This window comes from Novosphingobium sp. 32-60-15, assembly GCF_002280675.1.
GTDB lineage: Bacteria > Pseudomonadota > Alphaproteobacteria > Sphingomonadales > Sphingomonadaceae > Novosphingobium.
In genome coordinates this window covers 57,672-113,821 of the sequence record NZ_NCEN01000012.1, presented here as the reverse complement: position 1 = coordinate 113,821, position 56,150 = coordinate 57,672, and the positions used below count along the sequence as shown (strand labels likewise).

The window sequence follows — 56,150 nt, the reverse complement described above, 5'->3', positions numbered from 1 at the left end:
CAATGCGGGCATTGAACTCCACGGTAAAATCTGGCCGCAGGCATTTGATATTTACGAAAAGATTTTCGCCGCGATTAGCCCTCGTGAACAAGCAAAGTTGAGGTTGATCCTCGACAAATTGTTGAAGGCGGCGCGCGAACTGGAAGGCGACGAAAAGTGAAATTGGCATCGCTTCCGCAGGGCCGGGACGGGCGGCTGATCGTGGTTTCCGAAGATCTGGCATGGTATGCCGACGCCGATCATATCGTGCCGACCATGCAAGGTTTGCTGGATGACTGGGACCGGTATTTCCCCCAGCTGGAAGCCTTATCGATTGAACTTGCGCACGATGCGATCCCGCGCAAACGATTTCATGAACGCGAAGCTTGCGCGCCTTTGCCACGGGCTTTCCAATGGGTTGATGGCAGCGCTTACGTCAATCACGTGGAACTGGTGCGCAAAGCGCGCGGGGCCGAACTTCCGGCAAGCTTCTGGACGGACCCGCTGATGTATCAAGGCGGCAGCGATGATTTGCGCAGCGCGCGCGAACCGGTGCTGCTGGCAGACGAGGCGTGGGGCTGCGATTTTGAAGCCGAACTTGTGGTGGTGACGGGCGACGTGCCGCAAGGCGTTTCACCCGGCGATGCGCTGAAGCATGTGCGATTGGTTGGATTGGTCAATGATGTTTCATTGCGCAACCTGATACCCGGCGAATTGGACAAGGGATTTGGCTTTGTCCAATCGAAGCCTGCCAGCCATTTTTCGCCAGTATTCGTAACCCCTGAAGCGCTGGGCGATGCGTGGGCCGGTGGCAAATTGGCGCGCACGCTTATGGTGGACCTGAACGAAACGCCGTTTGGCCGGATTGAGGCGGGCGAGGATTGCACATTCGATTTTGGCGTTTTGATCGCACATCTGGCCAAGACACGCCGGATCGGCGCCGGATCGATTATCGGTTCTGGCACTGTCTCCAACCGCGATGCTGACGGATCACCGGGGCGGCCTGTGGCCCAAGGCGGGCGCGGCTATGCCTGTATCGCTGAACAACGCATGGTTGAGACGATTGCGACAGGTGCGCCGGTCACACCATTCCTGAAATGGGGTGATAGCGTGCGCATTGAAGTGCGCGATGACAAAGGCAAAAGCATTTTCGGCGCGATTGAGCAGAGCGTAACCCGGCTCTGATCGGCACGTTTGTGTGAACCAAAAAGGCCCGGCGGGTGTAAACCTGCCGGGCCTTTTTTGTTTGTCGGGTGGAGGCCCGCGTCAGAACTTTTTGTTGATGAAGTTATCGCTGAGCGAGCATGCAGCAGGCCCGAGAATAACGATGAACAGCACCGGAAGAATGAACAAGATCAACGGGATGGTCATGATCGCGGGCAAACGCGCGGCTTTTTCTTCGGCGCGCATCATGCGTTCGTTACGGAATTCAGCTGACAGAACACGCAGAGCCGAAGCCAGCGGAGTGCCGTAGCGTTCGGTCTGGATCATCGTTGTCACCACGCCCTTCACCGAATCGAGATTTACGCGATAGGCGAAGTTTTCAAAGGCCTGGCGGCGGTCGGTCAGGAACGACAATTCAATGGCGGTCAGCGAGAATTCATCGCCCAGTTCGGGATAGGCACGGCCCAGTTCGCGGGCGACACGGTTGAACGCAGCATCCACGGTAAGGCCTGCTTCGGCACAGATCACGAGCAGATCGAGCGCATCTGGCAAACCTTTGCGAATGGCTGCGGTGCGTTTGCCGATCTGGTTTTGCACGGCAATGTCTGGCCCTTTGTAACCCAGGATCAGACAAGCGGCAAAGCCCATGAAGCGCTTGAACGGGGTCCATTCGGGGAATGAATCAGACCAGTAAAATAGAAAGGCCCCGATCAGGCCGAACACGATCGGCCCGATAAGCCGCGCAAGAATGACCGCAACCGCCCATTCCTTTTTGCGGATGCCGCCTTGTGCCAGCTTTTGCTGGACGGTAGCGACTTGACTGTCCTGAAGCACTTTGAGGGTGTCAAGAAAGTTGCGGATGCGGTCTGTGGTCTGGTTGCCACGAATAATGCTGGTGCGTTTGCGGGCATTGGTGACAACAATGCCTGCCTTCAGTTGTTCGCGCCGTTCATTCAGCGCCTTTACGCGCTTGGACATAGGATCGCGGATGGTGATAGCGGTATAGATCGCAAACATGACCGATGCCGCCGCCACCGCGATGAGCATTGATCCAGCCAAATAGACGTCGACTCCGAGAAGGGTCGGTCCTGGCGCAGTATTCAACATTTTCGCCTGTCCCTTTTTCTCAGATTTCGAAGCTGACCATTTTGCCCATGATGAACGCGCCCAGGCCAAGCCATGTCAGGCCACCCAGGCCCGTTACGATCAGTCGCTCGTCCTCGAAAAACTTCATCGTGTAATCAGGATTGATTGTGTAAATCAGGCCGAAGACGATGAACGGCAGCGCGCCCACGATATAGGCAGAGGCTTTGGATTCAGAGCTCATCGCGCTGATTTTAAGCTTCATTTGCGCGCGCTTGCGCAGCACATCGGACAAGTTTGAAAGCGTTTCGGCCAGGTTGCCGCCGGTTTCGCGCTGGATGGCCAAAGTGATGCAGAAGAAGTTGAATTCCGGCAGATTGAGGCGGTCTGCGGTTTCTTGCAGCGCTTCTTCCATGGTCCGCCCGACTTTGATCCGGTCTGTGACCAGCTTGAATTCGACGCCAACCGGGCCGGGCACTTCGCGTGCAACCACGCCAAGTGTTTCGGTAACCGGAAGACCCGAACGCAGGCCGCGAACGAGCAGGTCCATCGCATCGGGCAGACGCGTAACGAAGTTTTTGATGCGCTTGTTGATGGCCCAGCCAACCACGAAATGCGGCACACCGCCGCCAATCAGGACACCGGCTGCAAGTGCCAGCGCCATCGCGCCCGTTTTGATGAAAACGAACAGGATGATGAATGTCGCAAGACCGCCACTGGCATAGAGATACTGGGAGAGCGTCCACGCTTTTCCGGTACGCTTCAACCGCAGTTGAAGCGCTTCCAGACGCGAACCTGATCCTGCGATTTTCGTAGCGCGAGGGGTGAGTGCCGCAAGGGACTTGCGATACTGGGCTTCGACCCGGTCTTTGGTGCTTTGCGAATGCCGCAGGCGGACAGTTTGCAGGCGGCGACCGACTTCTTTTGACGCCGAAGGCCCTGACAGCGCCATGTAGGCAAGTGCCACCGTCAGCAGAAGGCCAAGCACCATGATGATCGTTTCGATCATGCCTTCCATCAGTTTTGCCCTTCTGTCACGTTACGGTTTGCCTGATCGGTCAAGCGGCGGCGTTTGCTTTGGCTTTGGAGCCGAGCATTTTCTTCAGATCAAACTTGCCCAGCAGTGAAGCCTTGCGCTTATCGTTGCCCGGATCCGGCGTGGTTACGCCCCCTTCATCAACCGAGTTGATCACCATCTGGCCGATGTCGCGCAGCATGATACCCGCTTTGGAACTGCTGTTTGCGCCAATGAAAGTCTGGCCAAGTTTGGCAGCGTTTGACGCAGCCTTGATGTCATAGGGCACCATGAAATCGATCTTGCGTTCGATTGATGCTTCGAAATCGGCTTTGCTGATTTCATTGGCACCGGGCTGGACTTTATTGGCAACGATGATGGGGCGCGCATGCCCTGCGTTGACTTTAAGCCATGAGAGCAAGCGGATCGCGTCACGTGCGCCAGCCAGGGTCAGTTCCGTGGCCAGAATGACGACGTTCACGTCGACCAGCAAATGCGGGAAGTTGATCAGCATGTTGCGCGGCATATCGATCATCGTCATTTCAAACGCTTGGCGGAACTCTTCCTCAAGCTGGATGAAGGCGCTGCCATCTGTCATCAGCGGCGAATTGATCGGGGCCTCGGCCGAGAGAATGGCCAGGTTGTCATTGGCGCGGATCATGGCGCGTTCAAGGAACAGACCGTCAATGCGGCTCGGGTTGTCGATCGCGTCAGTCAGGCCACGGCCCGGTTCAAGATCAAGCGTCAGCGCGCCGGTGCCGAAATGGACGTCAAGGTCCAGCAGCGCAGTGGGTAATTTGTGGTCCGAACTGAACAGCCAAGCCAGCGATGTGGCGATGGTTGACGCGCCCACTCCACCGCGCGTGCCGACAACGGCAGTCGATATATGGCGCTTCACGGCACTGGGATCATGATTTTTGGGCGATGCGAAGATCGCTTGCGCCTGAACCAGCGCGTCGCGCAACTGGCCTGTGTTCAAAGGCTTGAGTAGGTAATCCTGAATGCCCGATGCCATGAGATCGCGATAGAGGCGAACATCGTTGACTTGGCCGACAGCGATCACAACCGTGCCGGGCTCGCACACCTCGGCCAGCGCGTTGATGTCGTTCAACGGATCGCCGCTTTCCGACAAGTCCACCATCAAGATGTTGGGGCTGGCCGTGATCGAAAGCGATTGAATGGCATTGCGCAGGCCACCGCGGTGGCACTTTTCCGGAGCCCAGCCCATGTCGACGACGGCAGGGCGGAGCATGTCGAGCGCGGCATCGTCGCAAATGAAAGCGGCAAAAGCATCGCGGTTGGCGTTCTTTGGGCTCATTGCGTCATTTCCCGCCTTCTGAAGTGGCGCCGCCCTTAAGGCCGCTTTCGCCTGATGGCGGTGCCTTGCGGAAGCTGTCGATTGCTTTGGTGCTGCTCATGACAGTCGTCTCACCCGATCCGGTGGCGCCTTTGACCAGATGCTCTTTATCGGCGACCATCGCAGCAAGGTTGCTGTTCACTGCGCAGCCATAGTTGGACGAGGTGCGGTTGGTCATCGTAAAGTCTGATTTTTGATGCCAGTCCGGGCAGCCCGGAACGGACGCTGTGGTGCGCGTAACGATGATGCGCGTGGCACCTGCTGCGACATAGCCTGCGGTAACGGGAGCCGCTGCGGTATCAACGATCAGACCCCAACGCCCGGCAACGGCATCAACCGCTGCCATAGTGGCCTTGGACTTCAGCGGATCATCAACCGTGATCTTGTCGCCATATTTCAGGCCAAGTGTTTCAAACCAGACAGAAAGGCGGCGCTGTTCAGCCGGCGACATTCCGCCATTGGGCAATGTTTCAACATCGAAAACATAGCTGTTGCGTTCAACTACCGGCTGGTGAACCGAATTGAGCGACTGGTTCTCTGGCGTGCTTGAACACCCCGATACCGCGATGGCAAGCGAGAGGACCAGCGCACCGGTTATGCTGCGGGAGAGGTTGTGGCGCATTGCTTGACCCTTTCTCACTGAATGCTGAAGCCAGGTTCGGCGTTGGCGACTTTCTTTTCGCCACGACGATCGCGCGGTTGCGCAGGGCCGGTTGGCACGTCGAGCGCACCCACTTGGGGGTTGGCCTTGACCGAGCCTTCTTTTTCGGTTGGCATCGGACGCCTGCCGCCGGTTACGCCATCGCTTTCCATGTGACCCAGCAGGCGCTGGAGATCATTGGGGCTTTGGAAGCCGTCTGTTGGCAAGACGATGTCGTTGGCGTTGACCGGGTTGACCAGATATGGCGTGACCACGATCACCAGTTCCGTCTCGCCCTTGCGGTAATTGGTTGAACGGAACAGCGATCCCAGAATGGGAATATCGCCCGCGCCAGGCATTTTGGTGAGCGAGTTTTGCGCGTTGTTGCTGAGCAAGCCTGCAATCATGAACGACTGCCCCGAACCCAGTTCCACCGTGGTTTCAGCACGGCGCACGGTGAGCGCGGGGATTTCAACCGAATCAAGCTTGAGCGCGCCGGTGCTGGAAAGCTCGGACACTTCGGGGCGGACGCGGATGGAAATGCGGCCATTGGCCAGAACCGTGGGCGTATAGGCCAGGCTGACACCGTACTTCTTGAATTCGATGGTGGTCACGCCGATCCCTTGCGGAATGGGAATGGGATATTCGCCACCTGCCAGAAATTCAGCCGTTTCGCCCGATAGCGCGGTGAGGTTCGGTTCGGACAGCGTGGTAACAAGACCCAGCGTCTCGCCAGCATCAAGCGCGCCCAGCAAGTTCAGGCCAAGCAGTCTGCCCATACCGGCAATGGAAGTGCCACCGGCAGCTGCGCTCACCCCTGTACCTGCAGTCGCGACGAGGTTGTTCGTGGCACCGGTGGGATCAGGAATAAAGCCACTGGCCGAAATGTTGCCTGCACCCACAGCGAAGGGCAGGCGGGGATCAGTCGCGAATTGCTGGCCGATTGCGCGACCTTGGCCAACGCCGAATTTGATCCCGCCAGTGCCATCAATCGTGGTAAGATTGACGCCGAGGTTCTTTACCAACGACCGGCTGACTTCGGCGAACTTGACGTGCAAGCTTACTTGCAGCGGCGTTGCCATCTTCAAGCGGCTGATGACGTTGGTTTTATCGCCCACGAAGGCTTTGACGAGGCGCTCGGCTTCGGCAGCGTCTTCAGGTGCGCCGATCGTGCCGGTAAGCAGTACGGTGCCGTTCATGGTTGAAACGGTCACGCGCGCATCAGGCATCGCCATGTTCAGCATCTGGTCGATCGTATCAAGGTTCGTGCCAACGCGGACATTGGCAGACCACACTACATCGCCTTTGGCATTGCTGGCATAAATCGTGGTTTCGCCGCCAGATTTGCCGAACACATACAACTGGTTGGTCGACTTGACCTGAACGTCGGCGACCTTTTCATCGGCGACGAACACGTCTGCCATGCGGCCAGGGACGGTGATCAATTCGCCACGCCCGATCGAAAGGGTGATGGTGCGCGAAGGGCTGGTTACGCTTTGGGCGTGGAGCACTGCGGTTGCAGGCACCAGAGCCGCAGGAAATGCGATCAGCGCAGCGGAAATGAACGAGGTTGAGAGACGGCGGGTCATTGTGCTGCCCTTCGCAAGCGGTGTCTGTCGCGGGGTCGTCATGTCACTTGGTTTCCAATGTCACGTTTTCGACGTCCTTGCCGCGGCTCACTCGAACAATCGGGCCTTTGGGCGCGGTTGGAGCGGGCTGGGACATTGACGGGCCAGACATGCTCGGTCCGGGATTGACGGGTGAAGCCATTTGCGCGGCCAGCTTTGCAGGGCTTGGCGCCATGTTCTTGCGGGAAAAGCGTGAGACATCGCCGCCGGTGACGAAGCTTGTCGTGGCGCTTTCCATCGGCCGCTTCATTGCTTGCTTGAGCAGGGCTTCTTCTTGCTGCTTGCTAAGGCCGCTGGGGATTTTGACATCGCCCGAAGCAATCGCCTGTTCCAGTTCAGCCGCATTGTCAGCGATAGAGCGCAGTGAGAGGCTGATGGTGCCAAGCGTTTGCGCAACGGCAATTTTCTCGGCCATCTTCGGCGTGACTTCGACGGTTACCGTGCTGAAAGCGCGGACGCGGGTCTTGCCTTCAACCATTTCCTGTTCGGTCGACTGGTCGGTAGCCAGAACGCGCATGTTCTTCATGATCGTTTCGGAAGTTCGAAGCGCTCCGCCATCGCCGCCGCCACCGCCTTGCACGGTCTGCGTAAGGACGAGATCGACGTAGTCGCCTGGGAAAACAAACCCGGCAACGCCGGTGCGTGCAGAAACAGCAATGGTAACAGCGCGCATGCCGGGGCCAAGCGCCGCTGCAAGGAAGCCGCGATCACCAGGGGCAACAAGATTACCCTTGGTCACCGGTTCACCAGCGGTAATCGGGTTGCGGACCACAGTGCCCAGCAGCTTCTGCATGTCTGCTTCGCCTTCGACGAAGTAGGCATCCTGAACCATATCTTCCGGCCAAGCCTGAAAATTGATCGAATCTGCGGTGATGATGGTGCCAACGGGCAGGGCACGTTGCGCGACAAGCACCTTGGCCCCCATAGGGACCTGGGCGGCAGCGGCAGCTTGTGGCGTACCGGCTCCGACGAAAAGGCTTCGTGCTGCAAAGGCCGTGCCGAGCGCAACGATTAGCGCCCCCACCAGCAACATCAGCTTCCTTTTGTCCATGGCTACTTGTCCTGCCCTCTAAAGTCTGGCCCGCATCTGTCGGGCAAATTGGTTAAAATTTGGGATACAGCGCTTCAGGCCCCGGTGACCGATCGCCAGCCGGCTTCGAGTGTGGGGGCCAATGTGATCAATCCGGCGCAAGCGATGGCCACGCCATAAGGGATCTTGGCATCGCGTTTGCGAGTGACGGTAAAGTGCCAGGCAGCAAAAAGAATGGTGAGCACGCCGCCGATAAGCGACATGAACAGCAACATCCGCATGAAGTCTAAGGGTGCGATCCAAAGCGCCAGCGCAGAGAGCAGCTTCACATCGCCGCCGCCCATCACTTTGAGCGCAAAAAGCCCGGCCAGCACCACAAATGCGAGAAGGGCAACGCCCACTTGCATCGCCACATCCGGCCAGAGCATCAGGCCCTGGGCCCACCAGTAAGCCGGAGCCCCAAGCGCGATGGCGGCGTTAAGCCAATTGTCGATCTGGCGGCGACGGATATCGGTAAAAGCGGCAACCAGCAGCGCGATTGCCAATGCTCCGACCAGCCCGTAGATGAAGATATTCCCCTGCATGGCATAGGGTATACGGGACAACCACTTACCAAACGGTAACCAAACCTTGGTGCAGATAAGCGCCACATGGAGACGACGCCGCATGATTTCCGGCAAGCGTGAGGCTATTGATCGCAGGGCGATTCCTTCTGCCGCGCAAGAAACAATGTGGACGGCAGTTGATGGCCAAGGCTTGCGCCGGATTGACTGGCCAGGTGTGCACAGCAACGACCCTGCGCTGAGCGCACGCGGTTCGATCCTGTTCTTGCCGGGGCGCGGTGATTTTTACGAAAAGTATCTGGAATCACTGCATTATTGGCATAATGAAGGCTGGCGGGTAACGGCGCTGGATTGGCGCGGTCAGGCAGGGTCAGGCCGTATGACATCGCACCCAACCACCGGACATATCAGCGATTTTTCGGTTTGGGTTGATGATCTGGCGGCCTTTTGGGACGAATGGGTAAGGACGACGCCTGCACCGCATGTGATCATTGGCCATTCGATGGGGGGGCATCTGGTGCTGCGCAGTGTGGCGGAAAAGCGGATTCATCCGGTGGCGGTGGTATTAAGTGCGCCGATGCTGGGCTTTTTGACGCCGGGACCGAATCGGCTGTTGCGGCGCGTGGCTGACATGTTCTGCCGCTGGGGCGATCCTGAACGTGCGGCGTGGAAGACCAGTGAAAAACCCGGAGCAAGCGTAGCTGCCCGCAATACTCTGCTGACGCATGATGAAGCGCGTTATGGCGATGAGGCGCATTGGAAAGAAACGCGGCCTTATCTGGCAATGGGGCCGGGAAGCTGGCGCTGGGTCGAACGGGCCTATGCGTCCGCAATTACGCTTGAACAGCCGGGAATCCTGGAGGCGGTGGACGTGCCGGTCCTGTTGCTGGCTGCGCGCCATGATGGCCTCGTATCGTGGAAGGCCATTGAAAAAGCGGCCAAGCGATTGCCGCGTGCGCAACTGGTCAGCTGGGGGCGTGAAGCGCGGCATGAAATACTGCGCGAGGTTGATCTGGTGCGCGACAAGGCGATGCATGCAATTGATGACTTCCTCGACCGGATGGCGCCTTGGCCGACCAAGGAGCAATTGCCGTGACGATGCCTGCCAACGTGTTTGACGTCGCCATCATCGGCGCAGGGATAGCCGGTGCAAGTCTGGCCGCCGAATGCGCGCCTTTTGCCCGCGTGCTGCTGGTAGAGGCGGAAGATACGCCGGGCTATCACACCACCGGGCGTTCGGCTGCGTTTTGGGAAGAGACTTATGGCGGGCCGGGGGTGTTTCCGCTGACGATGGCATCAGGGCGGTTCCTGCGCGAAGGCGGGTATCTTTCGCCGCGCGGAGCGCTGAACATCGGGCGCGCGGGAGATCGCGGCAAAGTCGAGGCGTTTGTCGAGAAGTTTTCGGCCTTGGGCGCGACGCTGCATTTGCAGGATCGGGCGGCACTGGAAGCGCGGGTGCCGGGGTTGCGCAGCGACTGGGTTGTTGGCGCGTGGGAGCCTGAGTGCGCGGATATAGATGTGGCGGCGCTGCATCAGCATTATCTGGCGGCATCGAAACGCACCGGTTCAGTGCTGCGTGTGCGCGCGCGGGTTGAACAGATCGAGCGTGAGGGGGCGGGCTGGCGCATCGCGTGGAAAGACGGTGAAGCGCGCTGCACAGTGCTTGCCAACGCGGCGGGAGCTTGGGCAGATGATGTAGCGGTACAGGCAGGCGCTTCTGCCGTCGGTGTGCAGCCGTTGCGCCGCACGATTGTGCAATTGCGCACCGATCCGGTGCCCGATGACCGGTTGCCGCTGACGCTTGGCATTAACGAGGACTTCTATTTCAAGCCGCAGGGCGGGCGGCTGTGGCTTTCCCCGCATGACGAAATACCCGATGTGGCAGGCGATGCCGCGCCCGAGGAATTGGACGTCGCCATCGCCATCGACCGGTTCGAACAGGTGGTTGACTGGAAGATCGCGGCGATGGAGCGGCGCTGGGCAGGCTTGCGTTCCTTCGCGCCCGACAGGCTGCCAGTTTACGGCTTTGATGCTAAAGTGTCGGGGCTGTTCTGGTTTGCAGGCCAAGGCGGCTTTGGCATCCAGACAGCGCCCGCTGCGGCGCGGCTGGGGGCGCAGCTTTTGCTGGGCCTGCCGCGCGATGATCTGACGGCTGAGATTGATGCGGCGGTCTATGCGCCAGCGCGGTTTGTCACACCTGCGTAAAGCTGAATTGCACTATTCAACTGCGGCAAGAGTGATAGATTTGCTGTGGGGGTCAGGCTTGGTTGAAGTTTGACTTGCAAGGAGGACTTGAAATGGCGCACCGTTTCGAAATTCGTAAAAATAAGTCTGGAGAATTCGTGGCTTACTTTTGCTACAATTCTGAAAGCCTGTTCTGGACAGAAGGCTATGCCAGCAAGGCAGGGGCCAAGAACGCTATCGAATCGATCCTGAAGAACGGTCCCGCTGCCGAGGTGGTTGATACGACGGTGGAATGAGGCTGCGGCTTAAGCTGCAATTGCTGCGTCACTTGCCAGTTTGTCCACACGCTCGTTCTCGGGATGGCCATCGTGGCCTTTGACCCAGACCCATTCGATTTTGTGGGGGCGGACGGCGTCGACCAGTGCGCGCCATAAGTCCTCATTCTTCACTGGCTTGTTATCGGCGGTTTTCCAGCCTTTTTTCTGCCAGCCGAAGATCCACTTGGTGATGCCGTCGAGCACGTATTTGCTGTCGGTGTGAAGCGTGACTTTGCAGGGCTGCGACAGGGCCTGCAAAGCCTGAATCGCGCCCATCAATTCCATGCGGTTGTTGGTGGTTTCTTTTTCCGAGCCGGACAGCTCTTTCTCATGCTCGCCCATGCGCAGAAGCGCGCCCCAGCCGCCTTTTCCGGGGTTGCCCTTGCATGCGCCGTCAGTGAAAATTTCGACGTGCTTCATGCGAAAACATCCGGATTTGAGGCATAGAATTGAAGGCGGCGGGCAAAGGCCATCGGGTCTTTGCGCATGACCAGCGCATCGGCAGGCGTGTTCAGCCAATCATAGGCGCGGGTTGCGGTAAAGCGCAGTGCGGCCCCTTGCGCGAGCAGTGGCAGGGCGGCGCGTTCCTCTGGCAAAAGCGGGCGGACGCTTTCATAACCCTCAAGCAGGGCGGCGGACAGATCGGCACGGAAGGTTTGGCCTGTTGAATCAAAGCACCACGCGGCGTGGGTTACCGCCACATCGTAGGCCGTCAAATCATTGCAGGCAAAGTAGAAGTCGATCAGGCCCGTCACCTTGTCGCCAAGCATCAGGACATTGTCGGGGAACAGGTCTGCATGGATCACAGAGCGTGGTAAATCGCTTGGCCAAGCTGCCGCAATCTTTGGCAAATATTCGGCCACAAGTCCCGCCAATTGCGGATCGACGATAGCAAGTCCATCGGCTCCGCAGGCGTCAAACAGGCGCTGCCATTCGGCAAGGCCCATGCCATTAGCACGGGTTGGCGCAAAATCTGCGGCGGCGGCGTGGAGTTGCGCCAGTGCCGCACCAACGGCGCGGGCCTGGGCAGGGGTGGGTTCGCTGACCGACACACCGGGCAGAAATTCGATCAGCGCCAATGCCTTGTCGCCGCGCATCCGGTACAAAGCACCATCGCGATCATGGATCGTGCGCGGTACAGGACAGCCCTTCGCGGCAAGGTGATCGAGCAGCGAGAGGAAGTAGGGCAAGTCGCTCAATTCAATGCGGAATTCGTACATCGTCAGGATGAAGCGCGTTGCCGCACTGGCAGAACCAGTCGTCTCCAGCAGCCAATTGCTGTTCGAAACGCCTTCAGCAATGCCTTTGGCCGAGACGAGTTGCCCGACATCGAATTCAGCGATGAGCGCGGCCATGTCCTCCGCGCCGATCTGCGTATAAACAGCCATGGTCAGTCAGCCAGTTGGCGCGGCAATTTGAAGACCATCTTTTCCTCGGTCGTGGTCACGGTTTCTTCGGATACGGTCCGCAATTCGCCGATACGCTGGACAACTTCGCGGACGAGCACTTCAGGCGCGGATGCTCCGGCGGTAAGGCCCAATGTGTTCACGCCATCAAGCCATGACGGGTCAATTTCGGAAGCGCGCTGGATCAGGCGTGACCGCGTGCCGAGTCGTTCAGCCACTTCAACCAGCCGCAACGAATTGGAACTGTTGGGCGCGCCGATGACCAAGAGCAGTTCGCATTCTCCGGCAATGGCCTTGACGGCTTCCTGTCGGTTGGAGGTGGCGTAGCAAATGTCTTCCGCTTTCGGCCCCACCATATGCGGATAGCGGCGGCGCAATGCTGCGACGATTTCCGCAGTATCATCAACCGAAAGCGTGGTTTGCGTCAGGAAAGCAAGCGGGGTTTCATCGGTGAATTTCAGGGCGGCAACGTCATCCACGGTTTCAACCAGCGTGATTGCGCCTTCAGGAACTTGCCCCATTGTTCCAATGACTTCGGGATGGCCTTTGTGGCCGATGAACAGGATGTGGCGTCCGGCTTCAACCTGGCGTTCAGCCTGACGGTGGACTTTGCTGACGAGCGGGCAGGTGGCGTCCAGCCAATCAAGCCCGCGTTCCGTGGCGACTTGTGGCACCGCTTTTGGCACGCCATGGGCCGAGAACACGACCGGCGCGCCATCGGGCACTTGATCAAGTTCTTCAATGAACACAGCGCCTTTGGCCTTCAGGCCATCAACAACGAAGCGGTTATGCACAATCTCGTGTCGTACATAGACCGGCGCGCCATAACGATTGATCGCGCGTTCAACGATTTCGATCGCGCGGTCGACCCCGGCGCAAAAGCCGCGCGGGGCAGCGATAAGGAGGCGGATGGGGGCCGCTTGGGCCGCTGCGTCTGGCAAGCTGTCGTTCATCCTGTGGCCCTTAGCAGCATGCGCGCCAGCCTGCCATTGCCGAAAGCGAATGTGATGGGTAGAGGTGGCCCGAACAGCGGCTTTTTGCTGCGAACAACGAATTGCCAAGGATGAAAGTGCCCATGATCGCATCCGCCCGTCGTCTCGCCCTGTTGGGCGCTCCGCTCGTGGCCGCGCTAGCGCTTTCAGCTTGCGGTGGCGGACGTGGCGAACTGGTGGTGGATGATGCTGTGGGCGTGAAGGCTCTGCGTGATCCGTGCCCGCGGGTCGGCGTGCCGGACTATACTGGCGACGTGACGCTGTTTTCGGCACCCGGCCGCACTGATTCGGCAGCGTTGGATGTGGTGGCAACGCTCACCAATGTTCGTGCCACCTGCACCGTTGGAGAAAAGCTCTATTCGCAAGCAACTTTCGATGTGCTGGCGCGGCGGACTGATGCGCGCGGGGCGCGGCGCGTCGAATTGCCCTATTTCTCGACGGTTATTCGCGGCGGTAACGTGGTTGTGGCCAAGCGCATTGGTACGGTCGTAGTCGAATTTGCCGATGGACAGGATCGTGCCTCGGCCAAGGGGCAGGCAGCCGCTTATGTTGAAAAAGCAGAAGCCTCCTTGCCTGAAGACATCGCCAAGCGTATTTCGCGCAAACGCCGTGCAGGTGATCAGGACGCCGCTGTCGATCCGCTGTCGCAGCCTGACGTAAAAGCTGCTCTGGCGCGCGCCAACTTTGAACTGCTGGTTGGTTTCCAACTGACCAATGACCAGTTGCAGTACAACGTCCGCCGCTAAACCCTGATTCTAAAGCGGGCTAAAGGCACAGGGCGCTCTTTCGTTTTCGCGCCAGTTCCGCTAACCGCGCGGCCATGACTCTTGGCCAAATGAACCTTCACGCCGACTTCGCTCGGGTAATTGACGCTGCACTGGGTGCGCTGGAAACGGCTGGCACCTTGCCCGGCGGTTTGAACCGAGGCGCGGTAACGTGTGAGCCGCCACGCGATCCGTCGCATGGTGATCTTTCCACCAATGCCGCGATGGTGCTGGCCAAGCCTGCGGGCACCAATCCGCGTGCGCTGGCCGCTGTGCTGGTGGCAGAGCTGGAAAAAGAGCCGCGCGTTGTGTCTGCAGAAATTGCTGGGCCGGGCTTTATCAACTTGCGACTGACCGATGATTCATGGCGCGGTGAACTGGCGCTTATCGCCACAGCGGGCGCGGATTATGGCCGGTCTGACATGGGTGGCGGCAAAGTCGTCAACGTCGAATATGTTTCCGCTAACCCGACCGGCCCCATGCACATGGGCCATTGCCGGGGTGCGGTTGTGGGCGATGCTCTGGCTGATTTGCTGGCTTACAGCGGGCATAAAGTCATCAAGGAATACTACGTCAACGATGCAGGCGCGCAGGTCGATGTGCTCGCCCGGTCGGTGCACATCCGTTATCTTGAGGCGCTGGGCCGCGATGTGGGAGCGATCCCGGAAGGGCTTTATCCCGGCGATTATCTGGTGCCGGTCGGACAGGCATTGGCAGCTGAATTTGGCGACAAGTACGCCGATGCGCCGGAAGCCGACTGGCTGATCACCTTCCGCACCAAGGCAGTGGCCGCGATGATGGACATGATTCGCGACGATCTGGCGACGCTTGGCATTCGCCACGATCTGTTCTCGTCAGAAGCGCAATTGCAGGCATCGGGCAAAGTTGACGAAGCGGAAAGCTGGCTGCGCGCGCACGATCTGGTCTATGATGGCGTGCTGGAAGCGCCCAAGGGCAAGACTCTGGAAGATTGGGAAGCGGTTGAATTGCCGCTGTTCCGGTCAACAAGGTTTGGTGACGATCAGGACCGCCCGATCAAGAAATCGAACGGGGCGTGGACGTATTTCGGCGCTGACCTCGCTTACCACTTCCAAAAGGCGCAAAATGCCGATGCGCTGGTGGACATCTGGGGCGCAGATCATGCGGGTACGGTAAAGCGGATCAAGGCGGCCGTGGCGGCGCTGACCAGCGCAGATGGCGGCACAGCAAAGCCGTTCGAGGTGAAGCTGGTGCAAATGGTCCAGCTGCTGCGCGATGGCGAGCCTGTGAAAATGTCCAAGCGTTCCGGCAACTTCGTAACGCTTTCTGACGTTGTGGATGAAGTGGGTAAGGACGTGGTTCGCTTTACCATGCTGACCCGCAAGCCTGATGCACAGATGGATTTCGACTTTGCCAAGGTGGTCGAAGCGTCGAAAGACAACCCGGTGTTCTATGTCCAGTATGCCCACGCGCGCATCTGCCGGAATATCCGTAAAGGTGCCGATGAAGGTTTTGTGCCATCATCTGAAAACCTTAGCCTATTGGGCGAAGAAGAATTGGCGCTGGTCAAGTTGGCTGCACAATTCCCGCGTATGGTCGAAGCCGCAGCAGTGGCGCGCGAACCGCACCGTATTGCGTTTTTCTTGCACGATCTGGCATCTGCGTTTCATTCGTTCTACAATCTGGGGAATGACCGGCCTGAAAAACGGTTCATTGTGGCACAGGACCCAGTAATGAGCGGTGCCCGTCTTTTCCTCGCCCAACAAATCGGGCAAGTAATTAAGAACGGTCTCGCCCTATTGGGGGTTGAGGCCGCATCAGAGCTTTGACACGATAGTTAACCGGCAGGGGCGCGAGCATGAGTGGTGACGAACAAAATTCTTGGGCCGATCAAGGCATCGGCACGGGCAAGCCGTTCGACGTCTCGGCGGAATTGGGCGCAACTGAAGAGGTTGGCGACCGTCTGGCCTTGGGCGAAGAAGACCGCTTGCCGTGGCTTGAAAGCGTTGACGATGTTGATGCCGACGAAGAAGACAGCGGCAATGGCCGTTTGATCGGCTTTGCCGTGATGGGCCTGATGGTGCTCGCGGCGCTGATTGGCGGCATCTGGTATGCCACAAACAAGACAAGCGGCCCCTCGGATGCAGACGGCAGTCTGATCGAAGCAAGCAAAGAGCCCTATAAAGTTGCGCCCAGCGATCCGGGTGGCAAGACCTTTGCAGGGACGGGCGATTCGAGCTTCAAGGTAAGCGAAGGCGAAAAGCCCTTGGCCAATCTGGCCGGATCCGCTTCGCCAGTGCCAAAAGCAACGCCATCCGCCAAGCCAAGTGCCGGAGCAAGTGGGGCTGCGGCTTCGGGCGACAAGCCTGCAGCGGCAACATCAGGCGGTGTGGGCGTTCAAATCGGCGCGTTTTCGTCCAATGCTTCGGCAGAAGCGGCTTGGAGCAAACTGTCAGGCAATCATGAAGCGCTTAAGGGGTTTCAGCATCGCGTGGTTGAGGGCAAGGCCGATATTGGCACGGTTTACCGTCTACAGGCTCTGGCAGGCGATGTGTCGGCGGCCAATGCGCTATGCCAGCGGTTGCAGGCTGGCGGCCTGAAGTGCCAGGTGAAGCGCTGAGCTTTTAGTTTTCCCCCATCATGCGTGAACCCGGCCTTGAGAAAGCGCCGGGTTTGCGCGACTCTGGACCCATGCTTCCAGCGATTTTTGGGCTTTCCGGCCTGACCCTTACAGATGACGAACGCGCATTCTTTCGCGATGCGAACCCGGCCGGATATATCCTGTTCGGGCGCAACGTGGAAAGCCGCGCGCAAATGCGGGCGTTGACCGACGATTTGCGGGCGCTTCATGGGCGTGAGCGCACTTTCATCTGCATTGATCAGGAAGGTGGGCGGGTTGCGCGGATGAAGCCGCCGGTGTGGGCCGCCTATCCAGCCGGTGAGAGCTTTGACCGTCTGTATGACGTGGCGCCCGCCAGTGCGATTGAGGCCGCGCGGGCCAATGCCCATGCGCTGGGGCTTGATCTTGCCGAGGCCGGGATCAGCGTGGATTGTTTGCCTTTGCTGGACGTGCGGCAACCCGGCGCACACGATGTGATCGGTGATCGCGCGCTGGGCACTGAACCCATGCGCGTGGCTGCGTTGGGTAGGGCCACGCTGGATGGACTGGGCCGCGCCGGAGTGGCTGGCATTGTCAAGCATGTGCCGGGGCATGGCCGCGCCTTGGTGGACAGCCACAAGGAATTGCCGACCGTGACTGCTTCGGCAGAAGAACTGGCGCTGGATATTGCGCCATTTCGCACGTTGAAAGATGCTACAATTGCGATGACGGCACATGTGAAGTTCACCGCGTGGGACGCGGATAATCCGGCGACGCATTCTTCCTATGTGATTGAAGAGATCATCCGCAAAGCGATAGGCTTTGACGGGCTGCTGCTGACCGATGATCTGGATATGCAAGCGTTGGGCGGGACAGTGCCTGAACGCGCGGCTAAAGCTCAGACGGCGGGCTGTGATATCGCGCTGAATTGCTGGGCGAAAATGGACGACATGGTGGGAATTGCCAACGTTCTTTCGCCCATGACGGCCAGAACGACAGAGCGGCTGGAGCGGGCTTTGGCATCGACGGCAGCGTTGGATGGTCCGGCAGAAATGGCAGAGCAGGACGCGTTGTATGCCCTGCGTGACCGGTTGCTGGGTCTGGCCTGATGGCAGACACGGCTTTCCCAGCGCTGCTTGAAGGGGATGCGGCGTGGGAGGGGATCGGCTCGGCTGAAACCGGTGATGCAGCGCTTTATCTGGAACTGGACGGGTGGGAAGGGCCGCTTGACCTGTTGCTGGAATTGGCGCGCCGCCAAAAGGTTGATTTGCGGACGATTTCCATCCTTGATCTGGTGGATCAGTATCTGGGGTATATTGAGCAGGCCGAGGCGCTGAAGCTGGAACTGGCGGCTGATTATCTGGTGATGGCGGCGTGGCTGGCCTATCTTAAGTCCTTGTTATTGCTGCCGCGTGATCCCGAAGTACAGCCTAGCCCTGAAGAACTGGCGTTGAAGTTGCAACTGCGATTGCAGCGTCTTGGCGCGATGCGCGAGGCTGGCGCACGGTTGATGGCGCGCGACCGGGTAGGGCGCGATGTCTTCGTTCGCGGGGCACCTGAGGGTTTGCGCGTGGACAAAAAGGCACTTTGGAAATGCGACATCTTCATGCTGATTCAGGCCTATGGCGCGATCAAGCTGCGCAACAAGCCGGTGGTCCACATGGTGCGCGAACGCGCGGTGATGACGCTGGACGCGGCGTTGACACGTGTATCAAAGATGCTTGGCATTGCCATGGATTGGACAGATTTGCGCGCATTTCTGCCGCTTGATGCTGATCCGCTGCTGCGCAAATCAGCTTTGGCGTCCAGCTTTCTGGCGGCATTGGAATTGGCCAAGCAGGGGCGGGCAGAGATTGCGCAAGATGCAGCCTTTGGTCCGCTGATGTTGCGGGCGGCGCGGGCATGACCTCGCCTGATGATCTTGCCCGTGCGGTGGAAGCGGCGCTGTTTGCGGCCGAGCAACCGATGACGGTGCAGGATCTGTCCCGGCATCTTGGCGGGGCCGATGTTAGCGACGCGATTGCCGCGTTGCAGGGCGATTATGCAGGGCGCGGGATAGAACTGGTGGAGCGGGGCGGGCGCTGGCATTTCCAGACTGCCCCTGATCTGGCGCACTTGTTGCGGCGCGAAAAGGAAGAGCCGCGCCGTCTGTCGCGCGCGGCGACGGAAGCGCTGGCCATCATCGCCTATCACGAGCCGGTGAGCCGCGCCGAGATTGAGGCGATCCGTGGGGTACAGACCGCCAAGGGCACGCTTGACGTGTTGCTGGAGGCTGGGTGGATTCGCATTGCTGGGCGGCGCGAGGTGCCGGGACGCCCGACGATCTATGCCACCGCGCCCGATTTTCTGACGCACTTCGGGCTTGAATCGCGGCGTGATTTGCCGGGAATCGAGGAATTGCGGGCAGCCGGGCTGCTTGATCCGGTTGACGAGGCGTTTGCCGTCTTGACGGGAGGCGACGATGACGACACGGACGCAGAAGAACCGCCTGCCGGGGACGCTTGAAAACAACTGGATGGATTGACTGGTCAGAACGGGCCAGACTTCCTATCTAGGCATTGCGCAGCCCCTGACGGGGCGCAAAGGAGTTTGTGAAATGGGTGGTCTTTCCCTTCCGCACCTGATCGTGCTGGCGCTGGTGGTTTTGGTTCTGTTTGGCCGTGGCCGCATTTCTGAAATGATGGGCGATTTTGGCAAGGGTATCAAAAGCTTCAAGCAGGGTATGCATGAAGAAGATAACAAGCCGATTGTGCCGCCTGCGCAGATCCAGCAGCAACAGGTTCCGCCTGCTACGCCTGCGCCGCAGCCAACTTCGACCGATAAGGCCCAGTAAGTCGTTCACTGCAAGTCTGCTGAGGGCCAATAGCCGTGTTTGACATTGGCGCTTCTGAATTGCTGGTGCTGGTCATCGTGGCGATCGTCGTGATCGGCCCGAAAGACTTGCCCATGGCGCTGCGGACGGCGGGCCGGTGGGTGGCCAAGATGCGCAGCGTATCCAACCACTTTCGTTCAGGCATTGAAACCATGATCCGCGAGGCGGAAATGGAAGAGATGGAGCGCAAGTGGAAGGAACAGAACGAACGGATCATGCGCGAAACCGCAGCGCAAGAAGCAGCCGCTGCACAAGGGCAAACCGTTGATGATGCCAGCGATCAGAACGATCCGCTGCCGGCGGGCAATGCTGATCCGTTGATGATCGGCCCGATGCCGCCGGAAGACAAAACCGGTGAGGTAGTGCCTGCATCAGGGACGGCCCAGCCATGATCAACGATATTGACGAGAGCCAGGCCCCGTTGCTGGACCACCTGCTGGAACTGCGCACGCGGTTGCTGCGCTGCGTCTATGCGCTGGTGGCGGCATTTGTGGTGTGCTTCTATTTTGCTGATGACATATTCAGCATTCTGGCGCGTCCGTTGGTGGTGGCGTTTCCGCCGGGACAAGGCAAACTGATCTATACAAAGCTGTATGAAGCGTTCTTCGTCGAGCTGAAAGTTTCGATGTTTGCTGCGTTTTTCATCAGTTTTCCGGTGATTGCCAACCAGTTGTGGGCGTTTGTTGCTCCAGGGCTTTATGCGCGTGAAAAGCGGGCGTTTTTGCCGTTCATTCTGGCAACGCCAATCCTGTTCACTATGGGCGCCAGCCTTGCCTATTATGTGGTGATGCCAACAGCGTTCAAGTGGTTCCTGGGGTTTGAAGGCAACAAGGGCGGCCTGCAACTGGAAGCATTGCCGGGAACGGGGGATTACCTCAGCCTTGTGATGCAGTTCATTTTGGCGTTTGGAATCAGCTTCCTGCTGCCGGTTCTGCTGATGCTTTTGAACCGAGCAGGCATCGTCAGCCGCGCGCAACTGGTGCAGGCGCGGCGTTATGCCATCGTGCTGATTTTTGCCGTGGCGACTGTAGCGACGCCGCCTGACGTTGTGTCGCAACTGATGCTGGCAATACCGTTGCTGCTGCTGTTCGAAGGCACGCTGGTGCTGATGCGCTTTACCGAAAGCGCCGACGCCAAGCGCAAGGCCGAGGAAGAAGCCGTGATCGAGCAGCCACAACTTCTGCCCTGATCTTATTTCACCGGTTGTTCCGCTGACCAGACCAGCCCGCCGCCGATCCACGTTTCGATGACCTTGGTTGCGCGGATCTGTTCGGGGCCTGCCGACATCGGATCGGTATCCACCACGATGAAATCTGCGCGCAGGCCAGGGGCGAGGCGTCCGAAGCGCTTTTCGGCAAAGCCTGCAAAAGCTGCGCCGCTGGTATAGGCGGCAAGCGCCGTGGTGCGGTCAACGCGTTCCTGTGCTTGCCAACCGCCTGTGGGTTGGCCATCCGGGCCTTGGCGGCTGATTGCGGCGGCAAAGCCTGCCCATGGATCGGCCTGTTCAACCGGCGCGTCTGATCCGAACGCCAGTTTGGCACCGGCTGCCTGCAAGGATTTCCACGGATAGGCCCCTGCAAGCCGGTCAGGCCCCAGCCGCGCTTCGGCCATCGTCCGGTCAGATGTTTGGTGGACCGGTTGCACCGAAGCGATCACGCCGTTCTGCCCGAAGCGCGCAAAGTCTCTGGGATCAACGATTTGCGCATGTTCGATGCGCCAGCGGCGATCCCCCTTATACGTGGCGGACAGATCATCAATCGCGCCAATCGCGGCGGCGTTGCCCTTGTCGCCAATCGCGTGGACCGCGATCTGGAAGTTGTCCATGGCCGCGCGGCTCATCAAATTGCCGAGTTGGGTTTCGGACAATTGCGGCAATCCGCTGGTGGCGGGTGCATCGGCATAAGGTGCTTTCAGCCATGCCCCGCGCGATCCCAGCGCGCCATCAAGGTAAAGCTTCACGCCGTTAAGGCGCAGGCGATCAGCATAGAGCCACGGCGAGGGGCCGGGGCCGCCGATCAAGCTCATCTGCTCTACCCCTGCGGCATAAGCCATGACGCGGACGTAGAGCCTGTTGGCATCGCCAGCGCGGCGATAGGCCTGCCAGTCATCAATGCTGGTGCCCATATCGGCAACCGCTGTTACGCCACGCTTGAACAGGATTTGCTGGGCGGTGGCAAAGGCCACATCGCGGTCTTCGGCGCGCGGAGCAGGGAGGCGAGCGCTGACCAGTTCCATCGCGGTATCCACAAACACGCCCTGTGGGCTGCCATCAGCGTTGCGTTCCAGTTTTCCGCCAGCAGGGTCTTTCGAGGCGGCGGTGACGCCTGCGGCCTTCAGGGCGGCGGTGTTGGCCCAGCCTGCGTGACCATCCACACGCTCAAGCCAGACAGGGCGGTTGCCGGTGACAGCGTCAAGTTCGGCAGCGGTGGGGAAGCGGCCAAGCTGCCACAATTCCTGGTTCCAGCCGCGCCCCACAATCCACGGCCGGTCAGGGTGTTCGGCAACAAATGTGCGGATTTTCTCAAGTGCCTGGGCCAGCGACGTGGTTTCGGACAAGTCCAGGCTGAGCGCGGCAAAGCCCATGCCCATCACATGCGCGTGCGCATCAATCATGCCGGGCAGCATGACGCGGCCCTTGCCATCAAGGTGGTACTGATAGTCTTTCTTCGGCTTCGGCTTTTTTTCACCGGCGTGAATCACGCGCACAATAGTTCCGGCATTATCGAACAAAAGGCCGGTGAAGCTTTCAGGCTGGCCGTTTGCGCCAATGGTTGTGCCGCGCACATTGTCGATCAGCGTATCGGCCAATGCCGGTGCCGAAGTTGACAAGAGCAAGGCGGCGAGAGTGAGGCGGGCGCGGTTCATTTGGCTGCCTTTCGGCGTGGCAGGCGGCGGATCAGCGCGCTCGTGTCTTCACGGCCATAACCCATCGCTTGAACATCGACGTAGAACTGATCGACCAGTGCGGTGACAGGGACGCTGGCCCCGATGGTGCGCGCTTCGTCGATGGCCAGACCCAAGTCTTTGCGCATGAGATCAACCGCGAGCCCGAAATCGAATTCGTCCTTGACCATGGTATGGAAGCGATTGTCCATTTGCCACGATTGCGCCGCACCGCCCGAAATGGCCTCGAACACTTTATCAAGATCGAGGTGGGCCAATTGGGCAAAGCGAATGGCCTCGGCCAAGCCGGCGGTGGCCCCGGCGATGCACATCTGATTGGCCATTTTGGCCGTTTGCCCAGCGCCCGATTTGCCGACATGGACAACGCGCTTTGCGTAGGCGGCAAGGACCGGGCGTGCGGCATCAACCGCCTTGGCGCTGCCGCCGCACATGATCGCCAGTGTGCCATTTTCCGCACCAGATTGCCCGCCGGTGACGGGAGCATCAACGCAATGCAGTTCCTTGTCGCGTCCCTCAACCGCGATCTGTCGGGCGATGCGGGCCGATACTGTGGTGTGATCAATGAACAGTGCGCCACGCCGCAAGGTGGAAAACGCTCCGTTGGGGCTGAGCACGACATCGGCCAGATCATCGTCATTGCCAACGCACGTGATCACAACATCGGCGCCTTCGGCGGCTTCTGCAGGGCTGGACGCGCGGCGCACGGCGATGCCAGGGTGGGCCGTCAGCCACGCTTCGGCGCGGGCAGGAGTGCGGTTGTAGATTGTCAGCCTGTGCCCGGCGTTGCCAAGGTGACGGGCCATGGCCCCGCCCATGACGCCAAGCCCCAGGAACGAGACGTTGGCGGGGGCAGCGGCGAGCGGAGTTTGATCTGTCATGGCACCAATCATATCCGGTTTGAACTGCCGTGCCAGCCCCCTTGCATCGCGGTGCAGACCATTGCATGGCGGCGGGAGATGACGCATTGGACCAAGCTGATCTCACGCCTTGCAAAGTTGGCGTTCTGGCCTGCGCTGTTATTTGCGCTGGTCATGGCGGTGCTGCCAAAACCGCCTGAACTGCCAACCGACAATCTGGGCGACAAGTTCCAGCATATGTTGGCGTTTTTCACACTGACAGTGTTGGCGGGGTGCGGTTGGCCGCGCTTTCCGGTGGTACGCTTGGCGCTGTGGTTGTCGTTGGTCGGGGTGGGGATCGAGGTGGTCCAATCGATCCCGGTGCTGCACCGTACAGCGGATTGGCGTGATTGGCTGGCAGATTCGCTGGCGATTGTGGCAGGGCTGGTTCCGGTATTCGCCCTTCGCCACATTAACCGACGGACAGGATCAGCTTGAGGTTCCCTTAAGCCACAGTTTCCGTTAGGGCGCGCGGTATGGAAAATGCCGCTTTGAAGCCCGCCGAACATGCCGATGCCCTGCTGACACTCGCCGACGTTCGCGCAGCGGCGCAGCGTATTGCCGGACAGGTTGTCCGCACGCCAACGCTGTACAGCAAGACGTTAAGCGCGATTACCGGCGCAAACATCTGGCTCAAGTTCGAGAACCTGCAATTTACCGCTGCGTATAAAGAGCGTGGCGCGTTGAATGCCTTGCTGCAATTGACGAAGGAACAGCGTGATCGCGGCGTGATTGCGGCATCGGCCGGTAATCATGCGCAGGGGCTTTCCTACCACGGAACGCGGTTGGGCATGCCGGTGACCATTGTCATGCCAAAGACAACGCCCACCGTGAAGATCATGCAGACCGAGTCGGTGGGCGGCAAAGTGGTGCTGGAAGGCGAGACGTTTGACGAGGCCTATGCCCACGCGCGCAAGCTGGAAGGCGAACTGGGGCTGACGTTTGTCCACCCGTTCGATGATCCGCATGTGGCGGCGGGCCAAGGCACGGTTGCGCTGGAAATGCTGGAGGATGCACCCGAAATCGACATGTTTGTTGTGCCCATCGGCGGCGGTGGGTTGCTGTCGGGGATGGGCACTGCTGCGCGCGGGATCAAGCCCGACATTGGCCTGATCGGTGTGCAGGCGGCGCTTTTCCCATCGATGTTTGCCAAGCTCAAGCATCTCGACATGCCGTGCGGCGGAGATACGCTGGCCGAAGGCATTGCGGTGAAAGAACCGGGGCAATTCACCTCGAAAGTTCTGGCGCAAATCGTCGATGATATTGTGCTGGTGGATGAAGCCGCGCTGGAAAGTGCGGTGGCGCTGCTGTTGCAAATTGAAAAGACGGTGGTTGAAGGCGCGGGCGCGGCAGGGCTTGCGGCGATGATGTCCCATCGCGAGCTGTTTGCGGGGCGCAATGTTGGCGTTGTCCTGTGCGGCGGCAATATTGACACGCGGCTGCTGGCCAATGTGCTGCTGCGCGATCTGGCGCGCTCTGGCCGGCTTGGCCGGTTGCGCATTACCTTGCAGGACCGGCCGGGCGCGTTGTTCAAGGTGGTTGAAGAGTTCAATCGCCATCAGGTGAACATCCTGGAAGTCTGGCACCAGCGCATCTTTACGTCGTTGCCCGCCAAGGGGCTTACGGCCGAGATCGAGTGCGAGGCGCGTGACCGGGACCAGATTGACCGGCTGGTCGCTGGCTTGCGGGCAAAGGGCTATGACGTGGAGCAGGTGGAACTGGGCTGACCGTTCTGCCGCCGATCGTTAACTTTTGGCAGGAGTGTGTCCTGTATCTGGACTGGTGCAAACAGGGTTGGGTAAAGCGCCGTAACGGTAGCAATTAAGCTGCGAATCTTCGGCGCTTCTATGGTTAATGGGGCTTTCATGATTGGACCTGCTGAGGCATTGTCTTAACTGACAGGCCGGATAGTCCGACCGCAGGAGGCAACTGTAAGCCGTGACCGCCCCCGTTCGATTTCCGCGCTTCTTCGTGACCAGCCCTGCGCCGTGCCCCTATTTGCCGGGCCGGAGCGAACGGAAGGTCTTTACCGAGCTTAAAGGCCCGAATTCGGATGAGCTGAACGATGCACTAAGCCGGATCGGGTTCCGCCGCAGCCAGACAGTGGCCTACCGGCCAAGCTGTGTTGAATGCACGGCCTGCGTATCGGTGCGGGTGGTAACGCAGGAATTCAAACCATCATCGACACAGAAGCGAATCTGGAAGCGTAACAACGATTTGGTGGTAAATGTTTGCCGTCCATGGTCTACGCCGGAACAGTTTGAGCTATTGCAGCGTTATCTTGCAGTGCGTCATCCCGGCGGGGGGATGGCAACCATGGACGAGATGGACTTTGCGGACATGGTGGAGCACTCGCCGGTAAAGAGTTATGTGATTGAATATCGTGAGCCGACAGACGATGGTTCGGTGGGGAGATTGGTCGGAGCCTGTCTCGCTGACGAGCAGGGCGACGGCCTTTCGATGATTTACAGTTTCTACGATCCACAACACGAGACACGGTCCGGGCTTGGCACTTTTATCATCCTTGACCACATTCAACGGGCGGCCCGGGTCGGCCTGCCTTATGTGTACCTTGGCTACTGGGTCGAAGGGTCTGAGCGCATGCAATACAAAGTGCGTTATCGGCCCATGGAAAAGCTTGGCCGCGATGGGTGGGAGCGGTTTGAACCAACAGAACAAGCCAGCGCCATTGGCCGAGCCGTTGCAGCGCGCGATAACCGGCTTGGCAGTGGCAGCGTTGAAGGCAGCCTCAAGGACGGCGTTCACGGCGCGCAAGAGCGTTACGTCCACATCTGATTTGCCCTTGGCGCGGGTCATGGCCGCATTGCTGGCGCTGGGTGCGCCTGCACAGGTCATCGCGCAATCTGTGCAAACCGATCAAGAGCTTCAGGCGCTGATCCCGGATTCGGCGGTCCAGAATGCGGATGCTTGGGCCATCGATACCGATGCCGCGCGCACTGGCGCACCACCTGATACGCTGATCGAAGAGATCGAGGCCGATTCCGTCATGCCCGACATTCCGGGCATGACGATTGCTTGGCCAGATGGCAGTGAATTGCCCAAGATCGAGGCCTTGTCGCCTGATCCTGATATCGACGTGGCCGAGCAATCGACCGATGCAGCGGTCGAGGCATTGCCGGGCCAGGAGGAAACCGATTCCGGTGTTGGCATCAAGCTGGTCGATGCCGACATTGCGCGGGTAGGCAGCCAGGTGGAACTTGCGTTTCCGCGCGGCACCGATGCAATTGCGGAAAAGGATGCGATCGCCGCGCGTTTTGCAGGGTTGTCTGCGCTCAAATCATTCGATGATGATGAGGACAATCTGGCGCAGATCGTCCGGCGCGCGCGGACAGACCGCGAATTGTTGATCAATATCTTGCGCATCCACGGCTATTATGACGCGCAGGTCTATCAATCCTTGGGCGGCCTTTCCGCACCGGGCGAGGGCGATGCTGCCGCGCCGATTGACGTTGAAAAAGTGGTGGTGCGGTTCGATCTGCAGCCGGGGCCGCAGTACCGGTTTGGCCAGATCGGGTTCGGCGATCTGGCGGCGACGGGCAGCGGATTTGCCGCGTTGCGCAGTTCTTTCAAGATCAGCTCTGGCGACGCGGTTAATTCTGACCGCATCGTGGCTGAGAGGTTTAGCCTGCAAAGTGCGCTTGGTGAAAGCGGTTATGCTTTTGCCAAAGTGAGCGAACCTGACTTGCTGATCGATCACGAGCGCCGCGAAGGGGACCTGACGGTTCCGGTGGCGCCGGGTGGGCTTTACACCATCGGGCGGGTGGTTTCTTCACGCGAGACGTTCCTGAGTTCGCGCCATCTTGACCGCATCGCCCGGTTCGACAGCGGCGATGCTTACAAACTGTCCGAGATTGACGATTTGCGGCAGGCGATTTTGGCGACAGGGCTGGTTTCGTCTGTAACGGTTGAAACGCGCGAAGTGACCAAGCCCGTTGGCCAAGTGCCCGGAACCGTCGATGTTGACGTAACGTTGACGCCTGCGCCGCTGCGCACGATTGCGGGCCTTGTCGGTTATTCAAGTGGCGAAGGTTTCCGTCTGGAAGGGCAGTGGGAGCATCGCAATATCTTCCCGCCCGAAGGTATGCTGCGCGTGCGCGGCGTGGTGGGTACGCAAGAACAATTGGCGGGCGTCACCTTCCGCCGCAACAACTTCCTCAAACGCGACCTGACCCTGAACTCCGATCTCTACATCCGCAATCAGGTAAGCCCGGCGTTTGAGGCGTTGACGGTTTCGGCAGTAGCAGGGGTAGAGCGGCAGACGACGCTGCTGTTCCAGAAGCCGTGGATATTTGCAGGCGGTTTCGAGATTTTGGCAACGCGCGAACGCGATGCTGCGGCCATCCGCGCGAGCGCGCCACGCACGACGTACTTCATTGGCTCGCTGCCGTTGCGCGGAATGTACGATGGCAGCGACAGCTTGCTTGATCCTACACGTGGCTTCCGTGTGGGCCTGCGCGTGTCGCCCGAAATCTCGGTCCAGAACGGCGTTCGATCAACCTATGGGCGGGCGCAGTTCGACGCGAGCTATTATCAGCGCGCGAGCGACAGTGTGGTTGTGGCAGGCCGGGTGCGTTTGGGCACGATTACAGGAGCGCCGATTGCAAGCATCGCGCCTTCGCGCCGTTTCTATGCAGGCGGCGGCGGATCAGTGCGTGGTTACGGCTTCCAGCAAATCGGCCCGCGCGATGCGCTGAACACGCCAAGCGGTGGCCGCGCGTTGAGCGAGTTTTCATTGGAAGCGCGCGTCAAGACCGGGCTGATGGGCGGCGCGGTAAGCGTGGTGCCGTTTGTTGATGCAGGCGCGGTTGATACCACAACCCGGCCCACTTTCCAGGACCTGAAGATCGGGGTGGGCGTCGGCATACGCTATCAGACCAATTTCGGGCCGATCCGCATTGATGTTGGCACGCCGCTCAATCGTTCGCCAGGAGACAGCCTGATTGGCGTCTATGTGGCGCTGGGACAGGCGTTCTGATGGACGAAACCCTGCCTCCCGAAGAACCCGCGCTGGCCGAAGACGTGGCGACACGCGGCCCAACGCGTTCGCGCAAGGCACGGTTCGTGCGCGGGTTTGCCCGGCGGATGGCCATCCTGCTGGTTGCGGGACTGGCCTTGCTGTTGGCGGCGCTGCTGGTGCTGGATTCATCGTTGGGGCACAGGTTGGTGGCAGACCGGATTGCGGCCTTTGCGCCGGGGTCTGGGCTGCGGATCGAAATCGGCCGGATCGACGGGTCGATTTATGGCGCATCGTCGTTGCGCGATATCCGCGTTAGCGATCCAGAAGGTGTCTTCCTGACCATTCCCGAAGCGGAACTGGAGTGGCGGCCATTGTCGTGGTTGAAGTCCGGGCTGGATATACGGTTGCTGGCGCTTCATCGCGGGATACTGCGCCGTGCCCCCCGGTTAAGGCCGAATGCCGACAAGAACGCGCCGATTTTGCCGAACTTCGACATTCGCGTGGACAAGCTGGTCGTCGACAACCTGACCGTGTCCGAGGCGATGGTTGGACAAAAGCGCCGGGTGGATTTGCTGGCCAGCGCCGATATTCGCGGCGGCCATGCGATTGTCGATGTGAATGGCCGGTTCGGGGAAAAAGACCGGATCGTATTCAAGCTGGACAGCGAACCTGATCGCAACAAGTTTGAACTCGCGCTCACATATGATGCGCCCAAAGATGGCGTCATCGCCACGCTGGCAGGGGCCAAGAGCGACATCAAGGCGCGCATTGCCGGTCGTGGCGGGTGGACGCAGTGGAATGGCTACGCCTTTGCAACGCAGGACGACAAGACCCTCGCCGCCTTTCAGTTAGAGACCCGTTCGGGGGTCTATAAGCTGGCGGGGCAAGCTTGGCCTGGCGATATGCTGAAGGGCATGGCAGGGCGCGCGGTGGGGCAAACGCTTTCAGTAGTTTATGATGGCACATTTGCGGACAACACGTTTGACGGCAAGCTGGCCGTGGCGGGCGAGGCGTTCAAAGTTGCGGCTGCCGGCAAGCTGGACCTTGCCAATAACCAAGCAGATGCGCTGAAAGTGCGGGCGTTGGTTTTGCGCCCTGACCGGTTGATCGCAGCGCCGGAACTGGCCAACGTGGCACTGTCTGCTACATTGGATGGCAAGTTTTCCGATCTGGCGATTGACCACACGGTAACCGTCGGAAGGCTCAAACTCGGCACGCTGGATGCACAAGGGCTGCGCAGTGCAGGGACCGCATCGTGGGATGGCACACGGTTTGTCCTGCCGCTGGCGGTGACGGCGCAGCGGGTGACGACCGGCAATGCCATGATCGATCCGCGCTTTCCCGGCGGGCGCTTGACCGGAGATCTGGTGTTTGCCGGTAACAGGCTGACGTCTGACAATCTGGTATTGGCGTTGAAGGGGCTTGGCGCGCAATTGGCGCTGAGCGGTGATATGGCGCGCGGCGGTTATGCCTTGGCAGGGCCAGTGGCGGCGCGCGGGTTTGCCTTGCCCAATCTTGGCACCATCGATGGCAATGCCAAGATCGTGTTCAAAATTGGAGCGGGTGTGCCGTGGACTTTGCAGGGCAATGTCGCGGGGCGGATGACGCGGATCGATAATGCCACCTTGCAGAACCTGACCGGCGGCAATGTCCGCTTTGCTGGCGGGCTGGCGCTGGGGGAACGCATTCCGGTGACATTCCGCAAAGCGACGGTGACTTCGGCCAAGTTGCAATTGGCGCTGGATGGCAAAGTGCAAACGGGTGGTTCGGCTTCGCTGACCGGGCAGGGCCGTCACACGCAATATGGTGCGTTTACCGTTCAGGCAGCCATGACCGGAAGCGGGCCGAATGCCGTGCTGGTGTTTGCCAATCCCTTGCCGGCTGCGGGCCTGAAAGATGTGCGCGTTGCGCTTTCCCCGATTGCCGATGGCTTCCGGATCGAGACGGGTGGAGAATCGCGCTTGGGACCGTTTGCCGGTGCGTTCGGTCTGTTCATGCCGCAGGGCGGCCCGACGCGCGTTGATATTGAAAGCTTCCGCGTGTGGCAGACCGATGTGACTGGCGGCGTAACGCTGGGTGATGCCGGTGTAACGGGCGAATTGGCGATGATCGGCGGCGGTTTGAACGGATCGGTCTTGCTGGCCCCGCGCGATGGCGGGCAGGGCTTTGATGCCAATGTCACCGCGCGCAATGCAAAGTTCGGCGGGGTCAAACCCTTGTCGATCGGCAATGCCAAGATCGATGCGACAGGTTTGATCAAGGACGGGCATTCAACCATCGAAGGCACGATGCTGGCCGAAGGGATCGGCATGGGCAAAGTGTTTGTCGGCCGGTTGGCAGCGGCAGCCTATTTGCAGGATGGCAGTGGTTCGGTCACCGCTTCGGTTTCTGGCAGACGCGGCACCCGCTTTGCCCTGCAAGGCACCGCAGCCTTCGCACCCGATCAGATCGTGGCCTATGTTTCGGGCGAATATGCCGGGCGCAAAGTCACCATGCCCCGCCGCGCGGTGATGACGCGCGAGAATGACGGGTGGCGGCTTGCCCCCACACAGATCGGCTTTGGCCGGGGAATTCTGATCGCAGAAGGCCATGTGCTGGGCGGGCCGACGCAGATGAAGCTGCTGCTTGCACAAATGCCGGTGTCGGTGGTCGATATCGTGATTGCCGATCTTGGCCTTGGCGGCGTCGCTTCGGGCGTGGTCGAATATGCCAATGACGGGCAGGGGGCACCTTCGGGCAATGCGGCTCTGCTGGTCAAAGGGCTGTCGCGTTCAGGGCTGGTCCTCACGTCCCGACCTGTCGATTTGGCGCTGGTGGCACAGCTTGATCCTGATGCGCTGCAGGCTCGCGCGGTGATCCGCGACGGCGCAGATATTCGCGGGCGGTTTCAGGCACGGATCAGCGGCTTGCCACGCGGCGGCGGCGTGATGGACCGGCTTGAGGCGGGACAATTGGCCGGACAACTGCGCTATTCAGGGCCTGCCGAGGCGTTGTGGCGGTTGTCCGGTGTCGAGATTTTCGACCTGACCGGGCCTTTGGGTGTGCGCGCCGATATTGGCGGCACCATCATGGCGCCAATCTTGCGCGGTGCGGTATCTTCCAACGGCCTGCGTGTGCAAAGTACGCTGACCGGCACCGATGTGCGGCAAGTGCAGATGGCCGGGACGTTTGCCGATTCGACGCTGTCACTGGCGCGGTTTTCAGGCACGACAGCCAATGGCGGGACGGTGAGCGGGAGCGGCAGCATCGGTCTTGCCAACCTTGCCGAGCGAGGCCCCTCGATTGATTTGCGGCTATCTGCCAAGAACGCGGCGCTGATCAACCGTGATGATATGGCTGCAGCAGTGACCGGCCCGCTGCGCATTGTCAGCGATGGCGTGGGCGGAACCATTGCTGGCCGTGTGCGGATTGAAACCGCGCGCTGGATGCTTGGTAACGCCAGCGTCGTGGCTGAATTGCCCAACATTGCGACGCGCGAAGTGAACGCGCCTGCCGATGCCGCGCCCGGACGCGTCGCGGCAACGCCATGGCGCTTCCTGATCGATGCCGCCGGTGCCAATCGCATTGCAGTGCGCGGGCTTGGGCTGGATAGCGAATGGGGCGCAGACATCCGTTTGCGCGGCTCCACGGCAGCACCGCAGATTTTCGGCACGGCTGATCTGGTGCGCGGCGGCTATGAGTTTGCGGGTAAGCGCTTTGAACTGACGCGCGGGCGCATCCGGTTCACCGGACAAGTGCCGGTCGATCCGCTTCTGGATATTGTGGCAGAAGGCGATGCCAACAATGTCAGCGCCAAGATTTCGATCACCGGTTCAGGCTTCAAGCCGGTCATCACGTTCTCGTCGACACCTGCCTTGCCCGAAGAGGAATTGTTAAGCCGGTTGTTGTTTGGCAGTTCGATCACGCAGATTTCTGCGCCGGAAGCGGTGCAATTGGCATCTGCGTTGGCAAGTTTGCGCGGCGGTGGCGGGCTTGATCCGATCAACAAATTGCGCGCGGCGATCGGGCTGGACCGGTTGCGCATTGTGGGCGCCGATCCATCGATCGGGTCGAGTACCAGCATTGCCGTGGGCAAGTATCTGGGGCGCAGGGTGTTTGTCGAACTGATTACCGATGGCGGCGGCTATAGCGCCACCTCGGTCGAGTTCCGCATCACGCGCTGGCTGGCGGTTTTGGCAACAGTGTCAACCATCGGTGATGAAAGCATCAACTTGCGGGCCAGCAAGGATTATTGATCCGCTGTAACGGTGCTGCAACACCGTCTTTAAACGGACACTTGGGCATGGCCTTGGATAGGGATGACCAACGCATCCCGCCCGCTGCTGCTATGCGACCTTACCCAAAGTTATGCGCCGCACGGTGGCGGCGGTATTGGCACATATTTGCGCGAAAAGCAGCGCTATGTTCTGGACCACACACCACACCGGTTGTTGCAAATCGTCCCCGGCCCTGAAGACCGCATTGTTGAGCAAGGCCGGCATATCTGGGTTGAAGTAGGCGCAGACCAAGTGCGCGGCAGCCCGAACTATCGCTTCATCATGCGCACCAGCGTTGTGCGTGAAGTGCTGGAACGGTATCGTCCCGACCTGATCGAATCCCAATGCCCGTGGGTGCTGCCGTGGACCGCGATCAATTATGCCAAGGCCTTTCCGCATACCGCGCTTGTGGCAGGGTATCACACTGATTTTCCCGAAGCGCATATCTACCGCGTCGGCTCCAGCTTGTTCGGAAGCTTTGTCGCGCGCGGGTTGCGGCGGTTGGCCACCGGCTATGCGCAACTGACGTACCGTGAATTTGACCGCGTTTACACGTTGAGCACGGTGATGGCCCAGGCACTGGACGAATACGGCATCGCGCACGTCGATGTCTTGTCGCTGGGCGTGGATACAGATTTGTTCCACCCGCAGCGCCGTGACCCTGCATGGCGTGATAGGCTGGGTCTGAAAGCCCGTGGTCCGTTGCTGGTCTATGCCGGACGCCTTGATAATGAAAAGCGGGCCTATCGCTTATTGGAGATGTTCAAGCGCCTGCCATCGTCGCTGGATGCGGGGCTGGTGTTGATCGGGGATGGCAAGCTGCGCGACACGCTGGAAGAGCATTCGCGCGGCTGGCAAGTGGCCTTTCCCGGTTATATCTCTGACCGGGCGCAATTGGCGCAAAGCCTTGCATCTGCTGATATCTACGTTTCAGCCATGGCGGATGAGACATTCGGCATTTCGGTAATTGAAGCACAGGCCAGCGGCCTTCCCATCGTCGGCGTTGCTTCGGGCGCGATGCCTGAACGGGTGCCGGCTGGAACGGGCGTGCTGGTTCCGGTTGATGATTCAGAAGCGATGGCCAAGGCCGTTGTCGCGGTGTGGCGCGGCAATCATCGCCAGATGGGGCAGGCCGCGCGGTGCCATGTCGCAGGCCGCTATGAATGGCGCCAGACGTTTGAGGCTTTGCTGGGCGAAGTCTATCCCAAAGCGCTGCGGGCAGCGGAGGAGCGCATGGAAAAGGGCCGCTCCGGATGGAACGGCCCTGGTATTCTTTTCAACCGCGATCTGATCAGGCAGGCAAGCCGCTGATCGATTTCACTTCCATGAAATCCTTCAGGCCATAAAGCCCGCCTTCACGGCCATTGCCCGATTGCTTGTAACCACCAAACGGCGCGCCGGGGCTGGGGCCCCAGTTGTTGATGGCTACCATGCCAGCGCGAAGTTCCGGGGCCACTGCTGCGGCCTTTGCAGGATCGCCGGTGATACAGGCGGACAGGCCGTAAGCGGTATCGTTGGCAATTTCGATGGCCTGTTCAAGGCTGTCATAGGCCATGATCGTGGCGACAGGGCCAAAGATTTCTTCCTGCGCAATCCGCATATCGGGCGTCACGCCTGAAAAGACGGTTGGCTTGATGTAGTAACCACGGTTGACGTTGGCAGGCAGATCGGGGCCGCCGGTTTCCAGCTTTGCGCCTTCATCAATGGCCGATTGAATAAGGCCGCGAATTTTGTCGAACTGCGTCTTGTTGACGACAGGGCCGATATGCGCGCCTTCTTCCATCGGATCGCCAACAGTTGTTATCGGGCAGCACCACGTTGGGGGACTTGCCGCCCAATTCCTGATGAACGCGCTTGACCGTATCGGCAGCAGCTTTGGCCACCAGAATGCCCGCGCGGGTCGATCCGGTGAAGCTGACCATGTCGATGCCGGGGTGCGAACTGATGGCCGTGCCAACGCCCGGACCATCACCCTGAACCAGGTTGAACACGCCCGCAGGAACGCCCGCTGCATCAAGGATTTCGGCAAAAATCGCCGCGTTGGTGGGGCACTCTTCCGACGGCTTCAGGATCATGGTGTTGCCAGCGGCAATCGCCGGTGCAACTTTAAGCGCGATCTGGTTCAGCGGCCAGTTCCACGGCGTGATCATGCCGACCACGCCGATGGGTTCGTAAGCCACCTTATACGCGCCGTTGTCTTCCAGGAAATTGAAGTTCTTGAGCGCGGCCATGGTGCCAAGGAACCCGCCAATGCCCGCGCCAACCTGCGCGGTGCTGGCAAAGCTGACAGGCGCGCCCATCTCTTCGGCCATAGCAGCTGCCAATTCGGGCACACGCTTTTTGTATTCGGCAACAATCCGTTCCATCAGCGCAAGGCGTTCCTCGCGCGTGGTTTTGCTGAAAGTCTTTAACGCGGCTTGGGCAGCTGCAACCGCCTTATCGACGTCTGCTTTCGTGCCCAAAGTGATTGCACAACACGCCTCTTCGGTGGCCGGATTGATCACTTCGTGGCGCTTGCCGCCTTCGCTGTTGACCCATTGGCCATTGATGTAATGCTGAAGCCTTTCGCGCATGGCGAACTCCCAAACTGGATTGAAAAAGTTAGTGTCCCGAACGGTTCTGGGTTCGATATTCCACGAAGGCAAGGCTAAGCATTAGCGTTGCAATATGCAACCCGCTCACTCGGCTGCGGGCGCTATCAAACCCGGCGACCGCGGAACAATTGCACCAACCCGACGATCAGCGCGACCACCAGCAGGATGTGGATGAGGCCTGCGGTTACCTTGAACGCAAATACGCCAAGCGCCCACAACACGAACAAAACCAGCGCGACTGTTAACAACATAAGGAATCTCCCGGTGGCCCTCCCGCCAGTGTTTCCGCTGTCGAAATCCGCGAGCGGCCCGATTGGTTCCATCCTGAACATGGCGTTGGTAGCCAAACTGATTGTTTCCCCCGTGCCACTGATAACCTTTTCTTCGTAACCGGTTGCTAGTCATCGAAATAATGGGGAACGCGCCAGTTCATCGGCGAGGAAAATCGCAACAGCTAGTGGGTACGACCAGTGCCCGCTGGATTATTGCGGGCACTTTTCTGGCCTTGCTCGCGCTGACTGCGGCGCTGGTTGCAGCCTTCCGCAATTCAACAAGCATTGCCGACGAATATGCCCGGACCGAGGAGCGACGGCTGGTGGAGCGCTTCGTTGAACGCAACGGCCGCCAGATTGCCGAATCAGGCATGCTTCAGGTCCGCTGGGACGATGCCGTAACCAAGCTTAATCGCCCGGACTTCGAGCCGTGGGCGCGCAACTTTCTGGCGGGGTACTTCTGGGGCAGTCACCGCATCGATCACCTTTATCATGTCCGCTTTGACGGCACGCCGGTGCATTGCTGGAAGGGCGTAAAGCTGGAAAGCAACTGCCAGCTTGGCGCGCTACAACCGCAAATCCGCGCCTTGGTCAAACGCTCTGTCAAAGAAAGTCTGAGCGAGGCGAAAACCTTGCAATGGCACAACCAGGGCGGCGTCAAATGGCCATATGACAGCAAGGGACTGCCGATCCCGCGCGGGCTGGCGGCTTTGACAAAGCACGAAGGACGCTCGGCGTTTCTGGCTGTGGCCTCGATTGTGCCGGATGTCGAAACGGGGCTTCTGAAAGGACCGCCTGACTATATCGTGCTGGTGCGCCATTTTGATGAGCGCGTGGTTGCCGATATCAGTGGTTCGCTGATGCTCAGTGATGTGCGCCTTGATGCACAGCCAGACCTTGACGCGGGCCGCAATGCCTTGGCGCTCAAAGACGTGGGCGGTGCCGAAATCGGGTACATTTCATGGCAGGCAAAACCGCCGGGGCCAGCGATCTTGCGCCGCACTGCGCCTTTGCTGGCGGTCTATATCCTGTTCTTCGTTGGCGTTGTTGCAGGGGGCGCGATCATCGTGCGGCGCATGCGCCGGACAACCAGCGAATTGAGAGCGAGCGAGGCGCAGGCACAGCACAACGCCATGCACGATGCGATGTCGGGCCTGCCCAATCGCGCGCACTTCATGCAGCGTTTGCGCCAGGAACTTTCGGCCTGTGTTGAGCAGCGCCAACTGGGCGACGTGTTCGTGGCCTATATCGATATCGACCGGTTCAAAGTGGTGAACGATACGCTGGGCCACCATGTGGGCGATGAATTGGTGCGTCAGGTTGCATTACGCCTGCGCAAGTCACTGCCTCCCGGCGACTTTTTGTCGCGCTTTGGTGGCGACGAGTTTGTGCTGCTGCGGCGTTCCACCGGCGGTAAAGTTGCAGCCGATATGCTCGGCCGGCAGATTATGGCGCTGATGAACGAACCGTTCGTGATTTCGGGCAGCAATCTTGACGTCACGTGTTCATGCGGGATCAGCTGGGGCCCTGAACAAAGCGAAGATCCGGGTGAATTACTGCGCCGGTCCGATATTGCGCTGTATCGTGCCAAGCAGCGCGGACGCATGCGTTTTCGCCGGTTTACGCGTGATATGGATGCATCGGTCAAGCTGCGCCGCGAAATGGAAATGGAATTGCGCCGGGCCATCGCGCGCGATGAATTGGCGCTGGCCTATCAACCGATCGTCGATGCGGTGGATGGCAAGGTCCAGGGCTTCGAAGCGCTCTTGCGCTGGCCGCATCCGGAACGCGGGCTGATCCGGCCCAACCTGTTTGTGCCGGTGGCAGAGCAATCAGGCATGATGGTTCCGCTGGGGGCATGGGTGCTGCGCCGTGCATTTACAGAATGCCGCGATTGGCCCGATTGCGATATTTCCGTGAACCTGTCGCCGCTGCAAATCATGGCGAGTGATTTCCTGCCGATGATCGATGCAATGGTGCGCGAAACTGGTGCCGATCCAAGCCGTTACATACTGGAAGTCACAGAAGGGGTCATGCTGGACCGCAGTGACCATGTGGTCGAAGTGCTCAAAGGCCTGAATTACCGTGGCTTCCGCATCGCGCTGGACGATTTCGGCATCGGCTATTCGTCACTAAGCTATTTGCGCTCGTTCCAGTTTGACCGGATCAAGATTGACCGGTCCTTCGTGCAGAATATCGAAGCTGATCTTGATGCCCATTCGATCCTTCGCGCCATTGTTTCACTGGGCCACACGCTGCGCATGAAGGTCGTGGCTGAAGGTGTGGAAACGCCGGTCCAACGGGCGCTGGTACAGGCTGCCGGTTGCCAGATGATCCAGGGACACTTGTTCTGGAAGGCCATGCCGCCGGAAGAGGCGCTGGCGCTGCTGGAGCCAAAGGAAGCAAAGGTTCTGCGCACTGCCTAAGTGCGGTGATGGCTCATCCTTTGGATGCGGGCTTAACTTCGGCTGTGGCGGTCATGGTGCGGGGATAAATGAAGCCATGCGCGGGGCTGGCGCGCAGGCCAACAGATTTGGTGGGAGCGTACCAGACGCGGACTTCGCTCCAATCGCCAGCAGGCGAAACGTCCACAGCCACAACGCCGCGATCAACCGCGCCGGGGCCTGACCAGTTGGCGTGATCAATCAGAATGTGGCGGGCATCCACCACTTGGCGAACAACGGCGACGTGGCCATATGGCATGGCGCGGGTGCCTGCAAAGGCGAGGACGGCTCCGGCCTTTGGTTCAACGCCGCGCTCATAGGTGCCCTCGGCGTTGCCCCACCAGTCGCGCGCGTTGCCCGAAATCTGGACGTCCGAAATTTGCCGCGCATACGTGACGCACTGGAGCCGTGCGTGAGCGACGGTGGGAAGCGTTGCGAGGGAAATCAGGGCGAGGAGGCTGGCGACCAGTTTACGAAGCATGGCAGCCTACCTAGCGATTTGGGCGGATTCGATAACCCACGCGGGGTTCGGTTCATCCGACGCCCATAACCGTTCAACTCGGTTCGTCGCAAAGTGTGGAAAAAATCATCGTCAGGGGCGTTGCCCCCAGCAAGCGGTGTCCTCTTGTGCGCAAAGAAAAAGGCGCCCGGTTTCCCGGACGCCTTTTTCTGTAACATCGGTCTGAAAGATCAGAGCGAGTAGTACATGTCGAATTCGACAGCCGATGGCGTGGTTTCCCAACGCATCACGTCTGGCCACTTCAGTTCCATGTAGGCTTCGATCTGGTCCTTGGTGAACACGCCACCCTGAAGCAGGAAGTCATGGTCAGCAGCAAGGCTGTCAAGCGCTTCACGCAAGCTGCCGCACACGGTTGGAACTTCTGCGAGTTCTGCTGGTGGCAGATCGTAAAGGTTCTTGTCCATGGCTTCGCCCGGGTGGATCTTGTTCTTGATGCCATCAAGACCGGCCATCAGCAGGGCTGCATAGCACAGGTACGGGTTGGCCATCGCGTCAGGGAAGCGGAATTCAACGCGCTTTGCCTTTGAACCGGCACCGTAAGGGATGCGGCATGAAGCCGAACGGTTGCGGGCCGAGTACGCCAGCAGAACAGGGGCCTCATAACCCGGAACCAGACGCTTGTAGCTGTTGGTGGTGGGGTTGGTGAAAGCGTTCAGGGCCTTGGCGTGCTTGATCACGCCGCCGATGAAGTACAGGCACATGTCCGACAGACCGGCATAGCCATTGCCGGCAAACAATGGCTTGCCAGCTTCCCAGATCGAGATGTGCGTGTGCATGCCCGAACCGTTGTCACCCTTGATGGGCTTCGGCATGAACGTGGCCGACTTGCCATAAGCATGCGCAACCTGCTGCACGACATACTTGTAAACCTGCATGCGGTCAGCGGTTTGCACCAGCGTACCGAAGGTCAGGCCGAGTTCGTGCTGCGCCGAGGCAACTTCATGGTGATGCTTGTCGCAAGGCAGGCCCATTTCGATCATGGTCGAGACCATTTCGCCACGGATATCAACGCAGCTGTCGATCGGAGCGACGGGGAAGTAACCACCCTTTACGCCCGGACGGTGGCCCATGTTGCCGCCTTCGTAATCCTTGTTCGTGTTCGTTGGCAGTTCAACGTCATCGATGCGGAAGCCGTTACCGTCATAGCCGTCGTAATACTTGACGTCATCAAACAGGAAGAATTCTGCTTCAGGGCCAACGTACACGGTGTCACCCACGCCAGTTGACTTCACGAAAGCTTCAGCGCGCTTGGCGGTTGAGCGGGGATCGCGCGAATACAGTTCACCGGTCGATGGCTCGACAATGTCGCACACGATGATCATCATCGAAGTTGCGCTGAACGGATCCATATAGACTGCCGTAAGATCAGGCTTCAGAATCATGTCTGATTCATTGATCGCCTTCCAGCCTTCAATCGACGAACCGTCGAACATCAGGCCGTCTTCCAACTCGTCTTCGCCGATCAGGCCGGCGACCATGGTGAGGTGCTGCCACTTGCCCTTGGGATCGGTGAAGCGCAGATCTACCCACTCAATTTCCTCGTCCTTGATGCGGGCGAGAATGTCCTTTGCAGTTGCCATCGCTGGTCCTTCTTCTTCTTGCCCCGGTGGAGAGGTCCGGGGGTTAAGTGGGGTTATGATAACCATGGAGGCTTGCCCGTCCACAGGCCCACCCCCGTTCTGATGCTGTGTCGGGACGGGCCCGATGCAGCTTCAACTCGTCAAAAGCTGCGCACGATCAGATCGCGTCGTCATCGCGTTCACCGGTGCGGATGCGCAGCGCGCTTTCAACCGGGATCACGAAAATCTTGCCATCGCCGATGCGGCCGGTTTGTGCAGCAGAAGCAATTGCTTCGACCACACGATCAACCAGCTGGTCTGAAACGACGACCTCGAGCTTCACCTTGGGCAGGAAATCGACGACGTATTCTGCACCGCGATACAGTTCGGTGTGGCCCTTCTGGCGACCGAAGCCCTTGGCCTCGGTCACGGTGATGCCTGAAACGCCGATTTCATGCAGCGCTTCTTTTACTTCATCGAGCTTGAACGGCTTGATGATGGCTTCGACCTTTTTCACGTCGTTCTGACCCCTGCAACCCGGGCCGGTTTGCCAACATGGCAGACCGGCGAATGATCCCGTGTGGCAACGACGTTACAAGAATCGTGCCACGCTGATTGTTGTCAGCACTAGGCCATCGAGAGGCGGCGGGAAAGCAGGAATTTCGGGGGTTGGGCAAGATTTGAAACGAATGCGCAACTAAGGCTTATGCTTCGTTGCGCACACGTGTTCGATTAATGCACAAAATTTGCACAAGGCCTGCCTGTTTTTTAGGCAGGTGTTCGTCAGTAAGGCGGCTTGTGCAGTCCTTTGGGGCTGAGTGTGAAGATTTCGCAGCCCGTTTCGGTAATGCCGATGGAATGTTCAAACTGCGCGGACAGCGAACGATCCCGCGTGACAGCCGTCCAGCCATCCTCAAGGATTTTGACGCCGGGCTTGCCCAGATTGATCATGGGTTCAATCGTGAAGAACATGCCGGGCTTTAGTTCCGGGCCGGTGCCTGCGCGCCCTGCGTGGACAACTTCGGGCGCATCGTGGAAAAGACGGCCAAGGCCATGTCCGCAAAATTCACGCACAACGCCATAACGCTGCTTTTCGGCATGGGCCTGAATGGCCGCGCCGATATCACCCAACCGCGCGCCGGGTTTGGCCTTTTCGATGCCGATCATCAGACATTCGTGGGTCACGTCGACTAGGCGCTTGGCCTTTAACGGCACATCGCCGACCAGATACATCCGGCTGGTGTCGCCATGCCAGCCATCCAGCAGGGGGGTTACGTCAATGTTGACGATGTCCCCGTCTTTCAGCGTCTTGTCCGAAGGAATACCGTGGCAAACGACGTGATTGACAGAAATGCAGCACGAATGCGTGTAGCCGCGATAACCCAGTGTTGCCGGAACCGCGCCGCCATCAAGCGTCATCTGCCGCACGACATCGTCAAGGTAATCGGTCCGCACGCCCGGCTGCACAAGCGGCGCGAGTGCATCCATGATCTCGGCGGCGAGGCGGCCTGCTTTGCGCATGGCTTCAAACGCGGCGGGGCCGTGGAGTTTGATCGTTCCGTCACGCAGGACGATATCGTGGTCTTCAACTGTCACATATTCGGTCATATGCGGCACATAGCGACGTTGCGCGCAAATTGCGAGACGTTGACGAAAATGCACTTTCCACTCGCAACCGGCGGCGCACTGCGGCATGAATGGCGCCGACATGAACGACAGAAACGCGCTGATCCAGCCTGATCGCGGCCAACCGGCCATTGCCCTTCACCTTGTCGACAAGGCGACGCTACCGGACTTTCTCAAAGGGCTGAGCGTCGGGCAACGCGCAAGCCTTGCCGCGCAGAAGTTTGAAGGCGGCGGATACGAATATGCCATCGTGCCAGATGGCGATGGCTGGTTCGCCGTGTCCGGAGTCGCCAACGTCAACAACCTCTCGTCGTGGTGCCTTGCCAAACTGGCCGATGTGCTCCCCGGTGGCACCTATCGCCGTGTTGGTGGTCCGACGGGCAAGGCGCTACATGGCTGGGTGACGGGGCAATACCGCTTTGACCGTTACCGCAAGGACGCCAAGGATACCGAACCCCGGATTTTGCTGACAGCAGAAGTTGCCTTGATCGAACCTGCGCTTGCCGAAGCGACGGCTGTGCTGATGGTCCGCGATCTGGTCAATACGCCGGCCGAGGACATGGGCCCCGCCCAGTTGGAGGCAGAAGCGCGCGCGCTGGCCAAGACCTATCATGCCGAAATCCATGTGGTTTCAGGCGACATGCTTGAACGCGAATATCCGATGATCCACGCAGTGGGCCGGGCAGCAGCGCGCAGCCATGCGCCGCGCCTGATTGAAATGGAATGGGGCGATCCCAAACATCCGCGCGTGGCGATTGTCGGCAAAGGCGTATGTTTTGATTCAGGCGGGCTGGATATCAAGCCATCATCAGGCATGGCGCTGATGAAAAAGGACATGGGCGGCGCAGCCCATGCGCTGGCTCTGGCCGGTCTGATCATGGCGATGGGCCTGAACATCCGGCTGCATGTGCTTGTTCCTGCAGTGGAAAATGCAATATCGGGCAATGCCTTCCGGCCCGGCGACATTTTGCGCGCGCGCAACGGCCTGTCGGTGGAAGTGACTAACACCGATGCGGAAGGGCGGCTTGTATTGGGCGATGCCCTGGTGCGGGCGTGTGAAATGAACCCCGAACTGGTGATCGATTTCGCAACACTTACCGGCGCGGCGCGCGTGGCTTTGGGGCCTGATCTGCCCGCCATGTTCGCCCGCAAGGATGCAACCGCCGACCAATTGCTGGCAGCGGGGCTTGAGCGCGATGACGCCTGCTGGCGCCTGCCTTTGTTTGAAGGCTACCGCGAATATCTGAAATCCGACGTGGCAGATTTGCAGAATTCCCCCGCCAGCGGCTTTGCCGGGGCCAGCGTTGCAGCGCTGTTTCTCGACAAATTCGTGTGCGATGGGGTCGATTGGGCCCATTTTGATACATTCGCATGGCGGCCTGCCGCAAAACCGGGGCGACCCAAAGGCGGGGATGCCTTAGGCTTGCGGGCGGTGTGGGGCTTATTGCGGGCAAGATACGCCTGAAATGCGCTCTGCCTTGCCTGAAAGCGCTGACGCGGCTAATCGCCCTGCTTTCCTGTTCCGGGGGCAACCTGAATTGACTGCTGAAGCATCGCCTCTCCCTGTTGACGTGCCGACCGTGCAGCTTTCGCTGTGCCGTCCGTCGGACCGTTCAGACAAGCCGCATTTGCCGGTGCGCGGGGATCTTGCCCATATCGGCCTGGCGGGGCGCTATTTCGTGCCGCATTATGCCGTGCCGATGCCGCACGTGCTGAAGGCTGCGGCGACATTGCGCGATGCTGGCAGACCTGATGGCGGCCCCTTGCGCACACTTGCTGCGGGCGAAGTTTTCGACGTTCTGGATATGGCCGGTGGCTGGGCCTGGGGGCAGGCGAAATCGGACTTGCTGGTGGGTTATGTCGAATTGACCGTAATTGAGGCAGAGGCATGACCACGTCTGTTTTCATCGATGGCGCGGCAGGCACGACCGGGCTTGAAATTGCCGAGCGGTTGGCAGGCCGCACCGAATTTGCGCTGATCGCTCTCGACGATGCGCGCCGCAAGGATGATGCCGCGCGGGCAGAAGCCATCAATGATGCCGATGTCGTGATCTTGTGCTTGCCCGATGATGCCGCGCGCGATGCGGTGGCCATGATCCGCAATGAGCGTACCCGCGTGATTGACGCCTCCACTGCGCACCGCGTGGCTGACGGCTGGACATACGGCTTTCCCGAAATTGTCGGGCGCGAGGTCGTGGCGCAAGCCAAGCGGGTTTCGAACCCCGGATGCTATCCGACGGGTTTCCTTGGGCTGCTGGCACCATTGGTGCATAACGGTCTGCTGCCTTCGGCTTGGCCCTATAGCTGTAATGCGGTTTCTGGCTATTCGGGCGGCGGAAAGGCGCTGATCGGGCGCTTCGAAGATGATCGCGACATCGCCTGGCGCGGCTACGGCCTGACCTTCGGGCACAAGCACGTGGCCGAAATGCAGCGCTATGCGGGCCTTGCCATTGCCCCGCTGTTCAGCCCCGCCGTGATTGCCGCCCATCGCGGCATGGTGGTGGAAATTCCGCTGCCCCTGGGCGTCATGCCCGGCAGCGTTCCGGCCGATTTGCTGCGTGCAGCGCTCACCCAGTTTTACGCAGGCTCTCCCGTGGTAAGCGTGGCGCAAGAGTTGCCACCTGAGGGCGAACTTTTGATGCGCGCATCGCAAGAGCCGTGGGACGGGTTGCGCCTGTACGTTATGGGAAGCGCCGATAGCGAGCAGGTGCGACTGGTCGCCGTGCTCGACAATCTGGGCAAGGGCGCAAGCGGAGCGGCTGTGCAGACCCTGAACCTGATGGCAGGATTGGCCGAAACGGCAGGCCTGCGCCTGTAGGCCTGCTTGGCTTCGCGTCACATTCGATTGGCCTGTTTCAATGCCGCGCGACGGGCGCGGTAAATGCGCACGTCGTAAGCGTTCAGGTCATCTGTAAATTCGGGGCCATCGCGTTGGGCCGATGAACCGGTTCCCACAATATCAACGCTTTCTGCCGGAAAGTCGCGCAATTCCACTTCGATCTTTGCGCCCTTTGCACTCTCACTGACCACAAAAACATAAGCGTCGCCTTTATATAGACGCGCCATAGCCGAATATTTTTCAGGGCTTTTGACTGCGAAAGAAACGTCTTCAGGCGATTTGATCGCGGAAGATAAGCCCGATATTTCAGATGTGAGTGCTTTAAGCCCCGCAATTACATCGGGGTTCAGAAAAGCTGCATCTTCCCGGATACGCTCGCCTTTTTCACCAACTTGCCACGGGAAAAAGATCAAGCCGCGCGCACCGTTGATCACATGCATCCATGCCATTGACCGGATTTGCAAAGGTGTTGGAGTGGGGCCGCCCTTTATCGCGGAAACTTCGACAATGCCCCATTGCGCCTGTTTGCCGCCGGCTTTCTGAATATAGGATCGCAATTGGCGCGCGCCATCTGCAACTTTTTCAAGCCGGTCATTGCCCATTACAGGGTAAAAATCGAACGAGGCGATATCCACAGATGCAATGGCATCGGGGTAATAATCATCGCGGGAACCTGCACATTTTCCGCGACCAACCCAATCAGGTTCAACAATGCCGCGCCCGAAATTCCGCAAAATCGGGCGGCCACCACTCAATTTGCGAAGTGACGCGCTTTCTTCTCTGAGTGCCGCCGGGGTCACGCATGGCCCGTATGTGCCATCTGCCTGAAGTTGCGCGTTATCCGGTTCATCGACGGTCACAAAAAACGGCAAAGCAGCGCCGCTGCGGTCAAGCGGGACCAAATCTGCGGCATTGCCACCAACAATCATGCCCAGCGCTTCAATCCGCTTGATGTCATCAAGTGTAAGGTACCCGTTTGCCGGGGAAATCATATTTATGCCAATTTGTGACCATTGTTCAGCACGTTGGGCAGACTGAAGATAGACACCGAGTGGAAAGAAGTCCGGCTTGGAAGAAAATGGGTCCGTCGCGACAAATGCTTTTCCAGCATCGGCTGATGTATCATTGCCTGCCATGTTGCAGCCAGCCAATACTAATGCAGCAAGCGTTACAGCTGACGTATAAAAAGCTGGTCGGAAGGCGCGCATGCAATGCCCTTTATTCGGTTGCCATATTCAACCAAAGTAGCCGTGCATACGCAAAAAGAAATAGTGCAATAACGAAAAATGGTGGCCGCCTTGATAGCAGCCACCATTAAAACAGTGTCGACAATAGATTTATTATGCCGAAGATCAGTCTTCAGGCGCAATCGTTACGCGCAGACCGTCCAGATCACTCGTGATCTGGACCTGGCACGAAAGGCGCGAGGTTTCATTGCGGTGGTCTGAACTGTCGAGCAGGTCGTTTTCATCTTCGCTCATCGCAGGGAGCTTGTCAGCGAAAGCAGGATCGACAAAGACGTGGCACGTGGCGCATGAGCAGCAACCGCCGCACAGAGCCAACAATTCGTCAAAGCCGTCATCGCGGATGGCTTCCATTACTGAAAGGCCGGCATCGGCCTCGATTGTCTTTTCTTCACCAGCACGATTGACAACGACAAGCTTCGGCATCGTCTATTCTCCAAACGCGGCGACAGGGCACCGCCCCTGTTCGCCTTTGGTCCGGGCTGCTATCGCGACTTCGGGGGTTTTGCAACTGCCCATCCCGACAAAGAATGTGGCGTAGGAGAATTTGCATGGGCCTTTCTGCCGAAGCCATCCGCGACGGGCTGAATCACATCGCCAAAATCACCCCTGTCCTGTCCGGCGTCATCGACCGTGTCGGCTATCCCGCGCCGCGCATCCGGGCCACAGGATACCGGACCTTGCTGCGCACGATTGTCGGCCAGCAGGTGAGCGTTTCGGCGGCTTCATCGGTCTGGAACAAGTTGGAAGCCTTGCTGGGCGAGGACATGCCGCCGCAAGATTTGCTCGACGCCGAATTTGACGCACTGCGCGGGTGCGGCCTTTCACGGCAGAAGCAGGGCTATGTTCGGTCGCTATGCGAACTCGTCGTATCGGGCGAACTTGATCTGGACAGCCTGCCAGCCGATGATGAGGAGGCGATTGCCGAACTTGTCCGGATCAAAGGGATCGGGCGGTGGTCTGCTGAAATTTACCTGCTGTTTGCCGAAGGGCGGCCCGATATCTGGCCCGCAGGCGATCTGGCGGTGCAAGTGGGGCTTGGCAAGCTGTTGGGCCTTGCCGAACGTCCGACAGAGAAGGAAACGCGTGTTCTGGCCGAAGTGTGGCGGCCCCATCGCGGCGCAGCGGCGATTTTTACGTGGCATTGCTATAACAATCCCGCGATGTAGCATCTTTTACTGACAAGGCTGTAGGCAAGGTGGGGCAATGGCGCGCAACACGATTTTCATTACCGGCGGCGCATCGGGCATAGGCCGCGCGGTGGCGCAACGCTTTGCCCAAGGCGGCTGGTTCGTGGGCCTTGCCGATATTGATGAAGCGGGCATGGCGGCGACGGCGGCTTTGCTGCCAGCAGGTCACATTTCCTGCCACAGACTTGATGTGCGGGACCGTGCGGCTTGGGACACGGCATTGGCCGATTTTGCAGCAAGTTCGGGTGGGTTGATCGATGTCGTGTTCAATAACGCCGGAATCCCGCTAGGCGGGGCGATTATCGATCTGACGCCAGAAGAAATCGAACGCACGCTGGACATCAACATGAAAGGCGTGATCTTTGGCGCGCAGGCAGCCTATCCTTGGCTGAAGCGGAGCGGGCCGGGATCAGTCTTGCTCAACACGGCAAGCGCTGCAGGCATTTACGGCACGCCCGGAGCGTCAGTCTATTCCGCTACCAAGTTCGGCGTGCGGGCTATCACCGAATCGCTTGATGGCGAATGGGCCGGCGATGGCATCTGCGTGCGCAGCCTGATGCCGGGCTTCATCGAAACGCCGCTGCTGGACCATGCAACCAACCGCGCTAGCAATGAAGATATCCGCACCCGCGTGGTAAATGCAGGGCTTGAGATTACACCGGTTGCCGATGTCGCCGAAGCGGCTTGGACTGCGGTGCATGGCGACAAATTGCACACTTTGGTGGGCAAGACCGCGCGCAAGCTTGCATTCGCATCGCGCTGGATGCCCGGATCGTTGCGCAAACAGATGCGATCATCTGCGCGCCCGCTGGGAAAATAGCGTTTAGAGAAAAGTCTCCATCGCGCGTGCCATCGCATCGTCGCGGGCTGACAGGCCATTGGCGTCGTGCGTGGTTAGTGTCACTTCTACGCGGTTGTAGACATTGAACCATTCGGGGTGATGGTCGGCTTTCTCGGCATAAAGCGCTACGCGGTTCATGAAGCCCCATGCAGCCGAGAAATCGGCGAACTTGAATGTTCGTGTGATGGCCAGTCCGTCGGCGCGCAGGGTCCAATCGGGCAAGTCAGCCAGAAGTGTGTCGCGTTCAGCATCGGTGAGGCGGGTAACAGCCATTGTGATCCTCGTATCATTGGTGCGCTTGGCAGGCTGCATGCTTTCCCCTATCGCGAGGCCCCATGCAAGACTGCCGTCTCGTCGCCAATGATATCGCCTGTAGGCGGGGGGATCGTATCCTGATCCGTGGACTGTCTTTGACGGTTGAATCCGGGCAAATTGTGCATTTGGCGGGACCGAACGGCATCGGCAAATCAAGCCTGATCCGCATTCTGGCAGGGTTGCTGCGTCCCTACGCCGGCACAATCGAACGTATCGGTGCGCTGGCCTTGACGGACGAGCGGCTGGCGCTCGATGGCCATCAAACGCTTGAGAACGCGCTGGGGTTCTGGCGCAAGATTGACCGTGCATCGGGCTCGGTGGCAGATTTTGGTTTGGCGGATTTGCTGGACGTACCGGTGCGTTTTCTTTCAACCGGTCAGCGCAAACGCGCCGCATTGGCGCGGATTGCGGCAAGTGAAGCGCCCATCTGGCTGCTGGACGAACCGCTGAACGGGTTGGACCAGCATTGGTCGTGCATGGCGCAAGTTGCGATTAATGCGCACTGCAATGCGGGCGGTGCCGTCATCATTGCCTCGCATCAGCCTCTATCGATTGAACGTGTGCAAACTCTGCAAATATTGGATTACGCGGCATGATCGGTCGGCTCTGGCCTGTCTTCGTGCGCGATCTGACGTTGCTTTCGCGGGGTGCGCAGGGGCGGGGCGGGGCGGTGCTGCCGTTGTTGTTCTTCCTTGCGGTGGCGATGCTGTTTCCGTTCGCAGTGGGGCCTGATGCGCGGCTTCTGGCCCGGACCGGTGCTGGCGTGATCTGGGTGGCGGCCTTGCTGGCGGCGATCCTTCCTTTGGACCGGTTGGTAGAGCCCGACCTTGAAGCGGGCTTCTTTGACCAATGGGCATTGCGGGGCTTTTCGGAAGAAGCGCTGCTGCTCAGCCGTATTCTGGCGCACTGGATCAGCTTTGGCATACCCCTGATGATTGCAGCGCCGCTCTCTGCGGGTTTGCTTTCGCTCGATGCCGGACAACTGTTGACGGTCGAAATCGGCTTGCTGCTGGGAACGCCGGGGCTGGCCGCCATCGGCGTGACGATTGCCGCGCTGACTGCCGGATTGCGCGCCGGTTCTGCCCTTGGCGGACTATTGGCCATTCCTTTGACCGTGCCGCTCCTGATCTTTGGCGCAGGGTCATTGCAACCTGATGGCGAGGGCGGATTGGCCTTGCTGGCGGCGTGCAGTCTGGTGGCCTTGGGGGTTGCGCCGTTTGCAGGCGGCGCGGCGATCCGGGCAGGGCGCGAGTAAGACTTGTTCAGGCCCAAGCGCAAATGCGTTGGCAATCGGCGCAAGTCTCCCTAAATCATGACGCATGACAGCCCCTGCGATTTCAAACGATACGATCTCCCTCATCGGCAACACGCCGCTGGTCCGCCTTAAAGGGCCAAGCGAAGCTGCCGGTTGCGACATTTACGGCAAGTGCGAATTTGCCAATCCCGGCGCGTCGGTCAAAGACCGCGCCGCGCTGTGGATCGTGCGCGACGCTGAAGAGCGCGGGCTGTTGCAACCAGGCGGCACGATTGTGGAAGGCACGGCGGGCAACACCGGCATCGGCCTTGCACTGGTTGCCAACGCGCGCGGCTACAAATCGGTCATCGTCATGCCCGAAACCCAATCGCGCGAAAAGATGGACACGTTGCGCGCCTTGCGGGCCGAACTGGTGCTGGTGCCTGCCGCGCCGTTTTCCAATCCGGGGCACTTTGTCCACACATCACGCCGGATTGCCGAAGAGACCGAAGGCGCGATCTGGGCCAACCAGTTTGACAATATCGCCAACCGCCGCGCCCATATTGAAAGCACCGCGCCCGAATTGTGGGAGCAGATGGAGCACCGCATCGACGGGTTTGTCTGTGCAGCGGGCACAGGCGGAACCATCGCCGGCGTAGGCATGGGGCTGAAAGCCTTTGACGAAAACGTCACCATCGCGCTAGCCGATCCGCACGGCGCTGCGCTTTATAACTACTACGCCCATGGTGAATTGAAGGCCGAAGGATCATCGGTTGCCGAAGGCATCGGGCAGGGCCGCATCACCGCCAATCTGGAAGGCGCGCCAATCGATACACAATTCCGCATTTCCGATGAGGAAGGCCTGTTCTGGGTTGAGCGTTTGCTGGCCGATGAAGGCCTGTGCCTTGGCCTGTCGAGCGGGATCAACGTGGCGGGCGCGGTCGCGCTGGGCAAGCACTTGGGCAAGGGTGCGCGCGTGGCGACGATCCTGTGCGATACGGGCTTCCGCTACCTTTCGTCGCTCTACAATCCTGAATGGCTGAAGGCCAAGGGGCTTCCGGTGTTCCCATGGCTGGAGCAATAGGGTAGAGGAGCACGATGTCCTTGTCTGACAGGTCGCAGGCGCGCAGCACTGCTCTCCCCGGTTCCCAGCCGGTGCCTGCCACAAGCGTGCTTGCCTATACACCGCCATCAACCCGCGAACTGCGCGCGCAAGCGGTGCACCGGTTGCAAGTGGGCATGTTCGGCCTGGCCGGAATGCTGCTGATCGTCAGCCTCGCCAATGTGATCATGGACCGGGCCAAGTACCTTGATGATACGGCGGTGAATGTGACCGAACCCATGGTTTCGGCAAGCGAGGCAAAAGCCAGTGATCCGCTGGTCGATATGGGTGTTGCACCTGAACTGCCGGTTTCAGGCAACAACCAACCGCAAGTGATTATCACGCCCGCACCGCCACCCACACCTGCGCCATCTGTAAAAGCGCCAACCCCCTGAGCTGGTTAGTGCAGCGTCGCCATATTATGCTGGCGCTCGCGCTGCTGCTGGCGATTGGCAGCGGTGTGTGGCTGGTCCAGCGTAGCAATGGGCAACCCGCCGAAGCCACACAACCTCTGGGCCTGTTCACCAGCCTGCCGATCCTGTGGAGCGAGCAGTCCGATCTGCGCGATGTTCTAGCGCCGGAAAATCCGCACTGGGCCAAAACAGTGCTCGATCAACACGGCAAAATTGTTGCGCTCAACACCCTGCTTGACCTGTCGCGGCTTGACCGGCTGATCATTGCCCAGCCACGGCCACTTTCACCTGACGAAAATATCGCGCTCGATGAATGGGTTCGCGAAGGTGGCAAGGCGCTGGTGTTTGTCGATCCGATGCTGACACATGACAGCGCCTTCGCTTTGGGTGACCGCAGACGGCCACAGGATGTGGTGCTGGTTTCGCCGATACTGGGGCGCTGGGGTCTGGAACTGCAGTTCGATGACGCGCAACCAGGCGGGCTGCGGGAAAACGCGGGCGAGGCCATGCCCGTCAATTTGCCGGGGCTTTTTGCATTCAAAAAGGGCGGCGCAGATGCCCGCTGCAAGATCCGCTCACAAGGCCTGATTGCACGGTGCAGTGTCGGAAAAGGCCAGGTTTTATTGGTCGCCGATGCAGCTTTGCTGGAAACTGAAGGTGATCGGCAGGTGCAGGTTAAGCGGTTCGAGCATTTGCTGGACGAAAGTTTTGGCAACTGAAGCGTCTCTCCTTACGGGAGAATACGGGCATAGCGTGCGCTGCGGTTGCTGCAGTGAAGAAGATTTCAACAATAACAAGGGTTTCGTTGCCTGCTTTTTCAGCACAACTTGGTAAACAGGGCGTCAATAAGTAGAAAAAATACTGTGAAATCATGGTTTGGGCGCGTTTTCCCGCATTTTCCCCTTTTCGCCCGTGCCCTCCCGCGTTAGTACTGCTTCCTATCGGGACGAACTCCAGTCGCATCCGCGGGGGATGATTCGGCACTGCGCGATGGCGCAGCGCCGAGGGGTGGCGCTTTTGTCCGCGGGCGGGGTATTTTCGTGGCGGGAGGTCCGGCAAATTTTGTAGGGCAAGGCTTTTCGCCACGTGGCGAAAAGGGCCGCTACGTCCTGCCTGCCGATTTCCGCGCCGACATCTTCGCCGCATCTGACAACACCCGCATTCTGTGCCTCGATAAGCATCCCCGCTTGCCTTGTCTGGTTGGCTTTGGCCTCTCGCGTTTGGCTGACTTCGCCGTTGAAATTGACCGCGAAGAGGAAAAGCAGCTGCGACTTGGCAATGATTTTGATCGCGATATGGCCGAAGCGCAGGTTTATGGCTTTTACCGTGCCAGCTTTGATGAAAGCGGGCGCTTCGTTCTGCCTGAACATCTGGCCGAATTGGGCGGCGTAGAGGACGGCCTCTATTTCCACGGCGGCGGTCGTCAGATCACCATTTGGAACCCCGCTGTGCTGGCGCAGCAAGGAGCAGGCTGGGCAGGCGCACAAGCCGGTTGCCGCGCCAAGATGGCAGAAGCTGCCAAGGGCAAGCGTAAATGAGCGCACCCCAAAATCCGGACGGGCGCATGCCCCACATTCCCGTCCTGCTTGATGAAGTCGTTGCAGCCCTTGGCGCACAGCCGGGTGATCTGATCGTCGACGCGACGTTTGGTGCCGGTGGCTACACCCGCCGTCTGCTGGAAACCGGCGCAATTGTTCATGCCTTTGATCGTGATCCCGATGCGATCGAGGCGGGCAAGCTGTGGCCGCAAACGCAGGCAGACCAGCCCACGCTCGTGCTCCACCCGCGCCGCTTTTCCGAACTGGCCGAAGGGCTGGCGGAAGCAGGCATCGCGGGCGTCCACGGCGTTGTCTTCGATATCGGCGTCAGCTCCATGCAGCTTGATCAGGCAGAGCGCGGCTTTGCATTCTCGTCTGACGGTCCACTGGATATGCGGATGTCGCAGGAAGGGCCAAGTGCGGCAGATTTCCTGAACGATGCAGACGAGGCCGATATTGCCGATGTGCTGTACCGCTATGGCGAAGAGCGCCAATCGCGGCGGATCGCCCGCGCCATTGTCGCGGCGCGCCCCTTGTCCACAACCGGCCAATTCGCCGCTGTTGTGCGCAAAGCGCTGGGCTATCGCCCTGATATCAAAGGCCCCAAGGCACAGAAAGACCCCGCCATCCGCAGCTTCCAGGCCGTACGCATTCACGTGAACGGTGAACTGGATGAATTGATCGAAGGTTTGGCGGCGGCTGAAAAAGTGCTTTTGCCCGGTGGCCGGATTGCGGTTGTCAGCTTCCACAGCCTTGAAGACCGGATCGTGAAGCAGTTCCTGCGCGATGGCGCTGGCGCTGTGCCTTCAGGATCGCGCCACATGCCGCAAATGCAGGCCAAGGCGTTGCCGGTGTTTGAAAAACCATCGGGCGCCATCCGCCCGACCGAAGAAGAAGAGGTCCGCAACCCGCGCGCGCGCTCGGCAACATTGCGCTGGGCAGTGCGGACAGCGGCGCCAGCACGTAGCAACGACGGGAGAGTAGCGGCATGATCGCGTCGGCCAATCGGCTTCGTTCTGCAGGCTGGCTCGTGCTGCTGGGCCTGTGTGTTGCATCTGTTCTGGTACTGGCGTTTCGCGTCAATGCCTTGCGCAGCCAGATTCACCGGGCCGAGGCGCGCATTGTCGCGCTGAAGCAGGACAAACTGTACCTCGAAACCGAGTTTGAAACGCGCGCCAACCAGCAGCAGTTGAAAATCTGGAACGATGTCGAGTTCGGTTATGCTGCCCCCAACGCCAGCCAGTATCTTGAGGGCGAACGCGAATTGGCAAGCCTGAGTGTGCCCACCACTGCCAACGCTCCTGAACCCATTCGCGTGGCCAGCGTGGATAATCGCGTTATCGCATCGGCTGCGTTCCCGGCCATGGTTTCGCCCCTTACCGGCAAGACATTGGCAAGCGATATCGATCTGGTTGCGCCTGAGGCGCAAATGCGGCCTGCGCGCATGGACCACGCCGAAGCTGTTGTGACGCTGAAAGATCGGCTGGGCACGGTCGTTGAAGTGGCACCGCGCAAGCCTGTGCGAACGGAAACCGTTTCCGAAAAGGAACGGGCCGTAAAAGCGCCCTCTGTCAGGAAGCCAGACAAGAAAGTTGCCAGGGACGGCGACAAGGTCGGGTCAGAAAAGGCCAGGCCGAAGCCCAAGGCGACCGTAGTTGCGGATAAGTCCGCTGCAAAGAAAGACAAGGCAGGCGCGGGGACTCGCCCTGCTGTGCGCAAGGAGGCTAAGGCAACAGGGTGAACGCGCTAACCGCATCCGCCGCAATCGCATCGGGCAGGGTCCGCCTTGCCAATGTCCGTCAGCGTTCTCTGGTGGAAGCCAAATTGCGCGTACTTGTGGTTGCCTTGCTGTTTTTGCTGACAGGCGTGGGTGCATTAACCCGGATTGTGCAACTCGGCCTGTCCGAAGAACCGCCAGAGCGGCGCTCGCTTTCCGAAGCACTGTTGCCGCCACGTGGCGAGATTACGGATCGCAACGGCTTCCCGCTGGCGCGGGCATTTCCGGTCTATGCGCTGTGGTATAATCCCAAAGCGCTGGGCGCTGCCGGATCATCTCTGGTCAAATCGCCCGAAGAAGTGGCCAAGGCGCTGCTCCAGATTTTCCCCGATGCCGATTACGATGATCTGGTAAAGCGGATGAAGTCTGACAAGCCAAGCTACTTGCGCCGGAGGGTCATGCCCGAAGAGGCCAACCGCATCTTTGCACTTGGCGAACCGGCGCTTGAATTTCCGCGGGAAAACCAACGTTATTATCCACAAGGGTCGCTGGGCGCGCATGTCCTTGGCTATGTCGATAGCGAAGGCAACGGCCACGTTGGCATGGAACAGGTGCTTGAAAAGCAATTGCTTGATCCCGCACAACGCGGACGTCCCGTGGCCCTGTCCATCGACATGCGCGTGCAAGGCGCGTTGGAAGATGAACTTGGCCGCGGTATGCTTGAAACCGAGGCCAAGGGCGCTGCGGGCGTCATCCTCGATGTTGATACCGGCGAGGTTGTTGCACTGGCGTCTTTGCCGTCGTTCAATCCGAACCGTTCGGACATGGCTTACAACGATCTGGTGTTCAACAAAGTCACCAATCAGGTTTACGAACTGGGTTCTACATTCAAGCCCTTGAGCGTCGCTGCCGCGATTGATGCAGGCGTGGTGACAGATCTTTCGGTGCGCTATCCCTCTGATCGTCCGCTGGAAATCGGTGGTTTCCTCATCCGGGACAGCCACAGCTTCGGCGCGTCGCTGAACGTCCCCGAAGCGCTGATCCATTCGTCCAACATTGTCACCGCGCAAATCGCCGACAAGCTGGGCAGTGCCCGTTTGAAAAGCACGATGGCCGCACTTGGCATGAACGAGCGGCCCTATATCGAACTGCCTGCGCGTGGTTTCCCGTTGTGGCCGCGTGGCAATGGCAAAGGCGGCGAATGGGCGCGGATTACCACAATGACGGTCAGCTATGGCCACGGCATTGCAGTAACGCCGCTGCATCTGGCCGCTGCCTATGCCACAATGGTCAACGGCGGCGTGTGGCGTCCGGCCACGCTCTATAAAGTTGATCCTGCCAAAGTGCCCGAAGGCCGCCGCGTGTTCAAAGCATCAACCAGCGCGCGGATGCGCCAGTTGCTGCGGATGATCGTGGTCGACGGCACGGGCAAATCGGCCAATGCCCCCGGTTTCCGCGTTGGTGGCAAAACAGGTTCTGCTGAAAAGCCCGGCGGCAAAGGTGGTTACAACCGCACGTCGCTGGTCGCCACATTCGCAGCAGCCTTCCCGATGGACAAGCCACGCTATGTTGTAATCACCATGCTGGACGAGCCGAAAGGTACGGCCGCTACATCGTTCCAGCGTACGGCTGCATGGAATGCCGGACCGATCGTGGGCCGCGTGATCCCGCGCATCGGGCCATTGCTGGGCATTGTGCCTGATGACAGCCGCGACATTGATATCTCGGACCTGTCGCCTCTAGTTGGCAATGGGAACGGCGAATGAAACTTGACGCGATCCTCAAGGCCGCTGGCCTCGCGATTGAAGGTGGCGATGCCAATGTCACCGGCTTTGCTATCGATCATCGCAAAGTCGCTCCCGGCACTGTATTCGGTGCATTTCCGGGCGCGCGCTTCAATGGTGAAGACTTCATCGCCCATGCGGTGTCGGCAGGTGCAGTCGCCATCGTTGCGCGGCCTGAAGCCGTGGTTAAGGGTGCGCTCCACATCGTCGATGCCGAACCGCGTCGCGCTTTTGCGCTGCTGGCGTCGAAGTTCTTTCAGCCAGTGCCCGAAACCGTCGTTGCGGTGACCGGCACCAATGGCAAGACATCGT

The 56,150-nt window shown here is 59.6% G+C and carries 56 protein-coding genes and 1 pseudogene (2 of these 57 cut by a window edge); 36 read left to right on the top strand and 21 right to left on the bottom strand.

All coding sequences use genetic code 11. The features are described 5' to 3' along the window. Both B7Y89_RS10790 and B7Y89_RS10785 read left to right on the top strand, forming a co-directional pair. Positions 1-160: the final stretch of a MarR family winged helix-turn-helix transcriptional regulator gene (locus tag B7Y89_RS10790; RefSeq protein WP_292938422.1), read on the top strand. 254 nt of this gene lie to the left of the window's left edge; 160 of the gene's 414 nt are visible here — the last part of the coding sequence; its start codon lies off the left edge, out of view; its stop codon occupies positions 158-160. Further along, positions 157-1,164: a fumarylacetoacetate hydrolase family protein gene (locus tag B7Y89_RS10785; RefSeq protein WP_292938420.1), complete on the top strand. Its 1,008-nt coding sequence runs from the start codon at positions 157-159 to the stop codon at positions 1,162-1,164. Before B7Y89_RS10790 ends, B7Y89_RS10785 begins: the two co-directional genes overlap by 4 nt. An 81-nt stretch (positions 1,165-1,245) precedes the next feature. On the opposite strand, the gene B7Y89_RS10780 is transcribed toward B7Y89_RS10785, so the two are convergent. The 7 genes from B7Y89_RS10780 to B7Y89_RS10750 form a co-directional block, all read right to left on the bottom strand. Further along, entirely contained in the window at positions 1,246-2,250 is a 1,005-nt protein-coding gene (locus B7Y89_RS10780) for a type II secretion system F family protein (protein WP_292938418.1), read from the bottom strand. A gap of 19 nt (positions 2,251-2,269) precedes the next feature. Next, the gene (locus tag B7Y89_RS10775) at positions 2,270-3,244 is read right to left on the bottom strand and encodes a type II secretion system F family protein (protein ID WP_292938416.1); all 975 of its coding nucleotides are present in this window, start codon (positions 3,242-3,244) and stop codon (positions 2,270-2,272) included. A 40-nt stretch (positions 3,245-3,284) separates the two neighbouring features. Further along, positions 3,285-4,559: a pilus assembly protein CpaE gene (locus tag B7Y89_RS10770; protein WP_292938414.1), complete on the bottom strand. Its 1,275-nt coding sequence runs from the start codon at positions 4,557-4,559 to the stop codon at positions 3,285-3,287. Between the two features lie 4 nt (positions 4,560-4,563). Further along, the gene (locus B7Y89_RS10765) at positions 4,564-5,220 is read right to left on the bottom strand and encodes a CpaD family pilus assembly protein (protein WP_292938412.1); all 657 of its coding nucleotides are present in this window, start codon (positions 5,218-5,220) and stop codon (positions 4,564-4,566) included. Between the two features lie 14 nt (positions 5,221-5,234). Further along, positions 5,235-6,827 carry a type II and III secretion system protein family protein gene (locus B7Y89_RS10760; protein WP_292938410.1) on the bottom strand — a complete coding sequence of 531 codons (1,593 nt, stop codon included), beginning with the start codon at positions 6,825-6,827 and terminating at the stop codon, positions 5,235-5,237. A gap of 43 nt (positions 6,828-6,870) precedes the next feature. After that, entirely contained in the window at positions 6,871-7,917 is a 1,047-nt protein-coding gene (gene cpaB, locus B7Y89_RS10755) for a Flp pilus assembly protein CpaB (RefSeq protein ID WP_292938408.1), read from the bottom strand. A gap of 74 nt (positions 7,918-7,991) precedes the next feature. Further along, positions 7,992-8,480, bottom strand: a complete 489-nt coding sequence (locus B7Y89_RS10750) for a prepilin peptidase (protein WP_292938462.1) — start codon at positions 8,478-8,480, stop codon at positions 7,992-7,994. Positions 8,481-8,562: 82 nt separating this feature from the next. On the opposite strand from B7Y89_RS10750, the gene B7Y89_RS10745 reads away from it, so the two are divergent. From B7Y89_RS10745 to B7Y89_RS10735, 3 genes are all read left to right on the top strand, one after another. Continuing rightward, positions 8,563-9,555 carry an alpha/beta hydrolase gene (locus B7Y89_RS10745; protein ID WP_292938406.1) on the top strand — a complete coding sequence of 331 codons (993 nt, stop codon included), beginning with the start codon at positions 8,563-8,565 and terminating at the stop codon, positions 9,553-9,555. Positions 9,556-9,557: 2 nt separating this feature from the next. Continuing rightward, positions 9,558-10,664 carry an FAD-binding oxidoreductase gene (locus tag B7Y89_RS10740; protein WP_292938460.1) on the top strand — a complete coding sequence of 369 codons (1,107 nt, stop codon included), beginning with the start codon at positions 9,558-9,560 and terminating at the stop codon, positions 10,662-10,664. Between the two features lie 92 nt (positions 10,665-10,756). Then, positions 10,757-10,939, top strand: coding sequence for a DUF1508 domain-containing protein (locus B7Y89_RS10735; protein ID WP_292938404.1), 183 nt, complete (start codon positions 10,757-10,759; stop codon positions 10,937-10,939). Positions 10,940-10,948: 9 nt separating this feature from the next. On the opposite strand, the gene rnhA is transcribed toward B7Y89_RS10735, so the two are convergent. The 3 genes from rnhA to ispH are packed head-to-tail and all read right to left on the bottom strand — an operon-like array spanning position 10,949 to position 13,319. Then, positions 10,949-11,380 carry a ribonuclease HI gene (gene rnhA, locus B7Y89_RS10730; protein WP_292938402.1) on the bottom strand — a complete coding sequence of 144 codons (432 nt, stop codon included), beginning with the start codon at positions 11,378-11,380 and terminating at the stop codon, positions 10,949-10,951. After that, the gene (gene thrB / locus B7Y89_RS10725) at positions 11,377-12,348 is read right to left on the bottom strand and encodes a homoserine kinase (RefSeq protein ID WP_292938400.1); all 972 of its coding nucleotides are present in this window, start codon (positions 12,346-12,348) and stop codon (positions 11,377-11,379) included. Before thrB ends, rnhA begins: the two co-directional genes overlap by 4 nt. Before the next feature lie 2 nt (positions 12,349-12,350). Next, complete coding sequence (gene ispH, locus B7Y89_RS10720) at positions 12,351-13,319, bottom strand: 4-hydroxy-3-methylbut-2-enyl diphosphate reductase (protein ID WP_292938398.1); 969 nt, start codon at positions 13,317-13,319, stop codon at positions 12,351-12,353. 122 nt (positions 13,320-13,441) lie between these two features. On the opposite strand from ispH, the gene B7Y89_RS10715 reads away from it, so the two are divergent. The 9 genes from B7Y89_RS10715 to tatC all read left to right on the top strand — a co-directional run bounded on the left by B7Y89_RS10715 (position 13,442) and on the right by tatC (position 20,761). Then, positions 13,442-14,104, top strand: coding sequence for a hypothetical protein (locus B7Y89_RS10715; RefSeq protein WP_292938396.1), 663 nt, complete (start codon positions 13,442-13,444; stop codon positions 14,102-14,104). Between the two features lie 89 nt (positions 14,105-14,193). Then, complete coding sequence (gene argS / locus B7Y89_RS10710; protein WP_292938369.1) at positions 14,194-15,930, top strand: arginine--tRNA ligase; 1,737 nt, start codon at positions 14,194-14,196, stop codon at positions 15,928-15,930. Positions 15,931-15,959: 29 nt separating this feature from the next. Next, entirely contained in the window at positions 15,960-16,721 is a 762-nt protein-coding gene (locus B7Y89_RS10705) for an SPOR domain-containing protein (protein WP_292938367.1), read from the top strand. Between the two features lie 71 nt (positions 16,722-16,792). Then, positions 16,793-17,809 carry a beta-N-acetylhexosaminidase gene (nagZ, locus tag B7Y89_RS10700; RefSeq protein WP_292938365.1) on the top strand — a complete coding sequence of 339 codons (1,017 nt, stop codon included), beginning with the start codon at positions 16,793-16,795 and terminating at the stop codon, positions 17,807-17,809. After that, positions 17,809-18,606, top strand: a complete 798-nt coding sequence (locus B7Y89_RS10695; protein ID WP_292938363.1) for a ScpA family protein — start codon at positions 17,809-17,811, stop codon at positions 18,604-18,606. The genes nagZ and B7Y89_RS10695 overlap by 1 nt, the downstream gene beginning before the upstream one ends. Beyond that, positions 18,603-19,205, top strand: a complete 603-nt coding sequence (scpB, locus tag B7Y89_RS10690) for an SMC-Scp complex subunit ScpB (RefSeq protein ID WP_292938361.1) — start codon at positions 18,603-18,605, stop codon at positions 19,203-19,205. Before B7Y89_RS10695 ends, scpB begins: the two co-directional genes overlap by 4 nt. A 91-nt stretch (positions 19,206-19,296) precedes the next feature. After that, positions 19,297-19,533, top strand: a complete 237-nt coding sequence (locus tag B7Y89_RS10685; protein WP_292938359.1) for a twin-arginine translocase TatA/TatE family subunit — start codon at positions 19,297-19,299, stop codon at positions 19,531-19,533. A 35-nt stretch (positions 19,534-19,568) separates the two neighbouring features. Then, positions 19,569-19,964, top strand: a complete 396-nt coding sequence (gene tatB, locus B7Y89_RS10680) for a Sec-independent protein translocase protein TatB (protein ID WP_292938357.1) — start codon at positions 19,569-19,571, stop codon at positions 19,962-19,964. After that, a complete protein-coding gene (gene tatC / locus B7Y89_RS10675; RefSeq protein WP_292938355.1) occupies positions 19,961-20,761 on the top strand; it encodes a twin-arginine translocase subunit TatC in 801 nt (266 codons plus the stop codon). The genes tatB and tatC overlap by 4 nt, the downstream gene beginning before the upstream one ends. Positions 20,762-20,763: 2 nt before the next feature. Here the strand turns inward: tatC and B7Y89_RS10670 are convergent, their stop codons facing one another. Both B7Y89_RS10670 and B7Y89_RS10665 read right to left on the bottom strand, forming a co-directional pair. Beyond that, positions 20,764-22,437: an amidohydrolase gene (locus B7Y89_RS10670; protein ID WP_292938353.1), complete on the bottom strand. Its 1,674-nt coding sequence runs from the start codon at positions 22,435-22,437 to the stop codon at positions 20,764-20,766. Next, positions 22,434-23,354, bottom strand: a complete 921-nt coding sequence (locus tag B7Y89_RS10665) for an NAD(P)-dependent oxidoreductase (RefSeq protein ID WP_292938351.1) — start codon at positions 23,352-23,354, stop codon at positions 22,434-22,436. Before B7Y89_RS10665 ends, B7Y89_RS10670 begins: the two co-directional genes overlap by 4 nt. 78 nt (positions 23,355-23,432) lie before the next feature. Between B7Y89_RS10665 and B7Y89_RS10660 the strand changes: the two genes are divergently transcribed. The 6 genes from B7Y89_RS10660 to B7Y89_RS10635 all read left to right on the top strand — a co-directional run bounded on the left by B7Y89_RS10660 (position 23,433) and on the right by B7Y89_RS10635 (position 33,917). Beyond that, the gene (locus B7Y89_RS10660; RefSeq protein WP_292938349.1) at positions 23,433-23,810 is read left to right on the top strand and encodes a hypothetical protein; all 378 of its coding nucleotides are present in this window, start codon (positions 23,433-23,435) and stop codon (positions 23,808-23,810) included. Positions 23,811-23,848: 38 nt separating this feature from the next. Further along, positions 23,849-25,099 carry a threonine ammonia-lyase gene (locus B7Y89_RS10655; protein ID WP_292938347.1) on the top strand — a complete coding sequence of 417 codons (1,251 nt, stop codon included), beginning with the start codon at positions 23,849-23,851 and terminating at the stop codon, positions 25,097-25,099. Positions 25,100-25,310: 211 nt separating this feature from the next. After that, positions 25,311-26,168: an arginyltransferase gene (locus tag B7Y89_RS10650; RefSeq protein WP_292938345.1), complete on the top strand. Its 858-nt coding sequence runs from the start codon at positions 25,311-25,313 to the stop codon at positions 26,166-26,168. Between the two features lie 19 nt (positions 26,169-26,187). After that, positions 26,188-28,368: a BamA/TamA family outer membrane protein gene (locus tag B7Y89_RS10645; protein WP_292938343.1), complete on the top strand. Its 2,181-nt coding sequence runs from the start codon at positions 26,188-26,190 to the stop codon at positions 28,366-28,368. Beyond that, entirely contained in the window at positions 28,368-32,585 is a 4,218-nt protein-coding gene (locus B7Y89_RS10640) for a translocation/assembly module TamB (protein ID WP_292938341.1), read from the top strand. The genes B7Y89_RS10645 and B7Y89_RS10640 overlap by 1 nt, the downstream gene beginning before the upstream one ends. Positions 32,586-32,648: 63 nt before the next feature. After that, positions 32,649-33,917 carry a glycosyltransferase gene (locus B7Y89_RS10635; RefSeq protein ID WP_292938339.1) on the top strand — a complete coding sequence of 423 codons (1,269 nt, stop codon included), beginning with the start codon at positions 32,649-32,651 and terminating at the stop codon, positions 33,915-33,917. Here the strand turns inward: B7Y89_RS10635 and B7Y89_RS10630 are convergent. Further along, positions 33,898-35,179: pseudogene (locus B7Y89_RS10630) on the bottom strand (aldehyde dehydrogenase family protein). The gene B7Y89_RS10635 and the pseudogene B7Y89_RS10630 overlap by 20 nt on opposite strands. A 125-nt stretch (positions 35,180-35,304) precedes the next feature. After that, positions 35,305-35,451: a lmo0937 family membrane protein gene (locus B7Y89_RS10625; protein ID WP_292938338.1), complete on the bottom strand. Its 147-nt coding sequence runs from the start codon at positions 35,449-35,451 to the stop codon at positions 35,305-35,307. Between the two features lie 206 nt (positions 35,452-35,657). On the opposite strand from B7Y89_RS10625, the gene B7Y89_RS10620 reads away from it, so the two are divergent. Further along, positions 35,658-37,898, top strand: a complete 2,241-nt coding sequence (locus B7Y89_RS10620; RefSeq protein ID WP_292938336.1) for an EAL domain-containing protein — start codon at positions 35,658-35,660, stop codon at positions 37,896-37,898. 13 nt (positions 37,899-37,911) lie between these two features. On the opposite strand, the gene B7Y89_RS10615 is transcribed toward B7Y89_RS10620, so the two are convergent. The 4 genes from B7Y89_RS10615 to map form a co-directional block, all read right to left on the bottom strand. Further along, a complete protein-coding gene (locus tag B7Y89_RS10615; RefSeq protein WP_292938334.1) occupies positions 37,912-38,397 on the bottom strand; it encodes a CHAP domain-containing protein in 486 nt (161 codons plus the stop codon). Between the two features lie 209 nt (positions 38,398-38,606). After that, positions 38,607-40,016, bottom strand: coding sequence for a type I glutamate--ammonia ligase (glnA, locus tag B7Y89_RS10610; RefSeq protein WP_292938332.1), 1,410 nt, complete (start codon positions 40,014-40,016; stop codon positions 38,607-38,609). Positions 40,017-40,173: 157 nt separating this feature from the next. Next, positions 40,174-40,512 carry a P-II family nitrogen regulator gene (locus tag B7Y89_RS10605; protein WP_231467373.1) on the bottom strand — a complete coding sequence of 113 codons (339 nt, stop codon included), beginning with the start codon at positions 40,510-40,512 and terminating at the stop codon, positions 40,174-40,176. Between the two features lie 266 nt (positions 40,513-40,778). Beyond that, the gene (gene map / locus B7Y89_RS10600; protein WP_292938329.1) at positions 40,779-41,603 is read right to left on the bottom strand and encodes a type I methionyl aminopeptidase; all 825 of its coding nucleotides are present in this window, start codon (positions 41,601-41,603) and stop codon (positions 40,779-40,781) included. A gap of 100 nt (positions 41,604-41,703) precedes the next feature. Here map and B7Y89_RS10595 point away from each other — a divergent pair, with 100 nt between their 5' ends. Genes B7Y89_RS10595 through argC form a run of 3 tightly spaced genes read left to right on the top strand, consistent with a single transcriptional unit; the run spans position 41,704 to position 44,439 of the window. After that, on the top strand, positions 41,704-43,086 hold the full coding sequence (locus tag B7Y89_RS10595) for a leucyl aminopeptidase family protein (protein ID WP_292938327.1): 1,383 nt from the start codon (positions 41,704-41,706) through the stop codon (positions 43,084-43,086). Position 43,087: 1 nt separating this feature from the next. Further along, complete coding sequence (locus B7Y89_RS10590; protein ID WP_292938325.1) at positions 43,088-43,513, top strand: SH3 domain-containing protein; 426 nt, start codon at positions 43,088-43,090, stop codon at positions 43,511-43,513. After that, positions 43,510-44,439 carry an N-acetyl-gamma-glutamyl-phosphate reductase gene (gene argC, locus B7Y89_RS10585; protein WP_292938323.1) on the top strand — a complete coding sequence of 310 codons (930 nt, stop codon included), beginning with the start codon at positions 43,510-43,512 and terminating at the stop codon, positions 44,437-44,439. Before B7Y89_RS10590 ends, argC begins: the two co-directional genes overlap by 4 nt. Before the next feature lie 17 nt (positions 44,440-44,456). Here argC and B7Y89_RS10580 read toward each other — a convergent pair whose 3' ends face one another. Together B7Y89_RS10580 and B7Y89_RS10575 are read right to left on the bottom strand one after the other, a co-directional pair. After that, entirely contained in the window at positions 44,457-45,596 is a 1,140-nt protein-coding gene (locus B7Y89_RS10580) for a hypothetical protein (RefSeq protein ID WP_292938321.1), read from the bottom strand. Positions 45,597-45,812: 216 nt separating this feature from the next. Further along, entirely contained in the window at positions 45,813-46,130 is a 318-nt protein-coding gene (locus B7Y89_RS10575) for a 2Fe-2S iron-sulfur cluster-binding protein (RefSeq protein ID WP_292938319.1), read from the bottom strand. Between the two features lie 125 nt (positions 46,131-46,255). Between B7Y89_RS10575 and B7Y89_RS10570 the strand changes: the two genes are divergently transcribed. Both B7Y89_RS10570 and B7Y89_RS10565 read left to right on the top strand, forming a co-directional pair. After that, positions 46,256-46,873, top strand: coding sequence for a DNA-3-methyladenine glycosylase 2 family protein (locus B7Y89_RS10570; RefSeq protein ID WP_292938317.1), 618 nt, complete (start codon positions 46,256-46,258; stop codon positions 46,871-46,873). A 37-nt stretch (positions 46,874-46,910) separates the two neighbouring features. Further along, positions 46,911-47,714, top strand: a complete 804-nt coding sequence (locus B7Y89_RS10565; protein WP_292938315.1) for an SDR family oxidoreductase — start codon at positions 46,911-46,913, stop codon at positions 47,712-47,714. Between the two features lie 3 nt (positions 47,715-47,717). On the opposite strand, the gene B7Y89_RS10560 is transcribed toward B7Y89_RS10565, so the two are convergent. Further along, positions 47,718-48,008: a 4a-hydroxytetrahydrobiopterin dehydratase gene (locus B7Y89_RS10560; RefSeq protein ID WP_292938458.1), complete on the bottom strand. Its 291-nt coding sequence runs from the start codon at positions 48,006-48,008 to the stop codon at positions 47,718-47,720. 62 nt (positions 48,009-48,070) lie between these two features. Here B7Y89_RS10560 and ccmA point away from each other — a divergent pair, with 62 nt between their 5' ends. The 10 genes from ccmA to B7Y89_RS10510 all read left to right on the top strand — a co-directional run. Continuing rightward, positions 48,071-48,646, top strand: coding sequence for a heme ABC exporter ATP-binding protein CcmA (ccmA, locus tag B7Y89_RS10555; protein ID WP_292938313.1), 576 nt, complete (start codon positions 48,071-48,073; stop codon positions 48,644-48,646). Next, complete coding sequence (gene ccmB, locus B7Y89_RS10550; RefSeq protein WP_292938312.1) at positions 48,643-49,305, top strand: heme exporter protein CcmB; 663 nt, start codon at positions 48,643-48,645, stop codon at positions 49,303-49,305. Before ccmA ends, ccmB begins: the two co-directional genes overlap by 4 nt. 64 nt (positions 49,306-49,369) lie before the next feature. Then, complete coding sequence (locus B7Y89_RS10545) at positions 49,370-50,368, top strand: cysteine synthase A (protein ID WP_292938310.1); 999 nt, start codon at positions 49,370-49,372, stop codon at positions 50,366-50,368. A gap of 20 nt (positions 50,369-50,388) precedes the next feature. Further along, positions 50,389-50,781 (top strand): hypothetical protein, encoded by a 393-nt coding sequence (locus B7Y89_RS10540; RefSeq protein WP_292938308.1) that lies wholly within the window; start codon positions 50,389-50,391, stop codon positions 50,779-50,781. A gap of 8 nt (positions 50,782-50,789) precedes the next feature. Next, on the top strand, positions 50,790-51,518 hold the full coding sequence (locus B7Y89_RS10535) for an ABC transporter (protein ID WP_292938307.1): 729 nt from the start codon (positions 50,790-50,792) through the stop codon (positions 51,516-51,518). A gap of 321 nt (positions 51,519-51,839) precedes the next feature. After that, positions 51,840-52,337 (top strand): division/cell wall cluster transcriptional repressor MraZ, encoded by a 498-nt coding sequence (locus B7Y89_RS10530; protein WP_292938305.1) that lies wholly within the window; start codon positions 51,840-51,842, stop codon positions 52,335-52,337. Beyond that, positions 52,334-53,329, top strand: a complete 996-nt coding sequence (rsmH, locus tag B7Y89_RS10525; RefSeq protein WP_292938303.1) for a 16S rRNA (cytosine(1402)-N(4))-methyltransferase RsmH — start codon at positions 52,334-52,336, stop codon at positions 53,327-53,329. The genes B7Y89_RS10530 and rsmH overlap by 4 nt, the downstream gene beginning before the upstream one ends. Then, entirely contained in the window at positions 53,326-54,078 is a 753-nt protein-coding gene (locus tag B7Y89_RS10520; protein ID WP_292938301.1) for a hypothetical protein, read from the top strand. The genes rsmH and B7Y89_RS10520 overlap by 4 nt, the downstream gene beginning before the upstream one ends. Further along, on the top strand, positions 54,075-55,820 hold the full coding sequence (locus B7Y89_RS10515) for a penicillin-binding protein 2 (RefSeq protein ID WP_292938299.1): 1,746 nt from the start codon (positions 54,075-54,077) through the stop codon (positions 55,818-55,820). The genes B7Y89_RS10520 and B7Y89_RS10515 overlap by 4 nt, the downstream gene beginning before the upstream one ends. Next, positions 55,817-56,150, top strand: the start of a protein-coding gene (locus tag B7Y89_RS10510; protein WP_292938297.1) for a UDP-N-acetylmuramoyl-L-alanyl-D-glutamate--2,6-diaminopimelate ligase. 1,115 nt of this gene lie beyond the right edge of the window; the window shows 334 of its 1,449 coding nt (coding positions 1-334); its start codon is at positions 55,817-55,819; its stop codon lies beyond the right edge, outside the window. Before B7Y89_RS10515 ends, B7Y89_RS10510 begins: the two co-directional genes overlap by 4 nt.

What these genes read in the sequence shown, in the direction of transcription:
- B7Y89_RS10595 (WP_292938327.1), top strand. Translation starts at nt 41,704, where the DNA reads ATGAACGACAGAAACGCGCTGATCCAGCCTGATCGCGGCCAACCGGCC.
- B7Y89_RS10560 (WP_292938458.1), bottom strand. Translation starts at nt 48,008, where the DNA reads ATGGCTGTTACCCGCCTCACCGATGCTGAACGCGACACACTTCTGGCT.
- cpaB (WP_292938408.1), bottom strand. Translation starts at nt 7,917, where the DNA reads ATGGACAAAAGGAAGCTGATGTTGCTGGTGGGGGCGCTAATCGTTGCG.
- argC (WP_292938323.1), top strand. Translation starts at nt 43,510, where the DNA reads ATGACCACGTCTGTTTTCATCGATGGCGCGGCAGGCACGACCGGGCTT.
- glnA (WP_292938332.1), bottom strand. Translation starts at nt 40,016, where the DNA reads ATGGCAACTGCAAAGGACATTCTCGCCCGCATCAAGGACGAGGAAATT.
- ccmB (WP_292938312.1), top strand. Translation starts at nt 48,643, where the DNA reads ATGATCGGTCGGCTCTGGCCTGTCTTCGTGCGCGATCTGACGTTGCTT.
- B7Y89_RS10665 (WP_292938351.1), bottom strand. Translation starts at nt 23,354, where the DNA reads ATGACAGATCAAACTCCGCTCGCCGCTGCCCCCGCCAACGTCTCGTTC.
- B7Y89_RS10575 (WP_292938319.1), bottom strand. Translation starts at nt 46,130, where the DNA reads ATGCCGAAGCTTGTCGTTGTCAATCGTGCTGGTGAAGAAAAGACAATC.
- rnhA (WP_292938402.1), bottom strand. Translation starts at nt 11,380, where the DNA reads ATGAAGCACGTCGAAATTTTCACTGACGGCGCATGCAAGGGCAACCCC.
- nagZ (WP_292938365.1), top strand. Translation starts at nt 16,793, where the DNA reads ATGCTTCCAGCGATTTTTGGGCTTTCCGGCCTGACCCTTACAGATGAC.
- B7Y89_RS10760 (WP_292938410.1), bottom strand. Translation starts at nt 6,827, where the DNA reads ATGACCCGCCGTCTCTCAACCTCGTTCATTTCCGCTGCGCTGATCGCA.
- B7Y89_RS10640 (WP_292938341.1), top strand. Translation starts at nt 28,368, where the DNA reads ATGGACGAAACCCTGCCTCCCGAAGAACCCGCGCTGGCCGAAGACGTG.
- B7Y89_RS10740 (WP_292938460.1), top strand. Translation starts at nt 9,558, where the DNA reads ATGCCTGCCAACGTGTTTGACGTCGCCATCATCGGCGCAGGGATAGCC.
- B7Y89_RS10645 (WP_292938343.1), top strand. Translation starts at nt 26,188, where the DNA reads ATGGCCGCATTGCTGGCGCTGGGTGCGCCTGCACAGGTCATCGCGCAA.
- B7Y89_RS10765 (WP_292938412.1), bottom strand. Translation starts at nt 5,220, where the DNA reads ATGCGCCACAACCTCTCCCGCAGCATAACCGGTGCGCTGGTCCTCTCG.
- map (WP_292938329.1), bottom strand. Translation starts at nt 41,603, where the DNA reads ATGACCGAATATGTGACAGTTGAAGACCACGATATCGTCCTGCGTGAC.
- B7Y89_RS10655 (WP_292938347.1), top strand. Translation starts at nt 23,849, where the DNA reads ATGGAAAATGCCGCTTTGAAGCCCGCCGAACATGCCGATGCCCTGCTG.
- B7Y89_RS10660 (WP_292938349.1), top strand. Translation starts at nt 23,433, where the DNA reads ATGACGCATTGGACCAAGCTGATCTCACGCCTTGCAAAGTTGGCGTTC.
- thrB (WP_292938400.1), bottom strand. Translation starts at nt 12,348, where the DNA reads ATGGCTGTTTATACGCAGATCGGCGCGGAGGACATGGCCGCGCTCATC.
- rsmH (WP_292938303.1), top strand. Translation starts at nt 52,334, where the DNA reads ATGAGCGCACCCCAAAATCCGGACGGGCGCATGCCCCACATTCCCGTC.
- B7Y89_RS10570 (WP_292938317.1), top strand. Translation starts at nt 46,256, where the DNA reads ATGGGCCTTTCTGCCGAAGCCATCCGCGACGGGCTGAATCACATCGCC.
- B7Y89_RS10615 (WP_292938334.1), bottom strand. Translation starts at nt 38,397, where the DNA reads ATGCTTCGTAAACTGGTCGCCAGCCTCCTCGCCCTGATTTCCCTCGCA.
- scpB (WP_292938361.1), top strand. Translation starts at nt 18,603, where the DNA reads ATGACCTCGCCTGATGATCTTGCCCGTGCGGTGGAAGCGGCGCTGTTT.
- ispH (WP_292938398.1), bottom strand. Translation starts at nt 13,319, where the DNA reads ATGAACGACAGCTTGCCAGACGCAGCGGCCCAAGCGGCCCCCATCCGC.
- B7Y89_RS10565 (WP_292938315.1), top strand. Translation starts at nt 46,911, where the DNA reads ATGGCGCGCAACACGATTTTCATTACCGGCGGCGCATCGGGCATAGGC.
- B7Y89_RS10590 (WP_292938325.1), top strand. Translation starts at nt 43,088, where the DNA reads ATGCGCTCTGCCTTGCCTGAAAGCGCTGACGCGGCTAATCGCCCTGCT.
- B7Y89_RS10775 (WP_292938416.1), bottom strand. Translation starts at nt 3,244, where the DNA reads ATGGAAGGCATGATCGAAACGATCATCATGGTGCTTGGCCTTCTGCTG.
- ccmA (WP_292938313.1), top strand. Translation starts at nt 48,071, where the DNA reads ATGCAAGACTGCCGTCTCGTCGCCAATGATATCGCCTGTAGGCGGGGG.
- B7Y89_RS10685 (WP_292938359.1), top strand. Translation starts at nt 19,297, where the DNA reads ATGGGTGGTCTTTCCCTTCCGCACCTGATCGTGCTGGCGCTGGTGGTT.
- argS (WP_292938369.1), top strand. Translation starts at nt 14,194, where the DNA reads ATGAACCTTCACGCCGACTTCGCTCGGGTAATTGACGCTGCACTGGGT.
- B7Y89_RS10670 (WP_292938353.1), bottom strand. Translation starts at nt 22,437, where the DNA reads ATGAACCGCGCCCGCCTCACTCTCGCCGCCTTGCTCTTGTCAACTTCG.
- B7Y89_RS10705 (WP_292938367.1), top strand. Translation starts at nt 15,960, where the DNA reads ATGAGTGGTGACGAACAAAATTCTTGGGCCGATCAAGGCATCGGCACG.
- B7Y89_RS10770 (WP_292938414.1), bottom strand. Translation starts at nt 4,559, where the DNA reads ATGAGCCCAAAGAACGCCAACCGCGATGCTTTTGCCGCTTTCATTTGC.
- B7Y89_RS10545 (WP_292938310.1), top strand. Translation starts at nt 49,370, where the DNA reads ATGACAGCCCCTGCGATTTCAAACGATACGATCTCCCTCATCGGCAAC.
- B7Y89_RS10695 (WP_292938363.1), top strand. Translation starts at nt 17,809, where the DNA reads ATGGCAGACACGGCTTTCCCAGCGCTGCTTGAAGGGGATGCGGCGTGG.
- tatC (WP_292938355.1), top strand. Translation starts at nt 19,961, where the DNA reads ATGATCAACGATATTGACGAGAGCCAGGCCCCGTTGCTGGACCACCTG.
- B7Y89_RS10780 (WP_292938418.1), bottom strand. Translation starts at nt 2,250, where the DNA reads ATGTTGAATACTGCGCCAGGACCGACCCTTCTCGGAGTCGACGTCTAT.
- B7Y89_RS10715 (WP_292938396.1), top strand. Translation starts at nt 13,442, where the DNA reads ATGATCGCATCCGCCCGTCGTCTCGCCCTGTTGGGCGCTCCGCTCGTG.
- B7Y89_RS10625 (WP_292938338.1), bottom strand. Translation starts at nt 35,451, where the DNA reads ATGTTGTTAACAGTCGCGCTGGTTTTGTTCGTGTTGTGGGCGCTTGGC.
- B7Y89_RS10635 (WP_292938339.1), top strand. Translation starts at nt 32,649, where the DNA reads ATGACCAACGCATCCCGCCCGCTGCTGCTATGCGACCTTACCCAAAGT.
- B7Y89_RS10735 (WP_292938404.1), top strand. Translation starts at nt 10,757, where the DNA reads ATGGCGCACCGTTTCGAAATTCGTAAAAATAAGTCTGGAGAATTCGTG.
- B7Y89_RS10745 (WP_292938406.1), top strand. Translation starts at nt 8,563, where the DNA reads ATGATTTCCGGCAAGCGTGAGGCTATTGATCGCAGGGCGATTCCTTCT.
- B7Y89_RS10580 (WP_292938321.1), bottom strand. Translation starts at nt 45,596, where the DNA reads ATGGCAGGCAATGATACATCAGCCGATGCTGGAAAAGCATTTGTCGCG.
- B7Y89_RS10750 (WP_292938462.1), bottom strand. Translation starts at nt 8,480, where the DNA reads ATGCAGGGGAATATCTTCATCTACGGGCTGGTCGGAGCATTGGCAATC.
- B7Y89_RS10520 (WP_292938301.1), top strand. Translation starts at nt 53,326, where the DNA reads ATGATCGCGTCGGCCAATCGGCTTCGTTCTGCAGGCTGGCTCGTGCTG.